This window comes from Mesorhizobium sp. M0239 (assembly GCF_040321815.1).
GTDB lineage: Bacteria > Pseudomonadota > Alphaproteobacteria > Rhizobiales > Rhizobiaceae > Mesorhizobium.
On sequence record NZ_JAMYSG010000012.1, the window covers coordinates 113496 to 171166 of the forward strand.

The following is a 57671-nucleotide window of genomic DNA, read 5'->3' on the forward strand; positions in this document are numbered from 1 at the left end:
GCGTCGGAGGCCGTGCGCACCGCCGTCTCGTCGACGCCGTCCGCGAAACCGACAGCACCGATGCCGAAACCGGAGAGCGTGCGCGTCAAAAGCGTCTCGGTGCCGCCGTAAAGCGGCTGCGAATGAAGGATGACGTCGCCCGGCCTGATATAGGCGAGCAGTGTCGTGGCGATCGCCGACATGCCTGATGAAAACAGGATGCAGGCATCCGTCCCTTCATAGATCGCCAGACGGTCCTCGACGATCTCGCTGTTGGGATGGTTAAAGCGCGAATAGACCAGGCCGGACGCCGTGCCGCTCGGCGGCTCCTTGCGGCCGGAGGTGTAATCGAAGAAGTCGCGTCCTTCTTCCGCCGACTTGAACACGAAGGTCGAGGTCAGGAACACCGGCGGCTTGACCGCGCCTTCCGAAAGCTGCGGATCGAAGCCATAGCTCAGCATCAGCGTCTGCGGGTGGAGCTTGTGGTTGCCGATATGGGTTTTCGACGGGCGTGGCGCGGTCATGATCTTTCCTGCCTGTTCGAGTGAAATATTGAACGGCAATTTATGCGATCCTGTTCCACCAGTTCTTGCTATTTTGGGGCTCTCATGGCTGCATTCCCGCAACAAATTGCCCGGAGAGACCGAACGTGCAGCAGAAGATAGCCGACGATTTCGACCGCAAGATCCTGCGTGAGCTGCAAGCCGACGCCCGCATCACCAACCACGAGCTTGCCGAGCGGATCGGTCTGTCGCCATCGCCCTGCCTGAGGCGGGTGCGGCGGTTGGAGGAGACCGGAATTATCAGGGGCTACACCACGCTGGTCGATCCCTCAGCCTTTGGCTGGAGCATGGTCGCCATCGCCACCATCCGGCTCAGCCGCCAGAACGAAGACGAGATCGTGATGTTCGAGGACGCGATCCGCGGCTGGGAAGAGGTGCTGGAATGCCACCTCGTCACCGGCTCGCGCGACTATGTGCTGAAGGTGGTGACGGGAAGCCTCGAACAGTACGAGCGCTTCATCAAGGAAAAGATCGCGCGGCTGAAATGCGTCGCCTCGATCGAAATCAGTTTCGTCATGAACACCATAAAGGAACGGCGCCTCTGACATTTCTGCCGGAGGCGCCGCTTTCTGGATAAATGTGTTGCCGACTAGGCTTACTTGACTGCCTTGTCGGTGATGGCGGTGGTGTAGGCGCCGGTCGGCTCCTTGGTGATGATCTTCTGGTCGAGCAGCGCCTTGGCGGTGCGTTCGTAGGTCGCCGGGTCGAGCTTGCCGTCGGCATTGTCGATCAGCTTGGCGACTTCGCTCATCATGCGCTTCTGGTGGTTCTCGTCCTGGCCGCCGCCGTCCATGACGATGCCCGCGGCCTCGTCATTGTTGTCGATGGCGTATTTCCAGCCCTTCATCGAGGCGCGCACGAAACGCACCATCTTGTCTTCGAAGGCCGGGTCCTTGAGCTTGTCTTCGGACGCATAGAGCCCGTCCTCGAGCAGGTCGTTGCCCATGGTCGAGTAGTTGAACACGGTCAGCTGTTCGGGCTTGTAGCCGGCGTCGATCAACTGCCAGTACTCGTTGTAGGTCATGACCGAGATACAATCCGCCTGCTTCTGGATCAGCGGCTGCACGTCGAAGCTCTGCTTCAAGACGGTGACGCCGTCCGGGCCGCCCTCGGTCTTGAGGCCGAGCTTGTTCATCCAGGCATAGAACGGATACTCGTTGCCGAAGAACCAGACGCCGAGCGTGTGACCCTTGAAGTCGGCTTCGGTCTTGATCGGGCCGTCCTTCGGGCAGACCAGTTCCATGCCGGCCTTCTTGAACGGCTGGGCGATGTTGACCAGCGGCACACCCTTTTCGCGGGCAGCCAGCGCACCGCCCATCCAGTCGACGATGACATCGGCGCCGCCGCCGGCGATCACCTGCTCGGGCGCGATATCGGGACCGCCCGGCTTGATGTCGACGTCGAGACCTTCGGCCTCATAGAAACCCTTGGCCTTGGCGACATAGTAGCCGGCAAACTGGGCCTGCGTGACCCATTTCAGTTGCAACGTCACCTTGTCGGCGGCCATTGCCTGGAACGCGGCGAGCGACATCGCGCCGGCCAGAACGGGAATAATCAGTCTTTTCATTTTTTTACCCTCTGAAGTTAGTGCCCTAAACCCACCGCCCCTATCCACCACGGACAGAGGGATGCCAAAACGTGACGGCTCTTTCGACAAGAGCGACCACGCCATAAAAGACCGAACCCGCAAGTGCTGCAACTGCGATTTCGGCCCAGACCATGTCGATGTTCATCCGCCCGACCTCGGTCGAGATGCGGAAGCCCATGCCGACGACAGGCGTGCCGAAGAACTCGGCGACGATGGCGCCGATCAGCGCCAGCGTCGAGTTGATCTTCAGCGCGTTGAAGATGAAGGGAGCTGCTGCCGGCAGCCTGAGCTTCAGCAGGGTTTGCCAGTAGCCCGACGCATAGGTGCGCATCAGGTCGCGCTCCATGTGGCCGGAGGCGGCAAGGCCGGCGACCGTGTTCACCAGCATCGGGAAGAAGGTCATGATGATGACCACCGCCGCCTTGGACTGCCAGTCGAAGCCGAACCACATCACCATGATCGGGGCGACGCCGATGATCGGCAGTGCCGAGACCATGTTGCCGATCGGCAAGAGGCCGCGCCGCAGGAACGGCACGCGATCGGCGAGGACCGCGGTGATGAAGCCGGCGCCGCTGCCCACCACATAGCCGAAGATCACTGCCTTGAAGATGGTCTGCCTGATATCGGCGCCGAGCACCGGCAGCGAACCGGCAATGCGTGCGCCGATCGCGCTTGGCGGCGGCAGCAGGATGAAGGGTATGCCGGCCCCGCGCGTCACCGCTTCCCAGATGATCAGTATCCAGGCGCCGAAGATGGCCGGGATGATCAGGCGCAACGCGGTCCGCGCCCATTTGGCGAAAGGACGCAACGACGACAGCACCGCCACGCAGCGCCAGCCAAGCAGCCATGCGGCCGCGAGCAGCAGGAAATACGGCGCCCGCGCCAGACCTTCGAAGCCGGCGATGCCGCCAATCAGCAGCCAGGCGACCAGATGCGCGCCGATGAAAAGCACAACGGCTTCGACGATGGACGGTATTCTGGCCATCGAGATCAAAGCGGCGACAAGCAGCACGCCAAAGATCAGCCAGTTTGTCGCCGCATAGGGATATATCAACGTCCCTGCGGGCTGCGCCAGTGCATCCACTTTCGGCGCGGCGATCGCGCCGAGCGCCACAGCGATCAGGCACAGCACGATCGCCAGCACCGCTTGCCAGGAGGGTTTCAGCCAGTTCATGCCGGCCTCCCGCCCATGGCGCGGTCGACGAGGCGCCCGGCAATGCCGACCACCATGACCAGAAGTGCGGCCACCACCGAACCGGCGACCAGCGCCGACCAGATGTCGATGGACTGGCTGTAATAGGCGCCAGCCAAAAGCTTGGCACCGATGCCGGCGACAGCGCCGGTCGGCAGTTCGCCGACGATGGCGCCGACCAGGCTTGCCGCCACCGCCACCTTCATCGAGGTGAACAGGAACGGCACCGAAGCCGGCACGCGCAACTTCCAGAAGGTTTGCGCACGACTGGCATTGTAGGTGTGCATCAGGTCGAGATGCATGATCTCGGGCGAGCGCAGCCCCTTCACCATGCCCACAGTCACCGGGAAGAACGACAGATAGGTGGAGATCATCGCCTTCGGGATCAGGCCGCTGATGCCGATCGCCCCCAGCACGACGATGATCATCGGCGCCACCGCCAGGATGGGGATGGTCTGCGAGGCGATGATCCACGGCATCAGGCTGCGGTCGAGCGTCGCCACATGCACGATGCCGACCGCAATGATGATGCCGAGCGCGGTGCCGAAGGCAAAGCCGAGCAGCGTCGACGACAGCGTCACCCAGGCATTGTAGACGAGGCTGCGGTTCGAGGTGATGGGCCGCAGGAAGGTGTTCTCGAAGAAATTCACCGCCACCTGGTGCGGCGCCGGCAATGTCGGCTTCGGCTGCGACAGCGTCTTGCCGATGAGTTCGCTAAACGTGGAGGTCTCATTGGCACGGCGGTCGAGATCACGCTGGAACGGCGCGTTGAGGATGACGGCGAAAACATACCAGAGCACGACCACGCCGGCGAGGATGGAGGTGACGGGGATGAGTTTGTCGCGGAAGGTGTCCATCTAGCAGGCCTCGCCGGACAGGCGTGCGCTCTGCGTAACGCGAGCGACCCACCACGCGTTCGTCATCCTAGGGCGAAGCAAGGAGCGAAGCGACGCGGCGCAGACCCTAGGATCCATGCCGTTACCTCTCCGCTCCGCAACGGTGCCGAACATGATCCCCTCTGCCTCGCCCTGCTTGGCCGATACTCTCAACCGTTTTGGCCTTTCGGCAGACGTCACGGCATGCATCCTAGGGTCTGCGCTCGCCGCTTCGCATCGGCTCCGCCCTAGGATGACGAAGGCGCGGGTGGCCGCCCCCTCACCCGACCTCCGCTTCGCTCCGGCCCTCCTCTCCCCGGTGGTGGGGAGAGGAGGGAGCCCGTCGTTTGCTCCCTCAATCATCATAGCTGTGCCCTGCCCGCAGCCCGTCACGCACGCGCGCTGCGATCGCCAGAAACTCCGGCGTCTCGCGGATGTCGAGCGGCCGCTCTCTCGGCAGCGTCGATTCGATGATGTCGCTGACGCGGCCCGGCCGCGGTGACATGACGACGATGCGCGTCGACAGATAGACGGCCTCCGGAATGGAGTGGGTGACGAAGCAGATGGTCTTGTTGGTGCGTCCCCACAATTCCAGCAATTGCTCGTTGAGATGGTCGCGCACGATCTCGTCCAGCGCGCCGAACGGCTCGTCCATCAGCAGCAGGTCGGCGTCGAAGGCCAGCGCACGGGCGATCGAGGCGCGCTGCTGCATGCCGCCCGAGAGCTGCCAGGGATATTTCTTCTCGAAACCAGAGAGGTTGACGAGGTCGAGCGTGCGCTTGATCCGCTCGCCTTGCTCCGTCCTGGACAGACCCATGATCTCCAGCGGCAGCCCGACATTGCGCTCGATCGTCCGCCACGGAAACAGGGCGGCGGCCTGGAAAACATAGCCATAGGCGCGTTTCTCGCGCGCCTGTTCTGCTGTCATGCCGTTGACCGAAATCGTCCCCGAGGTCGGCTTCTCCAAATCGGCGATGACGCGCAGCAGCGTGGTCTTGCCGCAGCCCGAAGGCCCGATGAAGGAGACGAACTCCCCTTTGCCGATGGTGAGATCGACATTGGACAGCGCCTGCACCGGCCCGTCATTGGTCTGGAAGGTCAGTCCGAGTTTGCTTGCCGCGACGACGGCTGGCGAAGTCCCCGTCATCGGCTGCCGCCTGCCTGTTTCCGTCCCTGCGGCGGCTGGAATCCGATTGCTTTTATCGCGATGTTGTTTTCCACTCGCCCTGTCCCATTGGTCTTGTCCCACTCGATCGACGCCCGGAGTTTCCCCGATGTCGCCCAAACCCACTTGTCATCTTATCCGCCCTGAAAGCACTTATGAAGGCAAGCAGGGATTGACCTATTTCGCCGGCATTACCGCCGAAACCGTCGGCGCCTCCGGCATCTGCATGCACATGCTCACCATCCCGCCCGGCGCGCGCGCCAAGGCGCATATGCATGAGAGCCACGAGACGGCGATCTATGTGCTCTCCGGCGAAGTCCACACTTGGTACGGCGACCGGCTCGAGCATCATATCGTCACCAAGGCCGGCGACCTTTTCTACATTCCCGCCGGCGTGCCGCATCTGCCGGCCAATCTGAGCAGCGCCCCGTCTTCGGCCGTCATTGCGCGCACCGATCCCAACGAACAGGAAGGCGTCGTCCTGCTGCCGGAACTGGATGCGCTGGTCGCGTGAGGCCAGCATCGACGGAAGGGCCGCCATCGGCACCGTCACGAACATAATTGCAGCGGCCCATTTCCTCAAGGCCGGGGATGGTGACGAAGAAACCATCCTCTCCCTTGTTGGTGACCACGACGGTTTCGATTGTCGTTCCCGCCTCGCCTTCCGCCGAACAGGTCGCGCCAAGCGATTGCGCGCCCAGCACCGATGTCAATTGCTGTGTGAACCGGCAGCCGCTGCCATAGGTCTCGACGCCTTCGGCGGTCAGCACGATATAGGCATCGCTCTCCTGATAACCGGCTTTGACGCCGGCGCAGCCGACATCATTGCCCCAGGAGCCGGCCAGTAGGCCGTCCGCTGCTGCCGGACCTGAGCCAGTTGCCATCAGGACCAACGAAATGAGCGCGGCCGAACGCGCCAAGCTCAAACCCCGGTCGCCGGGATGCCGGTGCGTTCCACCTTGCGCGGCGCGGAGATTTCCTTCCACGTCGACAGCGCCCGGTTGACCGCCGCATTCGGCTCGCGGCCGACGAATTCTCCATGCCCGGGCTTGGCCTTGATCTCGGCCTCCTGGATCGACAGTTCGCCACGCGAGAACACGAACCGCGGCAGACCGGTCACCTCGAACCCTTCGAACACATTGTAGTCGATGACGGACTGCTGCTGCTTAGAAGTGATCTTCTTCTTTCGCTTGGGATCCCAGACGACGATGTCGGCATCCGCGCCTTCGACGATGGCGCCCTTTTTCGGATACATGTTGAGGATCTTGGCGATGTTGGTCGAGGTCACCGCGACGAACTCGTTCATCGTCAGCCGGCCGGTGTTGACGCCCGTCGTCCACAGCACCGGCATGCGGTCTTCGAGCCCGCCGGTGCCGTTCGGGATCTTGGTGAAATCTCCGACGCCGTTGCGCTTCTGCTTGGTGGTGAAAGCGCAATGGTCGGTCGCCACCACCTGCAGCGAGCCCGCCTGCAGGCCCGCCCACAGCGAATCCTGGTGCAATTTGTTGCGGAAGGGCGGGCTCATCACGCGGCGCGCCGCATGATCCCAGTCTTTGTCGAAATACTCGCTCTCGTCCAGCGTCAGGTGCTGGATCAGCGGTTCGCCGAACACCCGCATGCCCTTCTGCCGCGCCCGGCGGATCGCCTCATGGCTCTGCTCGCAGGAGACATGCACGACATAGAGCGGCACGCCGGCCATGTCGGCGATCATGATGGCGCGGTTGGTCGCCTCGCCTTCCACTTCGGGTGGCCGTGAATAGGCGTGGCCCTCGGGGCCGTTGTTGCCGGCAGCCAGCAGCTTCTGCGACAGGGCGGCAACGACGTCGCCATTCTCGGCATGCACCAGCGGCAGCGCGCCGAGATCGGCGCAGCGCTGGAACGACGCATACATCTCGTCGTCGTCGACCATCAGCGCGCCCTTGTAGGCCATGAAATGCTTGAACGAGGTGATGCCCTTGTCGACGACAGTGGCCATCTCGTCGAACACCTGCTTGCCCCACCAGGTGATCGCCATGTGGAAGGAGTAGTCGCACGACGCCTTCGAGGTCTTGTTGTCCCACATCTGCAAGGCTTCGAGCAGCGACTGCTGCGGCGCCGGCAGGCAGAAATCGACCACCATCGTCGTGCCGCCGGAGAGCGCCGCGCGCGTGCCGGATTCGAAGTCATCGGCCGAATAGGTGCCCATGAACGGCATTTCGAGATGGGTGTGAGGGTCGATGCCGCCCGGCATGATATAGCAGCCGGTGGCATCGAACTCGTGGTCGCCATGCAGGCCCGAACCGATGGCCGCGATCTTGCCGTGCTGCATCAGCACATCGGCCTTCCAGGTGCGGTCAGCAGTGACGATGGTGCCGTTTCGGATGACTTTGGTCATTGGCTGTTCCCTTGTTCTTGCCGCGCTTCTTACGAGCGTCTCGGTAGTGTTTCAGATCGGTTCAGGACCGAAGCGGCGGCGCTACATGACTCCAACTTCTCCCAATATCTCCTCGATGCAACCATCGAAAGAGTTCGCCAGACCTCCGGTCGAAAACCGCAATACACGATAGCCCTGTCGGCCAAACCATGCGTCGCGTGTCCGATCCTTCTCCATTTGCTCCGGCGTGAAGTGATGCTCTCCATCCACCTCGATAACGAGGTTCTTCTCATGCAGAACAAAGTCAGCAACGTAAGGGCCGATCGGTGCCTGCTTTCTGGCGTGTAAACCCTCAATCGCTCCCCGCAAGGGAGGGAGACTTGGCGTCGCGCTATCACAGCCCGACGTTCAAAGCCTTTGAAAGAATGCATAAAAAGGATTCTTGCGAAGGTGGACCCCCACCCTAACCCTCCCCACAAGGGGGAGGGAACTCTGCCGCGAGCCCAAACTTTCCTCTCGGTGTGGAAACGTAGACAATTTGCCAAGATTAGCACCAACGGAAGTCCCCCTCCCCCTTGTGGGGAGGGGTTAGGGGTGGGGGTACAGCGCCGACCTCTCACCCGACGATCTCCGCCGTCTCCACCACCGCGTGGAACAAAACGTCCGCGCCCGCCGAAGCCCATTCCTTGGTGATCTCCTCGGCCTCGTTGTGGCTGAGGCCATCGACGCAAGGGCACATCACCATGGCGGTGGGCGCGACGCGGTTGATCCAGCAGGCGTCGTGGCCGGCGCCGGAGACGATGTTGCGGTGGGAATAGCCGAGGCGTTCGGCGGCATCACGGATCGCCTTGACGCAGCCGGCATCAAAGGTCACCGGATCGAAAGCACCGACCTGTTCGATCTCGTAGCGAATGTCGAGTGCATCGCAGATCGTGTCGATGCCTTCGCGGATGCGGCCGTCCATCGCGTCCAGCACTTCCTTTTCCGGCGAGCGGATATCGACGGTGAAGACGGTGCGCCCGGCGATGATGTTGCGCGAATTGGGATAGACCTCCATGTGGCCGACCGCGCCGACGGCATCGGGCTGGTAGTCCATGGCGATCTCGTGCACCAGTTCGATCACCCGCGCCATGCCGAGCCCGGCATTGCGGCGCTTGGGCATCGGCGTCGAGCCGGTGTGGGCTTCCTTGCCGGTCAGCGTCACCTGCAGCCATTTAAGGCCCTGGCCATGGGTGACGACACCAATGTCGATACCTTCGTCCTCGAGGATCGGACCCTGTTCGATATGCAGTTCGAAGAAGGCGTGGATCTTACGGTCGCCGACCTTCTCGCTGCCCTTCCAGCCGATGCGCTCGAGTTCCTCGCCGAATTTCTTGCCCTGTTTGTCGACATGCCCGTACACATCGGCCTGGTCGAGCACGCCGGCGAACACGCCGGACGCCATCATCGCCGGCGCGAAGCGCGAGCCCTCCTCGTTCGTCCAGTTGGTGACGACGATCGGATGTTTGGTCTTGATGCCGAGGTCGTTGAGAGAGCGCACCACTTCAAGCCCACCCAGCACGCCGAGCACGCCGTCATACTTGCCGCCGGTCGGCTGCGTATCGAGATGGCTGCCGACATAGACCGGCGGCAGGCTGGGATCGGTGCCTTCGCGGCGGGCAAACATCGTGCCCATCTCATCGACGCCCATTTCGAGCCCGGCCGCATCGCACCAGCGCTTGAACAGATGCCGCCCTTCGCCGTCTTCGTCGGTCACGGTCTGACGATTGTTGCCGCCGGCAATGCCGGGGCCAATCTTCGCCATCTCCATGATGGAATCCCACAAACGGTCTGAATTGATTCGCAGATTCTCGCCGGGTGCGGCCATCTTGAGTTCCCATCTACACCAGGGTTCTTGTCGCCCCTTGAGTGATTTACAGCTTGACCGTATGGTCAGCTTTTAAACTACACAACCTGACCAAGCGGTCAACTAGAATCTTGGGGTAGACATGGCAGAACCCACCCGCCCCATGCGGCGACAGGAGATCCGACGAGAGAATGAAAAAACCATTCTCGTCGCTGCCGAGAAGGTGTTTGCGGAGGCAGGGTTCGGGGGCGCCACGATGCAGTTGATCGCGGATCTGGCGGGACTGCCGAAGGCAAATCTCCACTACTATTTCGCCACCAAGGAAGAGCTTTACCGGTCGGTCGTTCAAAACATCTTTGAAATCTGGCTACAGGCGGCCAATTGCTTCGACGCGGCGCGCGGACCCATAGACGGCATCAGTGCCTATATCGACGCCAAGATGGAAATATCACGCCGCCATCCTGACGGCTCGAAGGTCTGGGCCTCTGAAGTGATGCACGGTGCGCCGGTGCTTCAGGACTATATGGAATCGACGCTGCGCGAATGGACGGACGGCCGCGTCGAGATCATCAGGCGCTGGATCGAGGAAGCCAAGATGGACCCGGTGGATCCGCGCCATCTGCTCTATATGCTTTGGGCTACGACCCAGCACTACGCCGATTTCGGTCACCAGATCGAGACGCTCAATGGCGGCAAGCCGCTGTCCGACCGGCAATGGCGGGAAGCCAAGGAAAATATCAAGCGGGTGATCCTGACCGGGATCGGCGCGTTGCCCGCCTGACTGTAACCGTTCGTTGCAGCAAAAGATCAGGTCGGCGCGCTGCCGCACCGACCCCACCCGACCGCTTCGCGGCGACCCTCTCCTCCAGGGCGAGGGATATCGTGTCAGTCCGTCAATCGATGGACCTCAGCACTTCCCGCACATGGTCGATCAATTCGTTGATCTGGCCCTTGGTGATGATCAGCGGCGGCGACAGCGCGATGATGTCGCCGGTGGTGCGGATCAGCGCGCCGCGCTCGAACGCCTTGACGAAGGCCGAGAAGGCCCGCTTGGTCGGCTGTCCGGCGATCGGCGCCAGCTCGATCGCACCGATCAGGCCGATGTTCCTGATATCGATGACGTTCGGCTCGCCCTTCAGCGAATGCAGCGCGTCTTCCCAGTACGGCGCCAGCTCCTCGCCACGGGTCAGCAGGCCCTCTTCCTTGTAGGTGTCGAGCGTGCCGAGTGCGGCCGCGCAGGCGATCGGGTTGCCCGAATAGGTGTAGCCGTGGAAGAACTCGATCATGTGCTCGGGGCCGGTCATGAAGGCGTCGTGGATCTCCTTCTTCACGAACACCGCGCCCATCGGGATGACGCCGTTGGAGACGCCCTTGGCGGTGGTCATGATGTCGGGCGTGACACCGAAATAGTCGGCGGCGAACGGCGTGCCGAGACGGCCGAAACCGGTGATGACCTCATCGAAGATCAACAGGATGCCATGCTTGGTGCAGATCTCGCGTAGCCTCTGAAGATAACCCTTCGGCGGCAGGATGACGCCGGTGGAGCCGGCGACCGGCTCCACGATGACGGCGGCGATGGTGGAAGCGTCATGCAGGGCTACGATACGCTCCAGCTCGTTGGCGAGTTCCGCGCCATACTCCGGCACGCCCTTGGTGAAGGCGTTCTTTTCCGGCAGATGCGTGTGCGGCATATGGTCGACGCCGCCGAGCAGCGTGCCGAACATCTTGCGGTTGGTGACGATGCCGCCGACCGAGATGCCGCCGAAATTGACGCCGTGATAGCCGCGCTCGCGGCCGATCAGCCGGGTGCGCGAGCCCTCGCCTTTAACACGGTGATAGGCGATCGCCATCTTGAGCGCCGTCTCGACCGATTCCGAACCGGAATTGGTGAAGAAGACATGATCCATGCCCTTGGGCGCGAGGTCGACCAGGCGGTTGGCCAGTTCGAACACGATCGGATGGCCCATTTGGAAGGCGGGCGCATAGTCGAGCTCGGCGGCCTGCTGTTGGATCGCTTCGGTGATCTTCGGCCGGCAATGGCCGGCATTGACGCACCACAGGCCGGCGGTGCCGTCGAGCACCTTGCGGCCGTCGCTGGTCGTGTAGTGCATGTCCTTGGCGGACACCATCATGCGCGGCGCCTGCTTGAACTGCCGGTTTGCCGTGAACGGCATCCAGAATGCGCTGAGATCGTTCGGCGTGACTTTCAGCCGGTTGGACATGACCAGGACTTCCCCTTGTAAACTGTTTCGCTGCGCCCAACGCTTGGTCTTTGCCGCGTTTTCATGCTACGCAAATTTTTGACCGATTGGACAAACGTTAGCACCGCCCTCTCAGCGGTCAAGGATTACTAGCGGAAATGCGGCACCTGAAGTGCGTTCCACAGGCTAGGGAAAAACTGGTCCAGAGAATTGGTCCAGATGACCCTCAACACGAGGGCTTGCAACGGTGACCATCGCCACGGACGCCCCTCGCCGCACCCGCATCCAGCAGGAAAAGCGCGAACTCATCCTGGAGGCGGCGCTCGAGGTTTTCTCCGCCAACGGTTTCCGCGGCTCGACCATCGACCAGATCGCCGAAGCCGCAGGCATGTCGAAGCCCAACCTGCTCTATTATTTCCGCCGCAAGGAAGACATCCACGAAACGCTGATGCAGCGCCTGCTCGACACCTGGTTGGCGCCGCTGCGCGAACTCGACGACATTGGGGATCCCCTTACCGAACTGCGCAGCTACATCAGGCGCAAGCTGGAGATGGCGCGCGACTTTCCGCGCGAGAGCCGGCTGTTCGCCAACGAGATCCTGCAAGGCGCGCCGCGCATCATGCCGCTGCTGGCCGGAGAGTTGAAGACGCTGGTCGACGAGAAGGCGACCGTCATCAAGGGCTGGATGCGCGCTGGCAAGATCGCCAAGACCGATCCGTGGCACCTGATCTTCTCGATCTGGGCAACGACGCAGCATTATGCCGATTTCGACGTCCAGGTCCGCGCCGTGCTCGGGCCGAACCGCGGCGGCGACGGCCGCTTCGAGGATGCGGCCCGCTTCCTGGAACAACTGTTTCTTGATGGGCTGAAGCCGAAGACCTGACGCTTCAGGCGCTGCGCCGCTTGGCCGGCAGTTCATCCAGCAATGTCTGCAGCTTGGCGATCGAATTCTGCTCGGCGAGCGGCGTGTAGACGATCAGCTTCATGTCCGAGCCGTCGCCGATCGACAGGCTCATATGCTCGAAGCTCATGGCGCCCGCGCTCGGGTGCCGGACATGTTTCACCCCCGACAATCGGTGCGCGACGTCGCGCTGCGGCCACCAGGCACGAAATTCGGGGCTCGAACGCGTCATCAACTCGATCAGCCGCTCGAAATCCGGATCGCCGACATAGCGGGCGCTCGCGGCCCGGAACGAGGCCAGCACGGTGCGCGCCAGTTGCTCCCAGTCGACCAGCAGGCGCCGGTGGTGCGGGCTGGTGAACACCATGTGGACGATGTTGCGGGCATCCCCTTCCAGCAGGCCATAGTCGCCGAACACCGCCACCGCCGCCGGGTTCCAGGCCAGCACATCCCAGCGCCGCCCGACCACATAGGCCGGCTGCAGCACCAGGCTCTGCAGCATGTGCAGCAAGGGGCCGTCGACCCTTTCCGGCGCCACGGCACGGCGCTCCGGCTGCTGGCGGTCGGCAAGGATGAACAGATGCCGTTTTTCGGCGGCGTCGAGGCGCAGTGCTTCGGCGAGTGCCGTCAGCACCTCGACCGAGGGCCTGACCTCCCGCCCCTGCTCCAGCCATGTGTACCAGGTGGTGCCGACGCCGGCGATCATCGCCACCTCCTCGCGCCGTAGTCCCGGCGTGCGCCGCCTGAGACCGGTGGCGATGCCGGTGGCCGAGGGCGTCAGCCTTTCGCGGCGCGAACGCAGGAAGGCGCCGAGTTCGCGCCGGCGGCTGTCTTCGGCCGAACGTGTTGGAGCAGCGACGGGTTGGGAATCCATGTGCCTAGTATAGCAGTATTGATACCAGGATAAAGTTTGAACTGTTTGGCCCGCGCCAACTGTCCCATCTTCCGTTCAGAGCAACAGAACGGAGGCTCTGAACATGGAACTCAAAGACAAGACGATCCTCATCACCGGCTCGACAGATGGCGTCGGCCGCGTCGTCGCGCAACGGCTCGGCGCCGCGGGCGCCCGTGTGATGGTGCATGGCCGCGATGCGAGGCGCGGCAAGGCTGTTGTCACCGAGATCGAAGCGGCCGGCGGCATGGCGGAGCTTCTGGTCGCCGACCTCTCTTCGCTGGCCGAAGTGCGCCGGCTTGCCGAAGCCGTGCGCGCCCGGACGGGCCGGCTCGACATCCTCGTCAACAATGCCGGAATCGGCACGGCGGGCCAAGGTGCCAAAAGACAGATCAGCGCCGACGGCTACGAACTGCGCTTCGCGGTGAATTATCTCGCCGGTTTCGTGCTGACATCGGAGCTTCTGCCGTTGCTGAAGGCGAGTGCGCCGGCCCGCATCGTCAATGTCGCCTCGGCCGGACAGCAGGCGGTCGATTTCAGCGATGTCATGCTGACCCGCTCCTATGACGGCGTGCGCGCCTATTGCCAGAGCAAGCTGGCGCAGATCCTGTTCACCGTCGATTTGGCCGAACAGTTGAAAGGTACCGGCGTCACCGTCAACGCGCTGCACCCGGCGAGTTACATGAATACCACCATGGTCCGGCAGGCTGGTGTGACGCCGTGGTGTTCGGTCGAGACCGGTGCCGAGGCCATCCTCAACCTCGCCGCCTCACCCGCGCTCGACGGAAAAAGCGGCCTCTATTTCGACGGCCTGCGGGAATCCCGTGCCGACGCCCAGGCTTATGACGCCAAGGCAAGGCAACAGTTGCGAGCCTTGAGCCTCGATCTCATCGGCACGGCCTCCCCCACATCGAAGGAAGACCATTGATGACCAAGACAATCGAACACACCGTCGTCATCGGCGGCTCGTCCGGCATCGGCCTGGCGACGGCACGCAAGCTGCTCGGCCCGGGCATGAAGGTGACCATCACTGGGCGCAATGAGGACAAACTGAAGAGCGCTTGGAAAAACCTTGGTGGCGCTGCCGAGAAGGCTGCTTTCGACGCCTCGAAGCCGGATGAGGTCCGCCAGTTCTTCGAGAGCCTCGGGCCTATCGACCATCTGGTGCTGGCGGCCAGCGGCGGCAAGGGCCTTGGCCCCTTCCCGACGCTTGACCTGAGCGACATCGGCAGTGGCGTCGATGAGAAAGTCCGGCCGCAGCTGTGCTGCCTGCAGGCGGCCCTGCCGACGCTGAACAAGGCCGGCTCGGTGACCTTCGTCTCGGCGGTCTCGGCGCAACTCGCGACGCCCGGCGTTGCCGGCATCGCCGCCATCAACGGCATGCTGTTGACCGTGGTGCCGATTCTGGCGGTGGAACTGAAGCCGCTGCGCGTCAATGTCGTGGCGCCCGGCGTCATCGACACGCCCTGGTGGGATTTTCTGGCCGAGGAGCAAAAGCAAACGATCTTTGCCGACTATGCCGGCAAGACCCCGGTCGGCCGCGTCGGCCGGGCCGAAGACGTGGCCGACGCAATCGCCTTCCTCGTCTCCAACGGCTTCATGACCGGCCAGGTGCTGACCTGCGATGGCGGCCTGCGATTTGCGGCATAGGACAGGACCGTTAATTGGCCTTCTTTGGAACGCGGTCGTTCTCGTCAGCAGAGCTGTCGTCTGCCGGTTTTGCCGAAACAGGCTTTTCCGGAACATGGGAGTAGTCAGATGTATCCGCCCCATACATCTTGTTGTCGACCGCTTCTTGCCAGCTGAAATCCGCGTCGGACGGTGAAACGTGGGCAATCTCATGGCGGGAGGAGCGAGAGTGCAGCCAGTTCGGGGTGATCTCTCGGACCAATTGTGCAAAGCGTCCCATCGAAACCGTTCCTTTCCTTGCCCTTTCCAGGACGCGCGATCGCGGTTGCGTCAGCTGGATCTAAAGTTGACCTCTCAGCCAGGCCAGCGTCTCGGCGACGCCGGCAAGCCCGTACCGCGCTGTGGTATGCGCTGGTGGCTTAACCCTGATCGATATACCGCCGGCATCATTAACGGTTACGAAGCCGTTTTCGTCCGACGTGTCGTCGCCCAGGAAGACCGGGCGGCGGCCTGTGAACGGCGCAATCTCCATGAAACGTCGGATCGCGGCGCCCTTGGCGGCCTCCAGCGGCAGCAATTCCACGCCGGCGTTGCCGGCAACCACCCGGTAGCCCTTTGGCAGCGTGGCCAGCGCCTGCTCGACAAGCTGCATCGCGCGGGGAAGCAGATGGGGGGCGGCGCGCGTGTGGATGGCCAGCACCCTTCCCTTGCGCTCGATATAGGCCCCACGACCGAGCTCGGCCTCGATCTCGTCGGCAAGGGCCGCGATATCCGCCGGCTCGTCCGCGACTTCGACGTCGTCGCCCGGCAGAAGCCGGTGCTCCAGTCCATAGAGCCCGGCGGCGCGCAGTTTCAAAGGTTGAAACAGATGGTCGACAGCCGCAACGGAGCGGCCTGTTATGAAGGCCAATGCCCCGTCCAGCTTGCGGTCCAGGCCTTGCAGCAAGGAGCGAAGCTCGTCGCTGACCGAGACGGCGTCCGGGTGCTCGGCATGTTCCAGCAGGGTGCCGTCGATGTCGAGGAACAACGCCCATTCGCCGGTCAGCACAGTCTGCGGTTTCGGCATGACGGCCTGCGGCTTTTGCGGGCTTTCGCTGATCATCTTTTGCAGGACCTCGTTCATGACATGACTACCCGTTTGCGCTCGAACATGGACACGACATTGTCGACGCTAGGCGGCCGGTCACCGACACCGGTTACCCGGTCGAGGTCACCGCGCTTGCGCAAGCGCGCTGCATCCAGAAGCATGCTGCCGGCCCAGCGATAGACATTGTTGTTGCGGATCGTCTCGCGCATGGGCCGCATGCGCTCGCGCTGTTCGTCTGAAGTCATGATCAGCGCCTGCAACAGCGCTTCGCTCATCATGGCGGCGTCGTAAGGGTTGACGATCAGCGCCTCCAGCAATTCGCGCGAGGCGCCGGCGAAGGTGCTGAGCATCAAGACGCCCTGTTCGTCGTCGCGCGCCGCGACGAATTCCTTGGCGACCAGGTTCATGCCGTCATGCAGGCTGGTGACCATGCATATGTCGGCGGCGCGATAAATCTCGTAGACTTGTTCCTGTGAGTGATGCTCGGCCACCATGACCACCGGCCTGTAACCCTCGCTGCCATAGCGTTGGTTGAGCTCCTGGGCATAGCGGTGGCATTCGTCGTGGAGCAGCTTGTAAGCCGGCAGCGTGCCGCGGCTGGGGGCCGCGACCTGCAGGAAAACCAGCTTTCCGATCCATTCAGGGTATCGCTTGAACAATTCGTCCAGCGCCTGAAATCGATCCAGAATGCCCTTCGTGTAGTCGAGACGCTCGACGCCCACGGCCAGCTTCACATCCGCCTTCAGTCCGAACCTATTGCGCAGGCGGGCCCGGCAGTCATCGACGTCAGGCAATTTTGCCAACAGGTCGGCCGGCCATTCTATCGAGATGGGATAGGCGTGCACCAGCGTCGTCTGGCCACCGTAGGAGATCGCCGCATCGGCCCGCTCGATGCGGCTTTCCAGGAAGCGATCGACGCTTTCGGTGAAATTGTTGGCGTGGAACTGGGTGTGGAAGCCGATGATCGAACTGCCGAGCAGCCCCTCGAGGATGCGTTCACGCCAGGGACAGATGCTGTACACTTCCGAATTCGGCCACGGGATATGCCAGAAAGTGATGACGATCGCCTCCGGCAGGCGCTCGCGGATCATGCGCGGCAGCAGCGCGAAGTGGTAATCCTGGACCAGCACGATAGGCCGCTCGTTGCGCGCTTCGGCAACCACCGTGTCGGCGAACTTCCGGTTGACGGCCTCGTAGGCCTCCCAGTCCGAGGCGCGAAAAATCGGTCGGGTGAAGGCGATGTGGCAAAGCGGCCAGAGCCCCTCATTGGCGAAACCGAGATAATAACCCTGATGTTCTTCCTCCGTCAGCCAGACCCGGCGCAGCGTATAGGACGGATGGCCGGGAGGCACCTGTACCCGGTCGTGGTCGTCGACGGTGAGGCGGTCCGCCGTTCCGCCGCCATAGGCGATCCAGGTGCCGCCACAGGCGCGGGTGATCGGCTCGAGCGCGGACACCAGCCCGCTGGCCGGCACCAGCAATTCGACGCCATCATCCCTGATGTTGTGGATATAGGGTTCGCGGTTCGACACCACGATGACCTGCGCATCGGGCAGATCGTCGGCGAGGATCTTGCGCAATGTCTCGGGCGACCACGTCACCAGCGCCGCATCGGCCGATTGGCCGTTCTTTTCGAACTCACGGATCACCTTGCGCGCCGCCTCCGCGGCCACGTCTTCGCCCGCTGTATGGGCAACCGCCGGAGGGTGACTGCGGCGCTGCCGCGATAGGGAGAGGAATACGGCAAGAGCGGAAAAACCGAGGCTCGCGAAGATCAGAACCCAGAGCAGTTCCGCACCGTAGTTTGTCATTGAATGTCAACTCACCCGGCCGTCGGCGACCGTTTTTTCGTGTTTCCCGTTTGAAAAGGTCCGCCGACCACGTGGTCGGCGTTCGGACCCGTATTTTTGCAACGCACAAAGCTCGGATCGGTTCCGCCAATTTTGTTCGGATCATGTCCTTACGATGAGCGGCACCAGCCCTTCATGGCGGTCGGCAAGGAAAGCGACGACCCGATCGCCGACGCGCTGGAAGGTGAGATCGACGACCCGGTCGCCGACGCCCAGGTGCCGCAGTGTCAGCGTGTCGATGCCGATCGGCAGCCTCGGGCGGGTGACGCGGATTTCGCCATCCCAGCCGTCGATCTCCAGGCCAAGGCAGGCCTGCATCAGCATGAAGGCGGAGCCCGCCGACCACGCCTGCGGCAGGCAGGCGACGGGATAGGCGATGGGTGCTTCGCCCGGCGCACGTGTAAAACCGCAGAACAGTTCGGGCAGCCGCATGTTGAAATGGACTGCGGATTCGAATGTGCCGCTCATCAGGCGAACCACGCTTTCGCGCTCGCCATAGCGCGCCAGGCCGGCACCGCACAGGGCGGTGTCGTGCGGCCAGATCGAGCCATTGTGGTACGACATCGGATTGAAGAACACGGCATCGTCGGCGAGCGTCCGCAGTCCCCAGCCGGAATGGAAGGAGGCGGAAAGCAGCTGGTCGGCGACCATCTGGGCCCGCGCCGGCTCAGGCAATCCGACAAAAAGCAGATGCCCGGCATTCGAGGTCCGCACCTTGCAGGGCTCGCCCGCACCGTCGATCGCGAGGGCATAGAAGCCGAGATCGTCAAGCCAGAAATCGCGTTCCACGGCGACCCGCATCGCCTCGGCGCGACCATCCCAATGGTCGGCCCTGTCGTCCTCCCCACGGCGGCGGGCAAGCTTGGCCAGCCCCCGGAAAGCGGCAAAGACATAGCCTTGCACTTCGACCAGGGCGATCGGACCCTTGGGAATGCGGCCATCGGCATGGAAGACCGAATCGAAACTGTCCTTCCATCCCTGGTTGGCGAGGCCGGACTCGGCCGCTCGCTGGTAAGTGACGAATCCGGTCTCCCGGCCCGCCTCCTCCGTCCATTCGGCCGCAGCGCACAGCGATGGCCACAAGCCGTCGATGAACGCCATGTCACCGGTACGATCGGCGTAGGCACAAGCAAGATAGATGTAGAGCGGTGTCGTATCGACGCCACCGTAGTAGCGGCCGAAGGGGAGCTCCCGCAGCGCCACCATTTCGCCCTTGCGGGTCTCGTGCATGATCTTGCCCGGCTGCGAATCGCTGAACGGCGATGTCTCGGTCGCCTGATGCTGGGCCAGAAAGGCCAACACGCCCCGCGCCAGGCCCGGATTGAGCCACAGCATCTGCAGTGCCGAGATGACGCCGTCACGACCGAACGCCGTCGAGAACCAGGGGATGCCGGCATAGGGATAGGGGCCGGTCGCCAGTTCGGTGGTCAGCAGCGCGACATCGGCGCGGGCGCGCTCGACCCAGTCGTTGAAGACGCGGCCCGAGCTGCGCACCGTCGCGCCATGGCGACGTTTGGCCCGCATGCCAAAGCGGGCGCGGGCGGCAGCGGCGCGAAACCGGTCGCGGTCGGGCTTATCGGCCACCTCGGGACCGACCTCGACATAAAGCACCTTCCTGCTGCGCTTGGTGACGGCGATCAGGAAATCGGCACGGGTGGCTGTCAGTTGGTCCGGCGCCTGCGAGAACGATATCGCAGAGAGGCGGGCCAGGCCGTCGAGCCCGTCATAGCGCAGCAGGACGGACGTCGCGTCTGTTTCGGCGGCATGGGCCAGCCCGCGCTTCAGCCGTGTCGAGCCGCGCACTTCGAACATGTCGCGGAAATCGGCGGAATAGTGCAGGGAAACGCTGATCGTCGAGTGTTCCCGGCTGTAATTGGAAAGGGTGATGCGTTCGAACAGCCTGTCCTGCCAAAGCAGCCTGACGCGTTCGATGTGAATGGCTCCCTGCGGGATGTCGCGTCCACCGGCGCTCTGTATCGGCAGATTGGTCAAATTGGTGGTGAACAGCACATTGTCCTGGCTGAGCGAGGCGCCGAGCAGCGACGTCTGCCTGCCGCCGACGGTCAGCCGGAACTCGGAAAGAACCCGTGTGTCGTCGCGAAAGAAACCGTCGCCGGCTCCGCGTATGTCGCCATAGGCGTCGGCAACCGCGAAGCAATCGCCCTGCTTGAGGGCAAACAACCGATGCGGCTCGCGAGGGGCGGTGGCGTCGAGCGATGCAAGCGCAACCGCGGGATCGAGCTGGCGCTCATCGAGTTGGGCCATTCGTCAAAGATCCCTGTTGTTTCGTTGTCGTGGCTCGAGCACGTCGTTGCTCAAGACGCCTTCGCCGCGCTCGGGACGCCGATCAGGCCCGCATAGGCGGCCAGATAATCGCCAGCCATTCTTCGAGCGGAGAACCGCTTTTCGAAAACGGCCCTCACCTTTCGCCTGTCGAGTTGCAGCAAGTCGGGCACCGCGGCGACCGCGCCGTCCACCGTGTCAGCGATGAAACCGGTGACGCCTTGATCGATGATTTCGGGCAGCGCGCCGCAATTCCAGCCGATGACCGGCGTGCCGCAGGCCATGGCCTCGATGGCGACAAGGCCGAACGGCTCCGGCCAGTCGATCGGGAACAGCAGGCCGGCCGCCTTGCCGAGAAATTCCGCCTTCTGGTCCTCCTCGATCTCGCCGACATAGACGATGCGATCGCCGTCGATCAACGGTTCGACCACCTCGTGGAAATAGGCGCGGTCGTCGTCGCCGATCTTTGCCGCGAGCTTGAGCTTGAGCCCCGAACGCAAGGCGATCTCGATGGCGCGGTCCGGGCGCTTGTCGCGTGAGAACCGGCCGAGGAAGGCAAGGTAGGGTTCTTCCGCCGTCGTCTCAAAAGTCGGTTCGTAGAGAGTGGTCGGCAATCCGTGATGGATCGTCGCCAACCAGTTGGCGTTGGCAAAGCCCGCCTTCTGGCTGTGCGAAATGGAAATCAGGGGAAAACGCGGAAACCGTTCATAGGCCGGCGCCAGGTCGACATAATCCAGCCTGCCATGCGGTGTCGTCACCGTGCGGTCGGCGAGATCCTCGAAGAAGGAAAAGTGCAGGAAATGGCTGAGATGGAAGTGGATGACGTCGAACTCCGACGCCCGTTCCCTCACCTGCGCAAGCATCGAAAGATGCGCCGCGATCTCGGATTTAAGCGGACGCGGATCGAGGCGCAGCGCGCGTTCCCGGCTGGGTACCAGCGTCGCGGAAGTCTGGCTGTCGCCACTGGCGAACAGCGTCACCTCATGGCCCAGATCGACCAGCGCTTCGGTCAGATACGAGACGATGCGCTCGGTGCCGCCATAGAGCCTTGGCGGCACCGATTCATAAAGCGGCGCGACATGGGCGATTTTCATATTCCATCCTGGATGCTGGGCATGCAGGTGTGAAATGCGTCAACGGCTCGATTGGTTCCGATTTTATGACGAGCCGTGGGCACCAGAGGCCGCAGTCGGCATGGAACTGTGCGTCAAACAGATTGCGCGATCAGGGTCAGAAAGCCACCGCTCAGCGCGACATTGCCGACGAAGCCGTTGATGCGGGACGCACGGTCCTGGCCCTGATGGTCCCAGAAATTGTGAAACATCGGCGTGGCGACGATGAGGAACAGCAGCAGCACCGCGGCCGCGAGTGCCGTCCACAATCCTGCGATGACCAGCACGCCGGCGGCGATCTGAAGCACGATGCCGAGCCACAGCGCCAATCTTGCCTGCGGCACACCGCGCGCGGCCATCAGCTGGGTCAGGAAGGCCGCGTTCTGGATGTTGCGCAGGCCGGCGAAGACGAAGGCGCCGCCGAGCAACAGGCGAGCGAGAAACAACAAGGTCGAAGGCAAATCGGCAGGCATCAAACGCTCCCTTTGAAAGTGGAGCGCCGCCTTTCGACGGCGCTCCCAACATAACCGGACAATCAGGCGGCCTTCGCCGCCGGCACCGGGTGAATGGCCTGGAACGGGATGCACAGCCGGTTCCAGGTGTTGATCATGCCGAGCGCAACGGAAAGCTTGACCAGTTCCTCTTCCGAGAAATGCTCGAGCGTCTTTGCATAGAGTTCGTCCGGCACGCCATTGCTGGCGATCAAGGTGACGGCTTCGGTCCAGGCCAGGGCAGCGCGTTCGCGCAGGGAAAACAGCGGCGATTCCTTCCAGGCTGAAACCAGATAGAGCCGCTGCTCGGTCTCGCCGTCGCGCCTCGCCTCGCGGCTGTGCATCTCGACGCAGAACGAGCAGCCATTGATCTGCGATGCCCTGAGCTTGATCAGGTGCAGCAGGCTCACCTCGAGCCCGCATTCGTCCACCGCCTTGTTGAGCGCCGACACAGCCTTCATGATCTCCGGCGCCTTGGCGAAAAATTGCAGCCTCTGTTTCATCTTCCTGTCCTTTCAAATCTGCTTTGGGTTTGGGTCTACGGGGTTAACTGGATTTCTGCGGCCGCTGGTGGCGCTCGACGAAGGCGCAGCTCGCAGCAAGCGACCTGGGATCGCCTTCTGCCGCATAGGTGGCCACGATATCGGACAGCTTGGTCTCGGCGAGCGCGGCGCGATAGGCACGCTCGGCCTTCAGCATCGCGGCGTTGATGCCGCAGGGTTTGACATAGGCCGAAGCATCGAGCTTCACCGGACCGCGCTGGCGGATCTCGCCGCAACGGAAAGCCGGCTCGCGCCCTTCGATGGCCAGCACGATGTCGAGCAGCGTGATGCGCTCGGCCGGCCGCGCCAGCCGATAGCCACCCGCCGGCCCGGGCACCGATTCCAGAATGCGCGCCGCGCTCAGCATGTTGAGATGCTTCAGCAGATAGCTAGGCGACAGGCCAAAGGACTCGGCCAGAGCGGCGCCAGGCATGGTGCTGTTCCCCTCCACACTGGCCAGCGTGGCAGCGCAATGGATAGCTGCCTCAACGCCCTCGCCCAGCTTCATTGGATCGGCTCCTTTATCATGGATATATACTATCGTGGATAATTATTATCTGCAATAGGAAAATTAAAAAACGGCGCTCGAAAGCGCCGCTCTTTTGTTGGGGTAAGTCCCTATTCCGCAGCCACCTTGGCCATCGGATTGTTCGGGTGCGTCGTCCAGTTGGCATAGACCGGCGATACCGGCCTGCCGGTGCGCTGGTCCATCACGCCTGCCGCCAGCGGTTCCATGGTGATGCAGTTCTCGACCGGGCAGACATTAACGCACAGATTGCAGCCGACGCATTCGGCCTCGATCACCTCGAAGTGCCTGACGCCGTCGACCAGGCTGGTGATCGCCTGGTGCGAAGTGTCCTCGCAGGCGATGTGGCAGCGGCCGCATTTGATGCAGGCATCCTGGTCGATACGCGCCTTGGCGACGTAGTTCAGGTTGAGATACTGCCAATCGGTGACATTGGGCGTGGCGCGGCCGACGATGTCGTTGAGCGAGGCGTGCCCCTTCTCGTCCATCCAGTTTTCGAGGCCCGCGATCATTTCCTGCACGATCTTGAAGCCATAGGTCATTGCCGCCGTGCAGACCTGCACATTGCCGGCGCCGAGCGCCATGAATTCGGCAGCATCGCGCCAGGTGGTGATGCCGCCGATGCCGGAGATCGGCAGGCCGCGGGTTTCGGGATCGCGCGCGATCTCGGCCACCATGTTCATGGCGATCGGCTTCACCGCCGGGCCGCAATAGCCGCCATGCGAGCCCTTGCCGTCGATTGTCGGCTGCGGCGCGAAGCTGTCGAGGTCGACACCGGTGATTGAATTGATGGTGTTGATCAGCGACACCGCGTCAGTGCCGCCGGCATGTGCCGCCCGTGCGGGCTTGCGCACATCGGTGATGTTGGGCGTCAGCTTGGTGATGACGGGCATGCGGGTGTTCTGCTTGCACCAGCGCACCACCATTTCGATATATTCCGGCACCTGGCCGACGGCGGCACCCATGCCGCGTTCCGACATGCCGTGCGGGCAGCCGAAATTGAGCTCGATGCCGTCGGCCTCCGTCTCCTCGACCACCGGCAGGATCGCCTTCCAGGCCTCCTCGACGCATGGCACCATCAGCGAGACGACGATGGCGCGGTCGGGCCAGTCCTTCTTGACCTGCTTGATCTCGCGCAAATTGACCTGCAGGTCGCGGTCGGTGATCAGCTCGATGTTGTTGAGGCCGAGCAGGCGGCGGTCGGCGCCCCAGATCGCGCCGTAGCGCGGGCCGTTGACGTTGACCACCGGTGGGCCTTCCTCGCCCAGCGTCTTCCACACCACGCCGCCCCAGCCGGCCTTGAAGGCGCGGATGACGTTGTAGGCCTTGTCGGTCGGCGGCGCCGAGGCCAGCCAGAACGGATTTGGCGATTTGATGCCGACGAAATTGTTTCTGATATCTGCCATGCTCATGCCCTCCCGTTCGAGGTCAGTGCCCGATTGATGCTCTCCGCAGCGTCGCGGCCTTGCGCGACCGCCGAGACGGTCAGGTCGTCGCCACCGAAGATGCAGTCGCCGCCGGCCCAGACCCTGGCGAGAGAAGTGCGCCCTTCCGCATCGACCTTGATGCGGCCGGCTTCAAGATCGATCGACGCACCGCTGCCATTAAGGGCGACCGGCACAAAACTCTGTCCAATCGCCTTGAACACCTGGTCGGCAACGAGCGTCAGTGTCTCGCCGGTGCCGGCAAGCCTGTCGCCGTTCAGCGCCGTGTATTCGAATTCGACGGCGGTGACCTTGCCGCCTTCGGCGATCACCCGCTTCGGCTGCAGCCAGTGGCGGATGCTGACGCCGTTGGCTGCCGCCAGATCCTGTTCGAATTCGGAAGCGTTCATGTGCTCCTGGCCGCGCCGGTAGCAGATCGTCACCTCCTCGGCGCCGAGCAGCTTCGACTGTACCGCGGCGTCTATGGCCGTCATGCCTCCACCGATGACGACGACACGGCGGCCAACCGGCAGGCCGGAAAGGTCGCTGGCCTGGCGCAGTTCGGCAATGAACTCGACCGCGTTGATGACGCCGTCGGCCTCCTCGCCATCAGCACGCAGCGCGTTGACGCCGCCAAGGCCCATGCCGAGAAACACCGCATCGTAATTGCGGATCAGGTCCGACAGCTGGTAGTCGCGGCCGAGCGCCTTGCCGTTCTGGATGTCGATGCCGCCGATCGCGGTCACGTAGTTGACTTCGGCTTGGGCGAAATCGTCGACACTCTTGTAGGCGGCGATGCCGTATTCGTTGAGGCCACCGGCCTTCGCGCGCGCTTCCAGGATGGTCACGTCATGGCCGTGGCGGGCGAGCCGGTGCGCGGCGGCAAGGCCGGCCGGCCCGGCGCCGACCACGGCGATTGTCTTGCCGGTCGGCTCGGCGCGCGGATAAAACTGCTTGTTCTCGCCCATGGCGACATCGGTGGCGTAGCGCTGCAGGCGGCCGATCTGCACCGGCTTGCCTTCCGCCACCTCGCGCACGCAGACTTCCTCGCACAGCGTTTCGGTCGGGCAGACGCGGGCGCACATGCCGCCCAATATGTTCTGGTCGAAGATGGTCTTGGCCGAACCGATCGGATTGCCGGTCGAGATCTGGCGGATGAACAGCGGAATGTCGATCGAGGTCGGGCATGCATTCATGCACGGCGCGTCGTAGCAGAAATAGCAACGATCGGATTCGACCAGCGCCTCGTGGTGATCGAGCGGCGGATGCAGGTCGGAAAAATTGTCCGCATACTGGTCGGCCGAGAGCCTGCCGCCCGCAATGCCTTCCCTGAATTGGCCTTCTGGCATCGTCAGTTCCCCATGTTTTCTTTTGAGGAAGGCTAGCACGTTTTATTTTTTTATCAATTGGTCAATTTTCGGCGCAAGCCACTGAAAAGGCTCGACAATAACATGATTTTTTTAGTCATGTTATTGGAGGCGAGGGCCACTTTTACAGTGCGCGCGAATGGCCGGGTTCAAGCTTACAGCCATGAATGGTCTTGACCTCGTCGGCTACCAGTTGCTGCAGCCGCCACAGATTGCGGTCATGGATGCCGAATTCCTCGAGATGGCTGACCGTGTTGTAGAGATATTCGGCGCCGGATCCAATATGCCCGCAGGCTCTGGCCAGCACGCTCGCCACTCTGTCCAGCGGCTGGTTCAGCGACGTTCCCCTGCCCTTCACGCCGACCCAGAAGCCAAGCGCGCGCAGCGTACCTTGCGGCGTATGCACCGGCAGCCACCGGACCGTCTCGATGCTTTCGTGGTCGCTGATCTCGCGTCGCAGCAGCCTTTCGATCTGCGCCGGCTTTTCGCCCTCCGGCAAGCGGTAGATCACGCCGTTGCAGCGTCCGCCCCGTTCGAGCGCCATCATCAACCCCGGCTGCTCGGCGCTGCCCCGCCAACGCACCATGTCGAGGCAAAAAGAGCGGTGCCAGCCAAAGGCCGTGGCGAGCTGTTGCTCGACCGACTCGAATTCCGGCTTCCAGATCAGGGACCCGTAAGCGAACACCCATAGTGGTCCCTCATCGGCTTCATTGGACAGCCGCAAGGCAAGGGTGCGGAAATCCTCGTCGTTCATGTCTGTCCAACTCGGGTCCGGGCCGGGATCGGCCTCTTCCCGATGGCACAGTGCGACAAGCTCGGGCGTGAGCGACATCAAGCGCATGGACGACAACCCCTCATCACCGCAGAGAAATCGAAAACCAGAGCTCGCGCAACCAGGGAACGCTTGGCACACACACCCATTGTTGTCCGGGCGTGTCGGATTTCCGTCGTGAGGATCGTCCTAAGATGGACGACGATCGATCCATGAAAGGTGAGGAGACCGAAAATGCCGAAAACCCCGATGCCCTTCTTCTGGTACGAATTGATGACATCAGATCTCGACGCCGCCGAGGCGTTCTACACCCAAGTGGTCGGCTGGACGGCGCAGCCCTTCGATAAGGCACCCGGCATGCCGCGCTATATCGTGATGAATGTCGGCGAACGTGGCGTCGGCGGACTGATGACCTTGCCCGAGGATGCCGCCAAGATGGGCATGCCGCCTGCCTGGCTTGGCTATATTCACACCAAGGATGTCGACGCCGCCACGGCATCGCTGGAGAAAGCCGGCGGCACCGTTCACCGCCAGCCCGACGACATTCTGGGTGTCGGCCGCTTTGCCGTCGTCGCCGGTCCGCAAGGCACGACCTTCATGTTCCTGCAGCCGAACGGTCCCGACCAGCCTGTCGTGCCGGCCGGCACGCCGGGCCACATCGGCTGGCACGAGCTTTATACGAGCGACTGGAAAGCCGCGTTCGATTTCTATTCCGAGCAGTTCGGCTGGATCGACGCCGGCGATTTCGACATGGGTCCGATGGGCACTTACCAGACTTTTACGGCTGGCCCCGAATCCGGCGGCGGCATCATGAACAAGCCGGAGCAGATCCCGGTGCCGGTCTGGCAATTCTACTTCAACGTTGCGGCCATCGACGCGGCCGCAAAACGGGTCACCGACAATGGCGGCAAGATCCTGATGGGCCCGATGGAGGTCCCCGGCGGCAGTTGGATCGTCCAATGCCAGGACCCGCAAGACGCGCACTTCGCCTTGATGGCGCCAGTCCGCTGACCGCGATCGAAAACCGCTGACACAAAGCGCGGGTTTTCATCAGACCACCGATGAAGGCCTCTACCCCTGCCTGGCGCCGTCTCATTCCGGCGCCAGCACCGCAACCTTCAACTCAGCTTTTTTCGCGCCGCTGAACTGGACGGTGGCCGGGCCGGGCGCAAGCTTGAAGCGCACGCTCTTGCGGATGCCAGGGCATGTTTTCACGCCACTATAGCCCGCCGACTTGATGGCCTGGCCATCCTGGATGACATCGATCCAGGCCTCCCCCGAGAGACTTATCTGAATGGCTCCCTCGGACGGCACTTCCACGCTGGCGACGGCCCCAAACGTGTCTGATGCCGGCGCACGTTCGGGCGCCACCGCAAAACCGGCTTTCTCTACCGGCACCAGCGCCAGGTCCGCAGCCGCACCAACCGCCAGCGCCGCTCCGGGCGGCGTTGCCGGTGCCGCGGCAAACAGGGTCTGCTCCCGCGTCACCGGCCATTTGAAGGCCTCACAGCCGGCGTCCTCGGCCATGGCGAAGCTGGTGCCTGCGACGATCGCGAACAGGCTGATGACGACTTTTTTCATGGCAAGACCCCCACACATTCAGATTGTTGTACACGCATTAATACAACCATAGAGGTATTAATGCAACCCTGGCGAGAAACATTTGAAGGGAATTGGGAACATTCCCAATCACTGATTGTTGATGGCAAACCAGGGGAAATGAATGGTCCAATGCCGGGCGATAAACTATGGCCGATCCCGGAAGCTAAAGGAGTTTTAGATGAAGCCTTTCGACGGCCTTGCCAGATATCAGCCGCAGGCACTCGGCATTCTGCGCATTGTGACCGCGCTGCAGTTCATCGAACACGGCACCCAGAAGCTGTTCAATTTCCCGGTCAGCGACCACGCCGGTGCTTTGAGCGGGCTGTCACTCACCGCCGGCATCCTCGAATTCGCCGGCGGCATCCTGCTGGCGCTGGGCCTGTTCACCCGGCCGGTCGCGTTCCTTCTGGCCGGCGAAATGGCGATCGCCTATTTCATGGCGCACGCGCCGCGCGACTTCTTCCCGGTCAACAATGGCGGCGATTCGGCGATCTCGTTCTGCTTCATCTTCCTCTATCTGGTGTTTGCCGGCGCCGGCGCCTTCGCGCTGGACAACCGCCGCAGCGCCTGACGCCAGAAAGAGGATGCGGGCCTAGTGCACGTCGCCCAAAAGTGCCCGCGGTTTTGGGACAACGACATGTACAAAACAGGAATCTGAAGCGCTTCGGCTTTGCCGATGCGCTTCAGGCGCGCATCCGTTCGAAATTGGCGTCGAAAAGCGGCACCACCTGAATGCGCGCCGCATGGCGCTTGCCCAGCAGCTCGATTTCGAAGCCGTCGCTCTCATCGGCGATCTCCTTCGGCACATAGCCGACGGCAACGGATTTCTTCGAATGATGCGCATAGCCGCCCGACGTCACCCAGCCGCGCACCGCACCATCGAACCAGATCGGCTCGTCGCCAATGACATCGGCATCGTCGGCATCGACGATAAAGGCGCGCAGGCGCAATTTGCCGCCCAGCTTGCGCTCGGCCAGCGCCGCGGCCTTGCCGATGAAATCGGCGTCCTTGCCGTAAGCAACGAAGCGGTCGAGCCCCGCTTCCAGCGGTCCGTAGATCGGCCGGTACTCGCGCCCCCATGAGCCGTAATTCTTGTCCAGCCGCAGCGCATTGAGCGCGCGCGAGCCAAACAGGCCGATGCCGAATTCCTCGCCCGCCGCCATCAGCGCTTGATAGGCGGCGCGCTGGTATTCCGGCGCCACCCAGATTTCGTAGCCGAGATCGCCGGTATAGCTCACACGGCCGATCAGGCATGGCGCCATGCCGATATCCATCCGGCCAATGGCCATGAAGGAAAATGCCGCATTGGAGACATCCGAACGCGTGGCCTTTGCCAGCACATCCCGCGCCTTCGGCCCCGCGATCGACAAGCCGCTGAGCTTCTGGCCCAGCGCCTCGATGCGGACCGAGCCGTCGTCTGGCAGGTGCTGCTCGAACCAGCGCATGTGGTATTGCTCGGCGATGCCGGAGCCGGCGAGGAACCAGCCGTCTTCCCCCAGATTGGCCAGCGTGAAGTCGCCGATCAGCCTGCCGTCCTGCTTCAGCATCGGCGCCAGCGTCATGCGGCCGGGCTTCGGCAGTTTGCAGGCAAGCATCCGGTCGAGCCAGGCGGCCGCCCCCTCACCCGTCACCTTGTATTTGGCGAAGCTCGAAATCTCGGACAGGCCGACACCGTCACGAACCGTCGCGACCTCCCTGGCGACCTGCGTGAAGTCGCTCGAGCGGCGCCACGAGAATTCGTCCTTGACGCCTTCCGGCGCGTACCACAGCGGCACTTCCAGCCCATAGGCAACGCCCCATTGCGCACCCCCAGCAGACAGCAGATCATAGATCGGCGTCGTCTTCAGCGGCCGCCCGGCGGGCAACTCCTCATTGGGGAAGCGGATCGAAAAGCGCCTGGAATAATTCTCGCGCACCTTGGCGTTGGTATAGGCCATCGTCGCCCAGTCGCCGTAGCGCGCGACATCCATCGCCCAGATATCGGCGCCGGGATCGCCCTCGATCATCCAGTTCGACAAAGCGAGGCCGACGCCGCCGCCTTGCGAAAAACCGGCCATGACGCCGCAAGCGACCCAGAAGCCCGGCAGGCCGCGCACCGGCCCGACCAGCGGGTTGCCGTCAGGGGCGAAAGTGAAGGGGCCGTTGATGATCTGCTTGATGCCGGTGTTCTGGAAGGCCGGGAAATGCCGAAAGCCGACCTCCAGCGATGGCGCTATGCGGTCGATGTCGGGCGCCAGCAATTCATGGCCGAAATTCCACGGCGTCTGGTATTCGGACCACGGCTTGTTGGCCTTCTCATAGGTGCCCATCAGCATGCCGCCGCGCTCCTGGCGCAGGTAAAGCTCGCCATCGAAGTCGACCGCGTGGATGATCTCGGTGCCGGTCTTGGCGTTCCAGGCGGCGACCTCCGGCATATCCTCGGTGATCAGGTACATGTGCTCCATGGCCAGCACCGGCAGTTCGAGACCAACCATGCGGCCGACCTCGCGCGCCCACAGGCCGCCGGCATTGACGACATGCTCGGCCACCACCTCGCCCTTGTTGGTGATGACCCGCCACAGCCCGTCGGGACGCCGCACGATGTCCTCGACCTTGGTGAAACGCTCCACTTCCGCCCCAAGTTTCCGCGCGGCCTTGGCATAGGCATGGGTGACGCCCGAGGGGTCGAGATGGCCGTCCTCCTTGTTCCTGACGGCGCCGACGAACTGCCTGGGGTCGAGAAGCGGCATCAGTTCGGCCGCCTCGTTGGGCGAGATCTCCTCCAGCTCGATGCCGAGATAGCGGCCCTTGGCGACGACGCCGCGCAGCCAGTCCAGCCGCGCCTCGGTTGCCGCCAGAAGCACGCCACCGGTCAGATGCACGCCGGTCGCCTGCCCGGAAAGCTCCTCGATCTCCTTGTAGAGGTTGATGGTGTATTTCTGCAGCTTGGCGACGTTAGGGTCGCCATTAATGGTGTGCATGCCGCCGGCCGCGTGCCAGGTCGAGCCGGACGTCAATTCGTCGCGCTCCAGCAGGACAACATCGGTCCAGCCGTGGCGGGCGAGATGGAACAGCACGGAGCACCCGACGACGCCACCGCCAATGACCACGACCTTTGCATGCGATTTCATGAGTTTTGCTCTGTTATCAGTGAGTTGGATGGGTGAGTGGATTCAAGCTGGGAACGATCACGGCTCGCCCTGCCCGATCGCTTCCTTGCGCCTGGCCATGTAAGCCTCCAGCGCCTCGCGCACGGCGATATCCATCACCGGCTCGACATAGTCTTCCAGCGCCTTCTTCCACAGCCGCGTCGCGCGCGCCGTCGCGTCGAGCCCGCCAGCCTCCTGCCACGCCTCGTAATTCTGCCAGTTGGACAGCATCGGCTGGTAGAAGGCGGTGGCGTAGCGCTCCAGCGTGTGCGGTTCGCCGAAGAAATGGCCGCCGGTCGGCACCGCGCCCAACGCCTCGACGGCGAGCTCGGCCTCATTGACCTCGATCGGGCGCAAGAACTCCATCATGTGCTGGATCATCTCGACATCGATGATGAATTTTTCGAACGACGCCGTCAGCCCGCCCTCCTGCCAGCCGGCGGCGTGGTAGACGAGGTTGCCGTGGCCGAGCACCGCGCCCCACAGCGCCATCAGCGTCTCATAGGCGCCCTGCGCATCGGCAGCGTTGGAAGCCGAGCCCGGCGTCGTGCGGTACGGAAGCCCGTATCGCCGCGCCAATTGCCCCGACGCGATGTTGGCCTTGGTGTTCTCCGGCGTGCCGAAGGCCGGCGCGCCCGACTTCATGTCGACATTGGAGGTGAAGGCGCCATACATGACCGGCGCGCCTGGACGGACAAGCTGCGTCAGCGCGACGCCGAACAGCGCCTCGGCGTTCTGCTGCGCCAGCGCGCCGGCCAGCGTCACCGGGCTCATCGCCCCCATCAGCGTGAACGGCGTCACCGCCACCGACTGGCCGAACTCGGCCATGGTCATCAGTCCTTCGGCCATCATCTCATCGAAGCGGCGCGGCGAGTTGACCGAGATGATCGTGGTGATGCCGGGATCGTCGCGCATCTGATCGAGCGTCAGCCCGCGCGAAATCGCCATCATCTCGATGCCGTCAAGCGCCCTGCCCCTCCCGATCGCCGAGACATGGAAACTCTTGTCGGTCAGCGTCAGATTGGTGAAATAGGTGTCGAGATGGCGGGAATTGGCCGGCAGTTCGACCGGTGCGCAGACCTGGTTGCCCAGCATGTGGATGCAGTTGAAATGCTGCGCCAACCGGGTCAGATCCGAATAGTCGCGCAAATTTCCGGCGCGGCGGCCGCGCTCCATATCGTGCACATTGGGCGGTCCGGCAACCAGCGTGAAATTGATGGTGTTGCCGCCGAGATGAACCGCGTTGGCCGGGTTGCGCGGCGTCAACACATAGCTGGACTGCGTGGTCTTCAGCACGTCTTCGACCAGGCCGCGATCGATGCGGACATTCGCCGAGGCATGATCGACTTTGGCGCCGGCCTTCTCGAACAGCGACAGCGCCCGCGGGCTCATCACCTCGATGCCGAAATTCTCCAATATGTGCATCGACGCCTGATGGATCTGCTCGATCTGGTCGGGCGACAGCATCGCCATTGGCGGATAGGGATTTGTCACCCGCCTGAGCGACAGTTGCGGGATGGCCGATGGCCCTCTGTTGCTGGTGCGCTCGGCGCCGCGTTTGCGTCTTGGTTCGTTCATGCCGGTATCAAAGCCCCGGCAAACCGGGCAAGCTGTCAGAAATACGTCGTCTGCGGGCGCGATTTTAGCCACGGCGGCATTTCTGCAATGTCTGTTTAGAAAAAGCGACGAAGTGCGTCGGATTATCGATACTGGATTTCCTTGAGAGACTGCGCCGGCGAAGCGTTAACGGACGCCGCAAGATTCCCTTTATGATTTCGGCCTATTGCTCTGCCCATGCGTAGTTCGAGTTTTAGTAAAATTGGTGCGGTTTGCGTGCTGCTGGCGCTCTCGGCCTGCGCCACGCCGCCCAGCCACATCAACAATGTCTGTGCCGTCTTCGACCAGAATGACGGCTGGTTCGACAACTGGCAGTCGGCCGCCGAGCGCGCCCAGCAGAAATACGGCATCCCCGTTCCCGTGCTGATGGCGACGGTGCGCAAGGAATCCGGTTTCAAGAGCAATGCACGGCCGCCGCGCACCAAGCTGCTCGGCTTCATTCCGTGGAAGCATGTCTCGTCGGCCACCGGCTTCTCGCAGGCGCTGGACGGCACCTGGTCGCAATATCAGCGCGAAACCGGCAACTGGGCGGCACGGCGGACGAAATTCGCCGACGCCGTCGACTTTGTCGGCTGGTATCATTCCAAGACCGCAGACACGTATGGCGTTGCCCGCAACGATACCTACAACCTCTATCTGGCCTACTATCTCGGCTGGACCGCCTATGGCCGCGGCAACCGGGGCGATGCCGGCGTCCAGGGCTATGCCCGGGCCACCGACAAGATGGCGCGGGACTATGCGCAGCAACTGAGCGAGTGCGGCAACTGACTTTGCCGGAGCATTACGCAGCCAAGTGAAATCACTTGGCGCTGCGAAAAGCGATGTCGCCCCTCGAGCAGAAAAGATCTCAGCGATTCATTTGCTTGGGATCAGATGAAGGATTGCCTTCCCTGATTTTACCGCCGTCGCCGATAGCTTTCGGTCGAACGTCGCCAACTCGCCGTCATGCGACTTGGCCAGCGCCAGCAGATAACTGTCGGTTACTTGCGTCGAAGTCAGGATCTTGCCCGCGTCGATCTCTCTGGAACTGACAAGGCTAATGTCATCGGGCCAGAACTGGTGTCCGGCAAGTGCGCGCAATTTGCCGACGATCGGCGCGACGACGGCAGGGGAGCCAGGAGAGTTGGGGTATTTGGGGTTGCCCACGATCCTGATAACGCCATTCTCGGTGATGGGGCATGTGGCCCATGAGTGATGCCCGGTGGATTCGAACCACCGATGGGCATCGTCATGCGCGACATGAGCCGGATCGATCAGCGCAATCAACACATTGACGTCGAGCAGGAAGGTCACGGCAGCTCGTCGCGAAGCGCATTGACCGTTTCGAGATCGACCATCGGCCCGCCGGGCCGCGACGAAAGCAAGGGAATGCCGTTGCGCTCACCGCCCGCCTGCGGCCGACGCAGCGAACGGCGAACCAGATCGGAAATGACTTCTCCCACGCTGCGATCCTGCTGCCGCGCCATAGCCTTGGCGGCAAGAAGGACATCATCATCGATTGCAAGTGTCGTTCTCACAATTCGTCCTCCTTTCCAAGCATCAAACATCACGCATCACATAGAGCAACAGACTGAGATTCTCAAGGGACGCATGTTTTGCGCAGCATATGAAATTGATGGCATTGCCTGATGCCGGTCAGTTCGGTTTCCTAGAAACGCCCGGCTTTGGGGTATCGCCGGTTTCCGAAACCTCGTCGCGGACCTCGTGACGGCGGGCTTTCGAAACGGCTTCCGTCTCCTCGCCGGCCTGCCTCGCTGCATCGGCTTCCGCGCTGCCCGTCTTGCCGCGCGGACGCTTCGGTGGCGTGCCGGCAAAACCGGGGCCATCGCCATGCGGCGCGTCATCCGGCACGCCTTCGTGCGCGGCGTGCTCCTTGTCGAACTTGATCACCGGCTCCATCGTTGCCAGCACATCGTCGGAGAGCCAGCACAGGCTCATATGGCCGCCGCCGAGATGCTTGACCGGTGGCACCTTGGTCTCGCACAGATTGTCAGGCACCAGCTTCTTGTAGCCGCAGCGGGTCTGGAACGGGCAGCCGGACGGTGGGTTCATCGCCGAGGGAATGTCGCCCTCCAGCACGATGTGCCGCTTGACCACGCTGGTGTCAGCGATCGGGATCGCCGACAGCAGCGCCTCGGTATAGGGATGGTAGGGCGGCGCGAAGATCTGGTCGGTCGTGCCTTGCTCGACAATATAGCCGAGATACATGACCACGACGCGGTCGGCGATGTAGCGCACGACCGACAGATCATGGCTGATGAACAGCATTGTCGTCTTGTTCTTGCGCTGGATGTCCATCAGCAGTTCGGTCACCGCCGCCTGCACCGACACGTCCAATGCCGAGACCGGCTCGTCGGCCACCACCACCTTGGCGTCGCCGGCAAAGGCGCGCGCCACGCCGATGCGCTGCTTCTGGCCGCCCGATAGCTGGCGCGGCTTGCGGGTTTCGAATGCCCGCGGCAGCTTCACCAGGTCGAGCAGTTCCAGCATGCGCTTGCGGCGATCGGCAACCGTCTTGCCGACGTTGAACTTCTCCAGCGTGCGGATGATCTGCGAACCGACCGAATGGCTGGGATTGAGCGTGTCGAACGGATTCTGGAACACCATCTGGATCGACGACACCGTGTCGACGCTCCGTTTCTCGATGCCGGTCGACTGGATTTCCTTGTTGCCCAGCGTCACCGTGCCGGCACTTGCCGTCTCCAGCCCAAGCAGCACCTTGGCCAGCGTCGACTTTCCGCAGCCGGATTCGCCGACGATGGCAACCGTCTCGGATTCCCGCGCCATGAACGAGATCGTCTCGTTGGCCTTGACGACGCGGCCCTCGCTCGAGCCGAACACCTCGCTGCCGCCGACCCTGTAGTATTTTCTGAGATCCTCGATCTTGAGCACCGGAGCGCCGGGCACGACGCGCTCATTGACCTTCTTGGCGCCGGGCGGCAGCGCCTCCCAGTCGATCTCGTTGAAGCGCACGCAGCGCGAGAAATGGCCTTCGTGGCCCGCGACCTCGATCATCGGGATTTCGGCGGCGTTGCAGACGCCCTCGACGAAATGGTGGCAGCGAGGGCCGAAATTGCAGCCCTTGGGCCGCTCGTGCGGCAGCGGTAGCTGGCCGGGGATCGAAATTAGCGGCCGCGAATTCTTGTCGGCGCCGGGCAGCGGGATCGAGCGGAACAGCCCTTGCGTATAGGGGTGGCGCATCCGGTCGAACACGTCCTTGATCTTGCCCGTTTCGACCGCTTCGCCCGAATACATAACCGTGATGCGGTCGCAGGTTTCCAGGATCAGGCCGAGATTGTGCGACACGAAAATCATCGACGTGCCGAACTTCTCGCCGAGCCCCTTGACCAGGTCGACAATGCCGGCCTCCACCGTCACGTCGAGCGCCGTCGTCGGTTCGTCGAGCAAAAGCAGCGCCGGCTTCGACAGCAGCGCCATGGCAATGACGATGCGTTGCTGCTGGCCGCCCGAGAGCTGGTGCGGATAGGAGCGCATCATGCGCTCGGGATCAGGCAGCTTGACCGCGCGCACCATGTCAAGCGCGCGTTTATGGGCCTCTTCCTTCGACACCTTGTCGTGGATCAGCGGCACTTCCATCAATTGCTGGCCGACCTTCATCGCCGGGTTCAGGCTCGCCATCGGCTCCTGGTAGATCATCGCGATCTTGTTGCCGCGAATGGAGCGCAACTCCTCGTCGGAGAGCTCGCCCATGTCCTTGCCCTGGAACTTGATCTTGCCGCCGACGATCTTCCCGATGTTGGAGAGGTCGCGCATGATGCCGAGCGACACGGTCGACTTGCCGCAGCCGGATTCGCCGACGATGCCCATCGCCTCGCCGGGCATGACGGTGCAGGAAAAATCCATGACCGCCGGGATCTCGCCCTTGCGGGTGAAGAAGGAGATCGACAGGTTCTCGATCTCGATGATCGGCGCGTTGGCCGGCCCATTGGTTGGCGTGGCGGGATTTCGAACTGCCTCGTTCATGGGTCGCTCCAATCCTGGTTCTTCTAGGCCTGTTTCTATCAGGCGCATCGGGTCGAAACCCGCGAGATCAGTCTTTCATCGATTGTTCGCGCAGCGAGTCGGCGAGCAGGTTCAAGCCCAGCACGAACGACATCAGTGCGATCGTCGGCGGCAACGCCGGGTGGATGAAGGACCGCAGCAGGCGGCTGGCGTCCTTGATCGCAGTGCCCCAGTCCGGACTTTCCGGCGCCAGGCCAAGGCCGAAATAACCGAGCGTGCCGAGCAGGATCGTGGTGTAGCCGATGCGCAGGCAGGCGTCGACGATCAGTGGCCCGCGCGCATTGGGCAGGATCTCCCATAGCATGATGTACCAGGGCGATTCACCGCGCGTCTGCGCCGCCGCCACATAGTCACGCGTCTTGATGTCCATCACCAAGCCACGCACGATGCGGAACACGCCGGGGCTGGACGCGAACACCACCGCCACGAAGATATTGAGCTGGTTGGGGTCGATATGCACGATCTTCAGCGGATCGGCGTCGAAGACCAGGCCGGCATAGATCCAGCCGCCGAGGATCAGGGTGATGCCGAGCAGGATGTAGAGCCGGTCGGGCCGGTTTTTGTAGCGGGTCCAGAACAGCACGCTGAAGAAGATGATCGGGAACAGGAAGAAGACGCCGGCCATGCCATAAGGGATCGGCGTGTCCATGATGCCCGGCGTCACCAAAAGGTAGAACAGCAGGATCACAGGGAAGGCCAGCACGAGATTGGCCAGGAACGACAGCACGGTGTCGATCTTGCCGCCGTAGTAGCCGGCGGGCAGGCCGAGCGTGATGCCGACCATCAGCGCGAAGCCGGTTGCCGCAGGCGCGATGATCAGCACGATCTGGCTGCCATAGACCATGCGCGAAAACACGTCGCGCGCCAGCTTGTCGCCGCCGAACAGATAGGTCAGCCCCGATTTCGGTTCGACGGCGCCCGGCAGCACATCCTTCATGATGGGAATCTGGGCCAGCGGATCGAAGGGAGAAACGGTCGCGGCGAAGATTGCCGTGAACAGCCAGAACAGGCAGATGCCGACGCCGACGATGCCGACACCGCTGTCGAACAGCTGGCCGTAGAGCGCCAGCTTCTTCTTGTAGGCGAAGCTCGCGCCCATGACGATGACGAGCGCGATCCAGACCGGCCAGAAGCGCGACAGCACTTCGAGAACGACGGTGAAGCCACTGATGTATTGAACCGGCATCCGCTTCGCTCCCTACTGAACTCTGATACGCGGATTGAGAAATGCGTAGCCGACATCGGAAATGAGCTGCGTGATCAAGACGATGAACACCGAGACCAGCGAGCAGCCGAGCAAAAGGTCGATGTCGTTGTTGCCGGCCGCCTCGACCAGCGTGTAGCCGAAGCCCTGGTAACGAAACATCACCTCGACGATGACGACGCCGGTGAGCAGCCAGGGAAACTGCAGCATGATGACTGTGAACGGCGCGATCAGCGCGTTGCGCAAGGCATGTTTGACCACGACGCTGCCGAAGGAAAGACCCTTCAACCTGGCAGTGCGGATATATTGCTGCGTCATCACTTCGACCATCGAAGCACGCGTCATGCGGGCGATATAGCCGATGCCGTAGATCGCCAGCGTCATCACCGGCAAAGTGAAATTGTAGAAGGTGATGCCCTGGCTGGCCGAAGCCGCCGAGCCGTTCAGCCAGCCTAGCCATGAGGCGAAGATGACGGTGAAGATGACGCCCGACACATATTCAGGCGTCGCCGTCGAGGCGATCGACGCCACGGACAGCACCCGGTCGGTTCGCGACCCCTCGCGCATGCCGGCCAGAATGCCGATCAGCAGCGAGATCGGCACCATCACCATCAGCACCCAGAACATCAGGATGCCCGTAGCGCCAAGTGCCGGAAACAGTTTTGAGGCGACGGTCGCCTTGAACTTGGTCGAGCAGCCGAAATCGCCCTGGAAAACGCCGGCGAAGGTCGGGACGAGCGGATCGTTGCAGAAGGAGAAACGCTGCGCCGGCTTGCCGGTCGCCGGGTCTGTCACAGGTTGCTTGGGCACCACGCCCAGCCACTGCCCATAGCGGACGAAGAAGTTCTGCCGATAGCCATGGTTGACCAGCCAGCTCTCGAGCTGCTCGGCCGACGTATGCATTTCGGTCTGGCTGATCGCCAGCTTCTTCAGATTGGGTTCGAGGTTGATCAGGAAGAAGACGACCATGGTCAGGCACAGCATCGTCAATGCCATGGTGCCAAGACGCCTGATAACGAAGGAAAGCATGGCGGCCCCCTGCCGATGGGTTGGGGTTTGAGCCGGCTATGAAAGCCAACCCTGCCGTGACCGGCGGGGCTGGCTGTCAAACAGGCCTTCGGATGCGATCAACCCTGTTTTTGTTGCATGGCCTTGCCCGCGAGTCCGTAACTTTTTTGAGAAAGTGCGGACCAGGAGGGACGGACGATGCAAAGAGCAGGGGAAGGGAGCGAGCCCCTTCCCCTATGTCGATGCGATCAAGCCTGCTCGAGCCAGATCTTGCCGTAGTCGCGCTCGAAGGTCGGGTGCATCTTGTAGTTCTGCACCGCCTTGACCGAGTGGCTGTAGAGCTTGCGCCAGTACGGCTGGATCATGATGCCGGAATCCTGCAGGATCTGCTCGATGTCCTTCATCATTTCCTTGCGCTTGGCGGCGTCGGCAACGGCGAGCGCCGCATTGAGCTTGGCATCCCAGTCCGGATTCGACCAGCCGGCCTCGTTCCAGGCCTCGCCGGTGCGATAGGCGATGGCTAGAACCTGGACGCCGAGCGGGCGCATGTTCCAGTTGGTCATCGACAGCGGATACTTCGTCCAGTCGTTCCAGAACGTCGAACCCGGCAGAACGGTGCGCTTCACCTTGATGCCGGCGTCGCGCAGCTGGGCGGCGATCGCATCGCCGGTGTTCTTGTGCCAGTCCTCGTCGACAGTGATCAGCTCGTGTTCGAAGTCGGCCTGGCCGGCTTCCGCCATCAGCGCCTTCGCCTTGGCCGGATCACGGGCAACCTTGGGCAGCTCGTAATATTCCGGATGGATCGAGCAGACATGGTGGTTTTCGGCGACCGAGCCGGCATTGCCGTAGCCGAGCTGCAAGACCACATTGTTGTCGACCGCAAGCTGCAGCGCGTTGCGCACCTTCTGGTCGCCATAGGGCTTGTTGTTGACGTTGGTGCGGCAGACGATGGTCGACGCGGTGACGATCTCCGACTTCACCAGGTCCATGCCGTCGAGGATCGATACGTAGTCGGCCGAAGTCTCGAAATTGGTGTGCACTTCGCCGGCTTCGAAAGCGCTGACCATGGCTGCCGGATCGGTGCCGTAGTCGATGAATTCCAGGCCGTCGAGGAACACTTCGCCGTCCCACCACTTGTCGTCGGTGCGGCGCTTGTAGACCACCTTCTGACCGACATCGTAGGAGACGAGTTCGAACGGACCGGTGCCGATCGGGCAGGCCTTGAAGTCGCCGCCCTTCTCGTCGAAGGTCTTGTGGACGATGAGGCCGGGATAGTCGCACATGTTCGGAATCAGCGCGATGTCCGGCTTGGTGAGCTTCAGCACGACCGTGTGGTCGTCCGGCTTGGTCACGGCGCTTTCGTCGAGCTTGTCGTCCTTGACCAGCGAGCCGAGACGGCCGGGCATGGAGTTGCCTTCGGCTTTCTTGTCGGCCCAGCGCTTCAGGTTGAAGATGACGTCATCGGCTGTGAAGGCATCGCCATTCGACCAGGTGACGCCCTTGCGCACATGCAGCGTGTACTGCGTGGCATCGTCGTTGACGTCCCAGCTTTCCAGCAGATAGGGGCGGAACGTGTATTCGGACGTGTACTTGACCAGCGGCTCGAGCGCCTGGCGCTCGGCATTGGCGATTTCCGACCAGTCGGCCTTGCGCGGGTCCTTGGGATCCTTGATCCACTGGGCGATCTTCAGCGTGCCGCCCTTCTTGCCCTTTACCTCTTCGGCCTTCGCCGGCGTCGGATCGGCGAGCCCGAGCAAGCCGTAAGCCATTGCCGTCGATGCGCCGAAGACGCTGGCCATGGCCAGGAATTCGCGGCGGTCCACCTTGCCTGCCTTGGCTTCTTCGGCCATGGCCAGGATGTGATCCGGAACGCGATCGCCATTACTCTTATAAATTGTCATGACTTAACTCCCATTGTTGGCTTTCCGCCTTTTAACATTCCGCATCCAGGCCATGATGTCAAAGACGGCGTGGATTGAGAACATGTTAGGGAATGTGCAACTTTGAAAGGGGAGCGGTTCGCGTGATAACGACAGTCTTGGCGCAAATTTGCTACTGTCCGATGGATTCTTCTGGAATCTCGATAGTCGATTAAACTGAGACATTTACTCCAGCCCGAACAGCGCCAGAATCGATCCATCATGAGGCCAAAAGCCCTGCCGAATTATCAGTATTCCTTCTCGTAGAAGATGCCGCCCTTGGCTTCGCCGGCATCGTTGGCCTCGCCGCGCAGCTTGACGCCGCGCCCGACATTGAGGTCGATCGTAGCCTTGCCCGAGCCCGGCTTGTCGCCTTTCTGGATCGTGACATAGGTGCGGTCGTTGAGGTATTTGCCCGCCGAAACCGCCGTGCCGCCCTGGTCGTCGGTGGTGACGTCGAGATCGTCGACGCCAATGGCGCTGCGCAGGTTTTCCAGCAGCGACGTCGAGCCGCCGACGCCGGCCAGTTGCCCGGCGGCCTCTGCGAGCTGGGCGATCTGCAGCGGCGACAGGTTCGACATCGAGCGACCGAAGATCAATTGCGCCAGCACCTCGTCCTCGGGCAGCGCCGGCACCGAGGAGAAGGTGAACTTCGGATTGGTCGCCTCGCCTGACACCACGATGGTGACGGTAGCGCCGGTCGTCGTCGTGGTCGCCGTCAAATTGAGATAGGGCACCAGCGAGCCGGAAAACCCGACCGTGCCTTCGGTGAAGGTCAGCCGCTTGCCGAGGATCGACAGCCGTCCGCGCTGCAAGGTGAAGGTGCCGACCGCTTGCGGCGACGAGGCCGGGCCGGTCAGCCTGAGCGAGCCGCCAAGTTCGGCATCGACGCCCCTGCCCTGGATGAAGATCTGGTTCGGGGCGTTGACCGTGACATCGAGCGCAAGGCCGCTACCGCCGCCCTTGCCGCTGGTCGTCGGCGGCCGCAGCGCCTTGTCCTGTGCCTTGACCGCAGCTGGCGCGTTCTTGTGCTTGACGTCGAGCGCCGCCAGCGAGCCCGGCAATTTGTCCGGAACCGTGATCACCGTCTTGGCGAGATTCACGGTGCCGGCAATGACCGGTGCGGAGGTCAGCGGTCCCTTGATCGTCAGGTCGCCCCCGAGATTGGCGGTCACCACCCTTCCGTCCGTATAGCGGCCGTCGACCAGCTTGATCGACAAATCGGCCGGAAAACCCTGCGCCGGGTTGATGCCGACCGTGCCGCTGGCCGACAGGCTGCCGCGCGTGGACAGCGTTCCGGTCAGCCGGTTGATCCTGGCGACGCCGCCGGCAATCGAGACATCGGCGGCGAGATCGTTGACGGCGAGGCCGGAGCGCGCATCGACAAGGCGCGCACCGGAGGTGCTGACGCTGCCACCGATGACGGGCGATGTCGCGGGACCGCGCACCTGCACGTTGACATTGGCCGTGCCCGTCAGCGACATGCCCTGCGCGGCGAGCTTCTGGCTGAGCAGGCCGAACGGCACGGCGCCATTGAAGTCGAGCACCAGCGCCGGCGTGCCGGCCGTCGTCACGCTGCCGCCGCCCTTCAGGCCAAGGCCGGCTCCATCGCTGACATTGGCGGTGAAGGTCAGCTTGTTGGCGCCGAAGGTGCCCGACGAGGAAACACTCACCGCCCCGACACCAGCGCCTCGGGTCTGCGATGTTTGCACGCCCGCCGCATCGATAGTGAAGGCGACCGCAGGGCTGGCCGGCGCGCCCGTCACCTTCACCGTGCCCGAAATCGAGCCGGCGGCGTCAAGGCCGGCCGAGAAACTGTTCGCAAGCGACATCGGCACCCGCGCCAGCGTCGCGTTGATGTCGAGCGCCGCGCCGACCTTGCCGGTTACCGTCGCCGTACCGCCGCCAAGGTTGAGCACCAGCCTGTTCAGCGTCGTCGTGCCATTGGCGATGCTGACGGTCGAGGCCTGGGCGATGGCAGCCTTGATGCCCTGGACTGTCGCCTGGCCGGAGGCAAGCTCGATGGTCGTCGTGCCGTTGGCCACTTGCACGCGGCCAGCAGCCTGTGCCGGAATGCCCTTGACTGTGGCGCCGCCGGAAAAACCGGTCCAGTCACCGTCACGCTTCAAATCGACATCGATGCCTCTGATCACGGTGCCGCCCGAAATGACGGTGTCGGCGCGGACCTTTCCGGAGATCACGGGCGCCGCCAGATAGTTGGCGACCAGCGCATCGATCGAGACGGCTTTCGCCTGCAGGTCGCCGCGCGTAATCGACGCTGTCGCCGCCTTGATGGCGACCTGGGGTGCTGCGCCATTCTTCGAGAAGGCAATCGTGCCGCGTACGTCGCCTTCGGCCTTTTCCAGAGCCAGTGCCGCCAGCGGGCCGATATCGGGCAGGTCGAGCGCGATGGTGCCGACAGGCACGAACTTCTCGTCCAGCGCCAGATCGCCGGAGATCCTGTTCTTGCCCAGCGACAGCAGCAGGCCGTTGATGGCGCTCTTGCCGTCAGCCGTCGCCAGCACCGCGCTGCCTTGCAGCGCCTGGCCGGCGACATTGCCGGTCAGTTGCACGTTGGCTGCCGGATTGGCGGCATCGGCCTTGCCGGTGGCGGTCAGCTTCAACCCGGTGATCTCTCGCGCCGCCACCAGCAGCCTGTCGCTGTCGACCGTCAGTGACAGGTCCGGCGCGGTGGCCGGCCCCTGTGCGTTCAACGCAAAGGCGATGGCGCCCTTGGCATCCTTCGACAGCAGAGAGATGTCGCTCAGCGCGCCCTTGATGTCGGCGGCCACCTTGTTGTCGGCAAGGCTGGCTTGCCCGTCGGCAGTCAGCGCACCCGAGGTCAACTTCAATCCGCCTATGTTGATGCTGCCCTTGGGATCGCGCTTCAGCGTGGCGCTGATCTCAGCGCGTTCGCCAAGCATGCCGCGCGCCGCCGCCGGCAAGGCCGACGATGGGGCATCCGCCTTCAGATTGAGGTCGATGGCACCGTCTCGCAGCGATACCTGGCCGGCGACCTGGCTGTTCAACGCATCGCTCTTGAGCGAGCCGCTGTCGATGGCAAACAGGTCGGCCGTCAGGCGGCCGCTGACGGCTGCCGTGACCTTGCCGGCGATCAGCGGCGCGATCACCGGATTGTCGAGACCGACCTTGTCCACCGACACTGTGCCGGAAACCGGCCCTGCACGGTTCTTGAGATCGAACGCATCCGAATGCAACGCCAGGGCAAGCCCGTCCACCCTCGCCGGACTGGTGACGATCGAGGGCAGGATCGCGGAGACATCCAGGCGGGCCCGCGTGCTCTCGCCCGCCACCTTTGCCGACAAGGACTGGACCTCGATCTTGACCGGGCTCTCGGCGCTGCCGACAGTCAGGGGCAAGCTGGGGCCGGATGATATGAGATCGAGCACAAAATCGCTGGCGCCGTTCGGGTTGAGGGTGCCGGTCGCCTTGCCGGAAATCTTGTCGCCGGTCAGCGTCGCCTGATCGAGCATCACGCCGCCGGCAATCGTGTAGCTGCCGGCCGCATCGACGGCGAGCGGTCCGAGCCCGGCCTGCCGGGTCTGGCTGGTTTCGATTCCGGTCAGTTGCGCATTGAAGCGGACATCGGGAGCGGCTGGCGGTCCGGTCACACCAGCCGTGCCGCTGAGCGTGCCCACAGCATCGAGGCCGGGCGAAAATTCATTGGCGAGCGCCGCGGGCAGTGCCGAAAATTGCGCCGCGAGGTCGAGCGTCTGACCGGCAGTGCCCGACAGCGTCACCGAACCGCCGCCGACATCGAGAGCCAGTTTCTCGATGCTGGTCGTGCCGTTGGCCATACTTAGTGTCGACGCCTGAGCGATTGCCACCTTGATGCCGCGAACAGTGGCTTCGCCCGAGGCAATCTCGACGCTGGTCGTGCCGTCGGCGATCTTCACCCGGCCGGCAGCGGTTGCCGGAATGCCCGCTATGGTGGCGCCGCCGGTGAAATTGGTCCAGTCGCCATCGCGCTTCAGGTCGACGCCGATATCGCCGATTTCGGTGGTTCCCGACGTGACGCTGCCGGCCTTGATCGAACCGGCGATCGCAGGCGCCTTGAGATAATTGGCGATCAGCGCATTGACAGTGATGGCCTTGGCCGTCACCTCACCGCGCGCGATCGACGTGCTCTTGGCATCGATCGCGACGGAGGGCGCGTCGCCATCCTTGGCGAAGCGGATGGTGCCGTCGATGTCGCCCGTTATCGCCTGGCCGGCAAGTGCGGCCAGCTGGTCGATGGCAGGTGCATCAAGCGTCAGCGTGCCGAGCGGCATATACTTGTCGTCCAGCGCGAGATCGCCCGAGACCTTGTTGTCGCCCAGCGAGACCAGGAATCCGTTGATCGAACGCTTGCCCTCGCTTGTCACCAGCGCTGCCTTGATGTCGAGCGGCTGGTCGTCGACGGAGCCGGTCAGCGATACGTTGGCGGCGGGACTGGTGATATCGGCCTTGCCACTTGCCGTCAGCTTGATGGTCTTCACCGTGCGGCCCGAGGCGGTCAGGCTGTCGCTGTCGGCGGTAACCGTGAAATCCGGCGCCGTCATGGCGCCGCTTGCCGACAGCGCGAAATCGACGCCACCGGCGACCGGCACGCCGACTGTCGGCGACAGCACGGAAACGTCGCCCAGTTTGCCCTTGATGTCGGCCTGGATGTCGGTGCCTTGCATGCTGGCCGTGCCGGCGGCGCTGAGCGTGCCGGACGTGAACTCGATCGAGTTGGCGGCGAAAGACCCTTGCGGGTCGCGGGCCGCGCTGGCCGAGAATTTCACCCTAGCGCCGAGCACCGAGGCGATCTGCGACGGAAAGGCCGTCGCCACGGCATCCGCATTCATCTTCAGCTGCATCGACAGGTCGGCAAGCGCCACCGTCGCGGTCAGCGAAGCGTTGAGCGCGTCGGAACGCAGCGTGCCCTGGTCGATGGCAATGGCGTCCTTGCTGACCGACCCGGCCAGATCGACATCGATCTTGCCGGTGATCAGCGGCGCCAGCGTCGCCACGTCGGTGTTGAGGCCGCCCGCCTCCAGCTTGACGGTGACCGGCCCGGCGCGGCTCTGGATGTCAAAACCGTCGGAATGGATCTGGGCCGCCAGATCATCCAGCCGCGTGCCGCCGGCGACGATGGAGACGAAGGAGGCGCCGACGTCGATGATCGGCGCCTTGCCGTCGCCGAAGGCGCGGGCGGTGGCATTGCTGATCGCCAGCGTGATCGGCTGCGCCTTGCTGCCGACGCTGATCACCACGGGCGGCCCCTTGGCGGCGAGTTCGACCGAGAGGTCGCTGGCGCCGGCAGGATCGACAATGCCGGTCGCGGTGCCGTGCACGGCATCGCTGTCGATGTTGGCGCGGTCGACACTGACGCCACCGGCCGACGTGGCGGTGCCGGCAATGTCGAAACTGGTCTTGCCGGCAAACAGCGGCTTGAGATTCTCAGGCAGGAAGCGAGCGAAATCGCCGTCGCCCTTGGCCTCGATATGATTGCCCTTGTCGGTCAGTTGGTGGCGGCCCGTCAGCTGGGTGACGATCTTGCCGTCGACTGAGAACGTGCCGATGCCGTTCCAATTGGCGAGCGGCCCGGTGCCCGAGACATTTATGTCGACCGGCGGCGTGTCGGGCAGCTTGAGCAGGTTGGCGATGATACCGCCTGCCGGCTCCGAGGCCTTCAGGTCGAGATCGAGCCTGTTGTCTGCCGGCGCAAAGTGGATCTTGGCGTCGACATTACCTTGCTTGCCGTCATGGCGGGTGATGTTGAGCACCGTCTCGACCGCCAGTGGCGCGGCATCGGCCTTGACCGATCCCTTGGCCGCAAGCTCTGCGATGCCGCTGCCGGCCAGTTGCTGGCCAAGCGCGATCTCGGGCAGATCGATCTGCTTGATGTCGATGGAAACCGGCAGCGTCGCCGTGCCCCCGCTCGGCGCTGGCTGCGTGCTGGCCACCGGCAATCGCGCCAACTCAATACGCTCGGCAGCGATACGGTCGGCGCTGAAGTTTTTCGACAGCAGCGCCAGCGGCGACCAGTCGACGGCCACCTTGCGCGCCACCAGCCAGGCGCCCTCGCGGTCCTCCAGCACGACATGGTCGACGCTTAGCGCCCCGGACCAGACGCCGTCTATGCCGCTGACCGTGATCTTGCGGTCGTCGTTCGAAGCCAGCCGCGAAATGATGCCGGCGAGATTGTCGCGGCCGCGCTCGGTCTTGGTCAGCACGACCAGCGCGCCGATCGCTCCCGCAACCACGATCAGCAGCGTGTAGAGAACAATGCGGAGGATGCGCCAGACTGTTTTCATCGCTCAGAATGCCTGTCCGATGCCGGCATAGATGCCGAAATGCGGGTCACCCGGATCGCGGTTGAGCGGCACGGCGGCATCGATGCGCAACGGCCCGAACGGCGTGACATAGCGCAGGCCGACGCCGGCGCCGACCTTGACATCGGCGAAATCGGGGACCGACTTGGTCGACACGGTGCCGGCGTCGACGAACGGCACGATGCCGATCGTATCGGTGATGGCGATGCGCATCTCGACCGAGGTTTCGAAGAATGACAGGCCGCCGATCGGCTGGCCGGTGAAGTCCTTGGGTCCGATGCCCTGATAGGCATAGCCGCGCACCGAACCGCCGCCCCCGGAATAAAAGCGCCGGTCGGCTGGCACATGTTCGAGGCTGGTGCCGACGATCGAACCAATGGCGACACGTTCGGCCAGGACGAACTTCGAAGCCGAATCCAGCGACTGATAGGCCGATCCTTCGCCCCTCAGCTTCAGGAACGCCGCACCGCTCAAAATGTCGTAGCTGGGCTCGGCATAGGCCAGCACCCGGAAGCCGCTTGTCGGGTTCAGCCGGTTGTCCCGGTTGTCGTAGACATATTGCAGCGGAATGCTGGCGATCAGGTATTTGTGCTTGCCGAAAGCGTCGTGGATGCGGGAATAGTCGAGCGCCACTTCCGCCGAAACCGTCTGCTTCTTCGTCAGTTCGTAGGACAGCCCGGTACTGCCCTTGACCGAGAAATGGTCGTAGGCGTCAGGATGTTCGAGCACCGTCTTGACGCTGGCGAAGAACTTCGATGCCGGCCCGATCACGCCCGGCTTTTCGAACATGATGCCGGCATTGTAGTTGAGCTCGCCGAGATCGTTGCTGCCGATGCCGCTGATCTTGCCCTCGATGCGCAGCTTCTCGGCCCGGCCGAACAAATTGCGGTGGCCCCAATAGCCCTCAAGGCCCAGCCCCTCGGTGTTGGAAAAAGTGCCGCCGACGCCGAAATAGCGTGGCTTGCGCTCGCTTACCTGGACGCCGATCGGAATGTTGCGGTCGGCATCGAGCGTGTCGGCTTCCTTGAACGTCACGCTGTTGAAGACCTCGAGCGCCAGCAGCCGGTCGCGCGCGTCGTCGATTTCTTGCGGCGAATATTGCCGGCCGCGCTTGAGGCCGGTCATGTATTCGGTGAAGTCACGGTCGACCTTCTCGGTGCCTTCCACCGTGGTCGGGCCGTAGCCGGCGACCGGTCCGGCGGCGACCGTCAGCGTCACGTCGAGCGTCGAGGTCGCATGGTCGGCGACGATCTGGCGGTTTGTCACCTTGGCCAGCGGTCTGCCTTGCTCCTTCAGCGTCCGCACGATCAGCGCCTCGGCCTTGAGCACCGCGCCGGATCCGGCGTCGCCGCCTGATATCAGGCCATAATCGGCGCTCATCAGTCCTGCCGCATCGCCCTCAAGGTGGATATTGCCCAAGGTGAATTTCGGCCCGGTGGCAATGTCAATGACCACGGGAACCGGCTGCGGCCCCTTGAATTCGGCATCCGGCGGCAAATCGTCGAGCGGCTTGCCGTCGATGGTGACGGTGACGACGCCTTCGTAACGGGCATCGGCATAAAGCGCGGCGACAAGCTGTTCGCGGTCGCTGCGCGCCTTGGCCATCAGCCCGAGCGAGCCTGAAACCGGACGCTCCTCGTCACTCTTCAGCGCCGAGGCATTTTCGAGCTTCTTGACCAGATCCTTGTCGGCGTCGGGGGCATTGATGGTCACGGCGTAGCGCAGGGGATCGACGATATCGGCATCCTCGTCGCTGGACGATCCCCACAGCTTGATGCCGAAAAGCTCGAAAGCGGCCGCCGGGCGCGATTCGGCGACGAGCACGGTCGAGCACATCATGGCCAGCAGCAGGGCGCGCGGAAGCGCACGCCCTGGCGCGCGACCTCCTGACATCTGCTCTTCATGCGCCGGCATTAAGACAACCTAGATTACAAAACTAAAATTGGAATGAAGTTCTGAAGCGCTCGTAAAGGGGCCACAATCCAATTGTCTGAAATAGGGCGGGCTTGGAATTCACACCTTTTGCGTCGCCGCAAGAATGCGTGATCCCCTGTCCTATGGAGGTACTACCGGTCATCGGCCGGAAAGGAAACCGCTGGCAGGCGGAACCCTGCCGCGTCCTTGTGTTGACAAGCCTGACTGAAGCTTGATCATGCCCGGACGTCAGCTGTGTCTGGAGGGGTGTTATGGCAATGCGCGCGGCTCGTGGTCTGTCTATCCTGATTCTTCTGTTTTTCGCCTGGGCCAATGTCCTGGCCTGGAGCAGCGCCGCGCAAGCGGCCGAGGCCCGGCGAATAGCGACAACGGACAATTCCGACTATTTCGGCTTTGATCTCAGGTCCGACCAGAATGTGACAATCGACCAGTGCAAGACGACGTGCCTGGGAGACCCGGCCTGCCGCGCCTTCACCTACAACAAAAAAGCCAAATGGTGCTTCCTCAAATCCGACTACAACCAGCTGAAAACCTTCAACGGCGCGGTCGCGGGCAAGGTCGTCAACATCGATGGCGATCCTGATATCGGCGCGCCGCCGGAACTCGCTTTCTTCCCCAACTGGATGGCCGATCAGGCCCAGCAATACCGCAACAAGCTGCTCGGCCCGGCCTATGACAGACCTACAGAAGGCATGGCTGCCTTGCATAACGCCGCCGAACAGGCCGTGCTGACCGGCGATCACCGCTCCGCCATGCTGAAATACGAGGCCGCGGTCTCGGTGCTGCCCGATGATGGCCAGCTCTGGCTCAACCTGGCGCGTGAAACGCTGGCCGTTCAGCCCGCCGCAAGCACCTCCGAAGCATCCACTTTGCCGGCGAACGGCACGTCGGCCGCTTTCAATGCCTATAAATTGCTGCGCACCGCCAAGACGCGCGCCGAAGTGCTGGCGCTGCTCGGCAATGGGCTCGACAAGCGCGATCTCTACCGGCCGGCGCTGCAGGCCTATGAGGCCAGCCTTGCGCTGAACCCTTCGCCGGCGGTCCAGGCCGACTATGCCGATCTCAAGGCCCGCAAGGGTTTTCGCGTGATCGACCATACCGTCGACGCCGACACCAGCGCGCCGCGCATCTGCGCGCAATTCTCCGAGGATCTGGTCAAGACCGGCGTCGACTACGCGCAGTTCGTCACCGTCGACAACGCGCCACCCAAGGGCGTCGAGGCCAAGGACAAGCAAATCTGCGTCGAAGGACTGGAGCATGGCCAGCACTACGACGTCACCTTCCGCGCCGGCCTGCCGGCGGCAATCGGCGAAGTGACCGCGGCCCCCGTGGTGCTGTCGATATATGTGCAGGACCGCGCACCGTCCGCCCGCTTCACCGGTGACAGCTTCGTGCTGCCGGCCGGCGCGCGCCGCGGCATTCCCGTCGTCACCGTCAACATGAACGCCGCCGAGATGAAGCTCTACCGCATCGGCGATCGTTCGCTGGCCCAGCTTCTGTCGGGCTACCAGTTCCTGCACCAGCTCGACGGCTACGACATCTCCAACATTTCCGAACAGATGGGCGCGCCGGTCTGGCAAGGCCAGCTCGACATCGCCAATGATCTCAACAAGGAGGTCACCACCTCCTTCCCGGTTGATGAGGCGCTGCCGCAGCGCAAGCCCGGCGTCTACGTGCTGACCGCCCAGGCCGTCAACGACAAGAGCGACGACTACAATTCGATGGCCACGCAATGGTTCGTCGTCTCCGACATCGGTCTGTCGACCTATACCGGCCAGGACGGGCTCAATGTCTTTGCCCGTTCGCTGGGCAGCGCCAAGCCGATCGCCGGCGCCGAACTGACGCTGGTTGCCAGGAACAATGAGGTTCTCGGCACGGCGACGTCGGATGCCGACGGCCATGCCGTCTTCAACCCCGGCCTGACGCGCGGCGACGGCGGCATGGTCCCGGCCGTGCTGATGGCCAAGCAGGGCGACAATGATTTCGTCTTCCTCGACATGGGCCGGGCCGGCTTCGACCTGTCCGACCGCGGCGTCACCGGACGCGCGGCGCCCGGCGCGCTCGACGTCTATGCCTGGACCGAACGCGGTATCTACCGCGCCGGCGAGGATGTCCATGTCGCCGCCCTTGCCCGCGACGGCGCCGCCAAGGGGGTCGAAAACCTGCCGTTGACCTTCATCTTCTCGCGTCCCGACGGTGTCGAGGATCGCCGCATCGTCAGCGACGGCGCCTCCGCCGGCGGCCATGCCGTCGACCTGCCCCTCGCACCCAACGCCATGCGCGGCACCTGGTCGGTGTCGATCTACACCGATCCCAAGCAGCCGGCGGTGGCCAGCCAGATGTTCCTGGTCGAGGATTTCGTACCGGATCGCATCGAATTCGACATGAAGGCCGACAAGCAGGAGATTGCCCAGGGCGAAACCGCCAACATCGACATTGACGGCCGCTTCCTCTATGGCGCGCCGGCGGCGGGCCTGGCGCTGGAAGGCGAGCTGACGCTGTCGACGTCGCGCGACTGGGACCGCTTCCAGGGCTTTTCCTTCGGTCTCGCCGACGAGCAGTCGGCCGAACCCACGGTCACCCCCCTCGCCGATCTGCCGGTGGTCGGCGATGACGGCAAGGTGACCTTCCCGGTCTCCGTCGACCAACTGCCCTCGACCACCAAGCTGGTCGACGCCAAGGTGACGGTGAGGATGCGCGAATCCGGCGGCCGCGCCATAGAGCGCTCGCTCAACATCGGCATCCGCCCGCAAGGCCATATGATCGGCATCCGTCCGGATTTCGCCGACAATGAAGTGCCGCAGGGTGGCACCGCCAAGTTCAGCCTGATCGCCGTCGATCCCGACGGCAAGCGCGAGGCGCTGAAAGGCGCGCAGTGGACGCTGGTCAAGGTCGAACGCAATTACCAGTGGTACCGCTCCAACAATTCCTGGAACTACGAGCCGGTCAACTTCACCAAGTCGATCGCCAACGGCCAGGTCGACCTCAGCGCCGACGGCGACGCAACGGTCTCCGTGCCGGTCGACTGGGGTCAGTACCGCCTCGAAGTCGAGACATCGGATCCCGAGGGACCGGCGACAAGCTACGAGTTCGATGCCGGCTGGTATGTCTCCTCGACCACCACCGAAACGCCTGACGGCCTCGAAATCGCCCTCGACAAGGACAATTATGCCGCCGGCGAAGTGGCCAGGCTGAAAGTCTCGCCGCACTTTGCCGGCGAACTTCTCATCAACATCGGTTCCGACAAGCTGTTGAAGACCGTCACGGCATCCGTGCCGGCCGGCGGCAGCACCGTCGACATCCCGGTCGGCGACGACTGGGGCGCCGGCGCCTATGTCACCGCAACCCTGTTCCGGCCGGGCGAGGCGCAGGAAACGCGCATGCCGGCGCGCGCCATCGGCGTGAAATGGCTGAAGGTCGATCCGGGCTCGAAGAAGCTCGCGGTCACCCTGACGCCGCCGGACAAGACCATGCCGCGCCAGCAGCTGTCGATCCCGGTTTCGGTCGCCGGCGTGCAGCCGGGCAGCAATGCCTATGTCATGGTTGCCGCCGTCGATGTCGGCATCCTCAACCTGACCAACTACAAGGTACCGGACCCGGAGAGCTGGTTCTTCGGCCAGCGCATGCTGGGCATGGAAATCCGCGACATCTACGGCCGCCTGATCGACGGCTCGCTTGGCAACACCGGCAAGCTCAGGACCGGCGGCGACGGCGCCAACATGCAGGCGCAAGGCAGCCCGCCGACCGAAAAGCTGGTCGCCTTCTTCTCCGGTATCGTCGAGCTCGATGCCGACGGCAAGGCGCGGGTCGACTTCGACATCCCGCAGTTCAACGGCACCGTGCGCGTCATGGCCGTCGCCTGGACCAAGGATGCGGTCGGCCACGCCCAGTCCGATGTCATCGTGCGCGATCCCATCGTGATCACCGCCGGCCTGCCGCGCTTCCTGGCGCCTGGTGACGCCGCCGTCATGCGCCTCGATGTCGCCCACACCGATGGTCCGGTTGGCGACTATGCGTTCTCGATCGAAACGACGGGCGACTTGTCGACCGGCGACAAGCCCCTGCCCCAGAAGCTGACGCTCGCCCAGGGCAAGCGCCAGACGCTGACCGTGCCGCTGATCGCTCAGACGGCCGGCAATGCCTCGCTCACCATCAAGCTCGCCCATGCCGACGGCACCAAGGTCGAGCAGACGCTCTATGTGCCGGTGCGCCCGGCGCAATTACCGGTGACCACCCGGCTGGTGGTTGACCTCAAAGGTGATGGCGGAGCGCTGCGCGTCGACAAGGAACTGCTGGCAGCCAGCCTGCTCAACGGCGCCTCCGTCAGCGTCGGCGTTTCGCAGGCCGCCGCCTTCGACGTGCCGTCGCTGCTGATGACGCTCGACCGCTACCCCTATGGTTGCGCCGAGCAGACCACCAGCCGCGCCATGCCGCTTCTCTACGTCAATGAGTTGGCATCCGGCATCGGCATGGCCAGCGATCCCGATATCCATGGCCGCATCCAGGACGCCATCTACAAGGTTCTGAGCTACCAGGCTTCGGGCGGCAGCTTCGGCCTGTGGGGTCCGGGCTCCGGCGATCTGTGGCTCGATGCCTATGTCACCGACTTCCTGACCAGGGCGCGCGAGCAGAAATACGACGTGCCGAGCCTGGCCATGAACCAGGCGCTGAGCAATCTGCAGAACTCGCTCGGCTACGACCAGAGCGTCCAGGACCGTGGCAGCGAGATCGCCTACGCCCTCTACGTTCTGGCCCGCAACAAGAAGGCCTCGATCGGCGACCTGCGCTACTATGCGGACACCCAGCTCGAAGCTTTCTCAAGCCCGATGGCCGTTGCCCAGCTGGCGGCAAGCCTGGCGCTCTACGGCGATACACCGCGCGCCGAAGCCACCTTCAAGACTGCCTTGCAGTTGGCAAAGTCCACCACCGACTACGACTACTACCGCTCCGACTACGGTTCGCGGCTGCGTGATGGCGCGGCGATGCTGGCGCTGGCGGCGGAATCCAAGCCGGTGCCGACAATCGTGCCGGAACTGATCAAGCTGGTGACCAGGGAACGCGCCGAAGCCCGCTGGACCAGCACCCAGGACGAATCCTGGATGCTGCTTGCGGCCCGCGCGCTGAAGGAAGGCAATGATTCGATCACGCTGGCCGTCAATGGCGCGGCGCATTCCGGCGGCTACTCCAACCAGGTGGAAGGCTCTGACCTGGCCGACAGCCCGCTGACCATCGCCAACACCGGCAAGACCCCGCTGCAGGCAGTCGTTACCACCGTGGCGTCGCCGGTCCAGCCCTTGCCGGCCGGCGGCGACGGCTTCACCATCAGCCGCACCTACTACAAGCTCGACGGCACCGAGGCCAATGTCACCGAGGCGACGCAGAACGAACGCTATGTCGTCGTGCTCAAGGTCAACGAGCAGAACAAATGGCCGTCGCGCCTGCTGGTCACCGACCTGTTGCCGGCCGGCTTCGAGATCGACAATCCCGGCCTGGTCTCCAGCGCCCAGCTGACGAACTTCTCCTGGCTGGCGCAGACCGATGCGGCCCATCTCGAATTCCGCGACGACCGTTTCGTCGCGGCGTTCAACCCGGCCGATGGCGATCATGACCACAATCTGACACTCGCCTATGTCGTGCGCGCGGTGACGCCGGGTACCTATGCGCACCCGGCGGCAACGGTGGAGGACATGTACCGGCCGCAATATTCGGCCCGCACCGCCACCGGCATGATGGAGGTCAAGGCGCCGTAAGGCTCCGATGGTGATGGACGCGATAAGCAAAGTGCCCCCTCACCCGCCCTCCTCTTCGCTCGGTCGACCTCTCCCCGAGGGGAGAGGAGACGACCAGCGCCGGCGCCAGTCTCTTCTCCCCATCGGGGAGAAGGTGGCCGCGAAGCGGCCGGATGAGGGGGCGTCTTTCCAGCCATGAAGATACTTCGCAAACTCGCTATTGGAGCCGCAGGGGGCGCCTGCCTTTTGGCGCTCTCCGCAGCCAGCCTCTGGGAACTCGACCGTGCTTTCCCACCCCCGCTTCCAGCCGAACTCACGGTCTCCACCGAAGTCCAGGATCGCGACGGCGAATTGTTGCGCGCCTTTGCCACGCCGGACGGCTACTGGCGGCTCGAAACCCGCCTCGACCAGGTCGACAAGCAGTTCGTCGACATGCTGGTCACCTACGAAGACAAGCGTTTCTGGGACCATGAAGGTGTCGACGTGCTGGCGCTGGCCCGCGCCGCCGGCCAGTTCGCCACGAGCGGCCACATCGTCTCCGGCGGCTCGACGCTTTCGATGCAGCTTGCCCGGCTGATCGAGCCGCGCGAAAGCCGCAGCCTCGGCTCCAAGGTCAAGCAGATGCTGCGCGCCATCCAGATCGAGCGGCGATTGTCGAAACGCGAGATCCTCGAACGCTACCTGACGCTGGCGCCTTATGGCGGCAATCTGGAAGGCGTGCGCGCCGCCTCGCTCGCCTATTTCGGCAAGGAGCCGAAACGGCTCACCGTTTCCGAATCCGCCCTGCTCGTCGCTCTGCCGCAATTGCCGGAAAAGCGCCGGCCCGACCGCAATTTGAAGATCGCCCACGCCGCCCGCGACCGGGTGCTGACCCGAATGGTCTCCTCCCGCCTGCTCGGCGAGCGCGAGGCCGCACGGGCCGCCCTCGACGATGTCTCGGACCTGCGCCGCACGCTGCCGGCGCTCGCCGCGCACGCCGCCTATGCGATGTTGCCCAAGGCCGTCCCCGGCCAGCCCTTGCGGCTGACGATCCGCAAGAGCGTCCAGGAGGGGCTGGAACAGGTGGCGAGGGACGCGGCCACCAAGCTCGGCCCTCGCCTGTCGGTCGCTATGGTGCTGGCCGACTCCCGCACCGGCGACATCCTTGGCGAAGTCGGCTCGGCCAATTTCTTCGACGCCAGCCGCTCCGGCTGGATCGACATGACAAAGATCGTCCGCTCGCCCGGCTCGACGCTGAAGCCCTTCATCTACGGTCTGGCCTTCGAACAGGGCCTCGTGGCGCAGGAAACGCTGATCGACGACAGCCCCGTCGATTTCTCCGGCTACCGACCGAAGAATTTCGATATGGGCTACCAGGGCGATGTCAGCATCCGGCAAGCGCTGCAATTGTCGCTCAATGTGCCGGCGATCCGCGTGCTCGACGCGGTCGGGCCAACGCGGCTGATGGCGCGCTTCCGCCAGGCCGGCGTCAGCCCCATACTGCCGGTCAACGAAGCCCCGGGCCTGGCCATCGGTCTTGGCGGCGTCGGGGTGACATTGCGCGACCTCGTCCAGCTCTACACAGGGCTCGCCAATGGCGGCAAGACGCACACGCTGCATGATGGCACCGAGCCTGCCAATGCCGAGCGCACCAGCGCCACCATCCTCGACGGTCAGGCCAACTGGCAGATCATCGACATATTGTCGGGCGTCAAGCCGCCCGAGGGTGCCTTGCAGCGCGGCATCGCCTACAAGACCGGCACCTCCTACGGCTATCGCGACGCCTGGTCGGTAGGCTTCGACGGCCGCTATGTGCTCGGTGTCTGGGTCGGCCGCCCCGACGCCGGCGCGGTGCCCGGCCTATCCGGCTATGTCTCGGCGGCTCCCATCCTCTTCGAGGGTTTTGTCCGCTCGGGCCTCGCCACCGTCCCCTTGCCGGGCAAGCCGCCCGGCGTGTTCAGCCCCAGGCGCGAGGACCTCCCGGTGACCCTCGCCCGCTTCGGCGCCGGGCCGGACGGACTGGTGCAGGCGACAGTGACCGAACCCGCACCGACCATCATCTTCCCGCCCGACGGCGCCCGCGTCGATCTCGGCACCAATTCGGCCGACGCCTCGCCACTGGTGCTGAAGCTGCAAGGCGGCCGGGCGCCGTTCCGCTGGCTCGCCAACGGCAAGCCGCTGGTAGGCATCGATCGTCGCCGCACCGCGACCTGGCAGCCCGACGGCGCCGGCTATTCGACGCTGACCGTCATCGACGCCGCGGGGCGTGCGGCGAGTGTGAAGGTGTTTGTCGAATAGATCGCGCCAAGAAGCGATTCATGGAATTGGCTTTCCACAGGCTCAGCGGATAGCAGGATACTCACCCCATGCCTGTTCCGAGGCACCCCCCTCTGGCCTGCCGGCCATCTCCCCCGCAAGGAGGGAGATCGGATGTCCTTTCCGCTTTCGCCAACTGTCAAAGACAATACGCAACGGCAAAGCTGCCAATCTCCCCCCTTGCGGGGGAGATGCCCGGCAGGGCAGAGGGGGGTGCCTCGCGCCATCTTCTATCGTCAGCAGCCTCAGCACT

At 63.5% G+C, this 57671-nt stretch carries 44 protein-coding genes (1 of these 44 only partly in view); 11 read left to right on the forward strand and 33 right to left on the reverse strand.

The annotated features are described in order from the left end of the window. Positions 1-503, reverse strand: partial view of a cystathionine gamma-synthase family protein gene (locus NKI99_RS14805; protein WP_023813181.1) — the 5' portion only. 781 nt of this gene lie to the left of the window's left edge; 503 of the gene's 1284 nt are visible here — the first part of the coding sequence; it begins with the start codon at positions 501-503; its stop codon lies beyond the left edge, outside the window. A 125-nt stretch (positions 504-628) separates the two neighbouring features. Between NKI99_RS14805 and NKI99_RS14810 the strand changes: the two genes are divergently transcribed. Beyond that, positions 629-1087 carry an Lrp/AsnC family transcriptional regulator gene (locus NKI99_RS14810; RefSeq protein ID WP_352611302.1) on the forward strand — a complete coding sequence of 153 codons (459 nt, stop codon included), beginning with the start codon at positions 629-631 and terminating at the stop codon, positions 1085-1087. Between the two features lie 50 nt (positions 1088-1137). Here the strand turns inward: NKI99_RS14810 and NKI99_RS14815 are convergent, their stop codons facing one another. From NKI99_RS14815 to NKI99_RS14830, 4 genes are all read right to left on the reverse strand, one after another. After that, positions 1138-2109 carry an ABC transporter substrate-binding protein gene (locus tag NKI99_RS14815; protein ID WP_352443079.1) on the reverse strand — a complete coding sequence of 324 codons (972 nt, stop codon included), beginning with the start codon at positions 2107-2109 and terminating at the stop codon, positions 1138-1140. Between the two features lie 40 nt (positions 2110-2149). Continuing rightward, a complete protein-coding gene (locus tag NKI99_RS14820; RefSeq protein WP_352611304.1) occupies positions 2150-3304 on the reverse strand; it encodes an ABC transporter permease in 1155 nt (384 codons plus the stop codon). Continuing rightward, on the reverse strand, positions 3301-4179 hold the full coding sequence (locus NKI99_RS14825; RefSeq protein WP_352443081.1) for an ABC transporter permease: 879 nt from the start codon (positions 4177-4179) through the stop codon (positions 3301-3303). The genes NKI99_RS14820 and NKI99_RS14825 overlap by 4 nt, the downstream gene beginning before the upstream one ends. A gap of 373 nt (positions 4180-4552) precedes the next feature. Next, positions 4553-5344, reverse strand: coding sequence for an ABC transporter ATP-binding protein (locus NKI99_RS14830; RefSeq protein WP_352611306.1), 792 nt, complete (start codon positions 5342-5344; stop codon positions 4553-4555). 127 nt (positions 5345-5471) lie between these two features. Here NKI99_RS14830 and NKI99_RS14835 point away from each other — a divergent pair, with 127 nt between their 5' ends. Continuing rightward, positions 5472-5876, forward strand: coding sequence for a cupin domain-containing protein (locus tag NKI99_RS14835; RefSeq protein WP_352611307.1), 405 nt, complete (start codon positions 5472-5474; stop codon positions 5874-5876). Here the strand turns inward: NKI99_RS14835 and NKI99_RS14840 are convergent. The 4 genes from NKI99_RS14840 to NKI99_RS14855 form a co-directional block, all read right to left on the reverse strand. Beyond that, positions 5803-6282, reverse strand: a complete 480-nt coding sequence (locus NKI99_RS14840) for a hypothetical protein (RefSeq protein WP_352611308.1) — start codon at positions 6280-6282, stop codon at positions 5803-5805. The genes NKI99_RS14835 and NKI99_RS14840 overlap by 74 nt on opposite strands. Before the next feature lie 2 nt (positions 6283-6284). Next, positions 6285-7736, reverse strand: a complete 1452-nt coding sequence (hydA, locus tag NKI99_RS14845) for a dihydropyrimidinase (protein WP_352611309.1) — start codon at positions 7734-7736, stop codon at positions 6285-6287. An 81-nt stretch (positions 7737-7817) separates the two neighbouring features. Beyond that, a complete protein-coding gene (locus tag NKI99_RS14850; RefSeq protein WP_352611310.1) occupies positions 7818-8084 on the reverse strand; it encodes an endonuclease domain-containing protein in 267 nt (88 codons plus the stop codon). 247 nt (positions 8085-8331) lie between these two features. Beyond that, positions 8332-9582 (reverse strand): Zn-dependent hydrolase, encoded by a 1251-nt coding sequence (locus NKI99_RS14855; RefSeq protein WP_352611311.1) that lies wholly within the window; start codon positions 9580-9582, stop codon positions 8332-8334. A 121-nt stretch (positions 9583-9703) separates the two neighbouring features. Between NKI99_RS14855 and NKI99_RS14860 the strand changes: the two genes are divergently transcribed. Then, a complete protein-coding gene (locus NKI99_RS14860; protein WP_013530908.1) occupies positions 9704-10342 on the forward strand; it encodes a TetR/AcrR family transcriptional regulator in 639 nt (212 codons plus the stop codon). A 112-nt stretch (positions 10343-10454) separates the two neighbouring features. Here the strand turns inward: NKI99_RS14860 and aptA are convergent, their stop codons facing one another. After that, positions 10455-11783, reverse strand: coding sequence for an omega-aminotransferase AptA (aptA, locus tag NKI99_RS14865; RefSeq protein WP_023813191.1), 1329 nt, complete (start codon positions 11781-11783; stop codon positions 10455-10457). Positions 11784-12009: 226 nt separating this feature from the next. Here aptA and NKI99_RS14870 point away from each other — a divergent pair, with 226 nt between their 5' ends. Further along, positions 12010-12645, forward strand: a complete 636-nt coding sequence (locus tag NKI99_RS14870; protein WP_023813192.1) for a TetR family transcriptional regulator C-terminal domain-containing protein — start codon at positions 12010-12012, stop codon at positions 12643-12645. A gap of 4 nt (positions 12646-12649) precedes the next feature. Here NKI99_RS14870 and NKI99_RS14875 read toward each other — a convergent pair whose 3' ends face one another. Beyond that, positions 12650-13537 carry a helix-turn-helix transcriptional regulator gene (locus NKI99_RS14875; protein ID WP_352611312.1) on the reverse strand — a complete coding sequence of 296 codons (888 nt, stop codon included), beginning with the start codon at positions 13535-13537 and terminating at the stop codon, positions 12650-12652. Between the two features lie 103 nt (positions 13538-13640). Here NKI99_RS14875 and NKI99_RS14880 point away from each other — a divergent pair, with 103 nt between their 5' ends. Both NKI99_RS14880 and NKI99_RS14885 read left to right on the forward strand, forming a co-directional pair. After that, positions 13641-14483: an SDR family oxidoreductase gene (locus NKI99_RS14880; protein ID WP_352611313.1), complete on the forward strand. Its 843-nt coding sequence runs from the start codon at positions 13641-13643 to the stop codon at positions 14481-14483. Then, on the forward strand, positions 14483-15205 hold the full coding sequence (locus NKI99_RS14885; RefSeq protein WP_352611314.1) for an SDR family oxidoreductase: 723 nt from the start codon (positions 14483-14485) through the stop codon (positions 15203-15205). Before NKI99_RS14880 ends, NKI99_RS14885 begins: the two co-directional genes overlap by 1 nt. 10 nt (positions 15206-15215) lie before the next feature. On the opposite strand, the gene NKI99_RS14890 is transcribed toward NKI99_RS14885, so the two are convergent. From NKI99_RS14890 to NKI99_RS14940, 11 genes are all read right to left on the reverse strand, one after another. Then, positions 15216-15464 (reverse strand): hypothetical protein, encoded by a 249-nt coding sequence (locus tag NKI99_RS14890; protein ID WP_352611315.1) that lies wholly within the window; start codon positions 15462-15464, stop codon positions 15216-15218. A 60-nt stretch (positions 15465-15524) separates the two neighbouring features. After that, complete coding sequence (gene otsB / locus NKI99_RS14895; protein ID WP_502905546.1) at positions 15525-16286, reverse strand: trehalose-phosphatase; 762 nt, start codon at positions 16284-16286, stop codon at positions 15525-15527. 17 nt (positions 16287-16303) lie between these two features. Beyond that, positions 16304-18082 (reverse strand): alpha,alpha-trehalose-phosphate synthase (UDP-forming), encoded by a 1779-nt coding sequence (locus NKI99_RS14900; RefSeq protein WP_352611316.1) that lies wholly within the window; start codon positions 18080-18082, stop codon positions 16304-16306. Positions 18083-18223: 141 nt separating this feature from the next. Next, entirely contained in the window at positions 18224-20386 is a 2163-nt protein-coding gene (locus NKI99_RS14905) for an amylo-alpha-1,6-glucosidase (RefSeq protein ID WP_023813199.1), read from the reverse strand. 50 nt (positions 20387-20436) lie between these two features. Continuing rightward, the gene (locus tag NKI99_RS14910) at positions 20437-21498 is read right to left on the reverse strand and encodes a glycosyltransferase family 4 protein (protein ID WP_023813200.1); all 1062 of its coding nucleotides are present in this window, start codon (positions 21496-21498) and stop codon (positions 20437-20439) included. Positions 21499-21611: 113 nt separating this feature from the next. Next, entirely contained in the window at positions 21612-21989 is a 378-nt protein-coding gene (locus tag NKI99_RS14915) for a DoxX family protein (protein ID WP_023813201.1), read from the reverse strand. Between the two features lie 62 nt (positions 21990-22051). Then, entirely contained in the window at positions 22052-22510 is a 459-nt protein-coding gene (locus NKI99_RS14920) for a carboxymuconolactone decarboxylase family protein (RefSeq protein ID WP_023813202.1), read from the reverse strand. 43 nt (positions 22511-22553) lie between these two features. Next, the gene (locus NKI99_RS14925) at positions 22554-23057 is read right to left on the reverse strand and encodes an RrF2 family transcriptional regulator (protein WP_023813203.1); all 504 of its coding nucleotides are present in this window, start codon (positions 23055-23057) and stop codon (positions 22554-22556) included. Between the two features lie 110 nt (positions 23058-23167). Continuing rightward, the gene (gene preA / locus NKI99_RS14930) at positions 23168-24481 is read right to left on the reverse strand and encodes an NAD-dependent dihydropyrimidine dehydrogenase subunit PreA (protein WP_352611317.1); all 1314 of its coding nucleotides are present in this window, start codon (positions 24479-24481) and stop codon (positions 23168-23170) included. A gap of 2 nt (positions 24482-24483) precedes the next feature. After that, positions 24484-25848, reverse strand: a complete 1365-nt coding sequence (locus NKI99_RS14935) for an NAD(P)-dependent oxidoreductase (RefSeq protein ID WP_352611318.1) — start codon at positions 25846-25848, stop codon at positions 24484-24486. A 142-nt stretch (positions 25849-25990) separates the two neighbouring features. Beyond that, the gene (locus NKI99_RS14940) at positions 25991-26707 is read right to left on the reverse strand and encodes a gamma-glutamylcyclotransferase (RefSeq protein WP_023813205.1); all 717 of its coding nucleotides are present in this window, start codon (positions 26705-26707) and stop codon (positions 25991-25993) included. Between the two features lie 165 nt (positions 26708-26872). On the opposite strand from NKI99_RS14940, the gene NKI99_RS14945 reads away from it, so the two are divergent. After that, positions 26873-27649, forward strand: coding sequence for a VOC family protein (locus NKI99_RS14945; RefSeq protein ID WP_352611319.1), 777 nt, complete (start codon positions 26873-26875; stop codon positions 27647-27649). An 81-nt stretch (positions 27650-27730) separates the two neighbouring features. Here the strand turns inward: NKI99_RS14945 and NKI99_RS14950 are convergent, their stop codons facing one another. Then, positions 27731-28219 (reverse strand): hypothetical protein, encoded by a 489-nt coding sequence (locus tag NKI99_RS14950; RefSeq protein WP_023813207.1) that lies wholly within the window; start codon positions 28217-28219, stop codon positions 27731-27733. Between the two features lie 199 nt (positions 28220-28418). Between NKI99_RS14950 and NKI99_RS14955 the strand changes: the two genes are divergently transcribed. After that, positions 28419-28811: a DoxX family protein gene (locus tag NKI99_RS14955; protein ID WP_023813208.1), complete on the forward strand. Its 393-nt coding sequence runs from the start codon at positions 28419-28421 to the stop codon at positions 28809-28811. Between the two features lie 112 nt (positions 28812-28923). On the opposite strand, the gene NKI99_RS14960 is transcribed toward NKI99_RS14955, so the two are convergent. Beyond that, positions 28924-31350: a GcvT family protein gene (locus NKI99_RS14960; protein WP_352611320.1), complete on the reverse strand. Its 2427-nt coding sequence runs from the start codon at positions 31348-31350 to the stop codon at positions 28924-28926. A gap of 57 nt (positions 31351-31407) precedes the next feature. After that, positions 31408-32946 carry a trimethylamine methyltransferase family protein gene (locus tag NKI99_RS14965; RefSeq protein WP_352611321.1) on the reverse strand — a complete coding sequence of 513 codons (1539 nt, stop codon included), beginning with the start codon at positions 32944-32946 and terminating at the stop codon, positions 31408-31410. Positions 32947-33162: 216 nt separating this feature from the next. On the opposite strand from NKI99_RS14965, the gene NKI99_RS14970 reads away from it, so the two are divergent. After that, a complete protein-coding gene (locus tag NKI99_RS14970; RefSeq protein WP_023813211.1) occupies positions 33163-33753 on the forward strand; it encodes a transglycosylase SLT domain-containing protein in 591 nt (196 codons plus the stop codon). An 87-nt stretch (positions 33754-33840) separates the two neighbouring features. Here NKI99_RS14970 and NKI99_RS14975 read toward each other — a convergent pair whose 3' ends face one another. The 8 genes from NKI99_RS14975 to NKI99_RS15010 all read right to left on the reverse strand — a co-directional run bounded on the left by NKI99_RS14975 (position 33841) and on the right by NKI99_RS15010 (position 49373). Further along, positions 33841-34278 carry a TA system VapC family ribonuclease toxin gene (locus NKI99_RS14975; RefSeq protein ID WP_352611322.1) on the reverse strand — a complete coding sequence of 146 codons (438 nt, stop codon included), beginning with the start codon at positions 34276-34278 and terminating at the stop codon, positions 33841-33843. After that, the gene (locus tag NKI99_RS14980; protein WP_023813213.1) at positions 34275-34502 is read right to left on the reverse strand and encodes a ribbon-helix-helix domain-containing protein; all 228 of its coding nucleotides are present in this window, start codon (positions 34500-34502) and stop codon (positions 34275-34277) included. Before NKI99_RS14980 ends, NKI99_RS14975 begins: the two co-directional genes overlap by 4 nt. 118 nt (positions 34503-34620) lie before the next feature. After that, a complete protein-coding gene (locus NKI99_RS14985; RefSeq protein WP_128303439.1) occupies positions 34621-36969 on the reverse strand; it encodes a dipeptide ABC transporter ATP-binding protein in 2349 nt (782 codons plus the stop codon). Positions 36970-37036: 67 nt separating this feature from the next. Next, complete coding sequence (locus NKI99_RS14990) at positions 37037-38194, reverse strand: ABC transporter permease (protein WP_023813215.1); 1158 nt, start codon at positions 38192-38194, stop codon at positions 37037-37039. Positions 38195-38206: 12 nt separating this feature from the next. Further along, positions 38207-39241: an ABC transporter permease gene (locus NKI99_RS14995; RefSeq protein ID WP_023813216.1), complete on the reverse strand. Its 1035-nt coding sequence runs from the start codon at positions 39239-39241 to the stop codon at positions 38207-38209. 227 nt (positions 39242-39468) lie between these two features. Further along, positions 39469-41121, reverse strand: coding sequence for an ABC transporter substrate-binding protein (locus NKI99_RS15000; RefSeq protein ID WP_023813217.1), 1653 nt, complete (start codon positions 41119-41121; stop codon positions 39469-39471). A gap of 266 nt (positions 41122-41387) precedes the next feature. Continuing rightward, positions 41388-47441, reverse strand: a complete 6054-nt coding sequence (locus NKI99_RS15005) for a translocation/assembly module TamB domain-containing protein (RefSeq protein WP_352611323.1) — start codon at positions 47439-47441, stop codon at positions 41388-41390. 3 nt (positions 47442-47444) lie between these two features. Beyond that, complete coding sequence (locus NKI99_RS15010; RefSeq protein WP_352611324.1) at positions 47445-49373, reverse strand: autotransporter assembly complex protein TamA; 1929 nt, start codon at positions 49371-49373, stop codon at positions 47445-47447. A gap of 272 nt (positions 49374-49645) precedes the next feature. On the opposite strand from NKI99_RS15010, the gene NKI99_RS15015 reads away from it, so the two are divergent. Together NKI99_RS15015 and pbpC are read left to right on the forward strand one after the other, a co-directional pair. Continuing rightward, positions 49646-55144 (forward strand): alpha-2-macroglobulin family protein, encoded by a 5499-nt coding sequence (locus tag NKI99_RS15015; protein WP_352611325.1) that lies wholly within the window; start codon positions 49646-49648, stop codon positions 55142-55144. A 174-nt stretch (positions 55145-55318) separates the two neighbouring features. Beyond that, positions 55319-57400 (forward strand): penicillin-binding protein 1C, encoded by a 2082-nt coding sequence (pbpC, locus tag NKI99_RS15020; RefSeq protein ID WP_352611326.1) that lies wholly within the window; start codon positions 55319-55321, stop codon positions 57398-57400. Positions 57401-57671 lie beyond the last annotated feature (271 nt).

Bases quoted from the DNA above. Each gene is read 5' to 3' on its own strand.
- NKI99_RS14900 (WP_352611316.1), bottom strand. From the start codon at position 18,082: ATGACAAACTACGGTGCGGAACTGCTCTGGGTTCTGATCTTCGCGAGC.
- NKI99_RS14925 (WP_023813203.1), bottom strand. From the start codon at position 23,057: ATGAAGCTGGGCGAGGGCGTTGAGGCAGCTATCCATTGCGCTGCCACG.
- NKI99_RS14835 (WP_352611307.1), top strand. From the start codon at position 5,472: ATGTCGCCCAAACCCACTTGTCATCTTATCCGCCCTGAAAGCACTTAT.
- NKI99_RS14960 (WP_352611320.1), bottom strand. From the start codon at position 31,350: ATGAAATCGCATGCAAAGGTCGTGGTCATTGGCGGTGGCGTCGTCGGG.
- otsB (WP_502905546.1), bottom strand. From the start codon at position 16,286: ATGATCAGCGAAAGCCCGCAAAAGCCGCAGGCCGTCATGCCGAAACCG.
- NKI99_RS14875 (WP_352611312.1), bottom strand. From the start codon at position 13,537: ATGGATTCCCAACCCGTCGCTGCTCCAACACGTTCGGCCGAAGACAGC.
- preA (WP_352611317.1), bottom strand. From the start codon at position 24,481: ATGGCAGATATCAGAAACAATTTCGTCGGCATCAAATCGCCAAATCCG.
- NKI99_RS15010 (WP_352611324.1), bottom strand. From the start codon at position 49,373: ATGCCGGCGCATGAAGAGCAGATGTCAGGAGGTCGCGCGCCAGGGCGT.
- NKI99_RS14830 (WP_352611306.1), bottom strand. From the start codon at position 5,344: ATGACGGGGACTTCGCCAGCCGTCGTCGCGGCAAGCAAACTCGGACTG.
- pbpC (WP_352611326.1), top strand. From the start codon at position 55,319: ATGAAGATACTTCGCAAACTCGCTATTGGAGCCGCAGGGGGCGCCTGC.
- NKI99_RS14995 (WP_023813216.1), bottom strand. From the start codon at position 39,241: ATGCTTTCCTTCGTTATCAGGCGTCTTGGCACCATGGCATTGACGATG.
- NKI99_RS14860 (WP_013530908.1), top strand. From the start codon at position 9,704: ATGGCAGAACCCACCCGCCCCATGCGGCGACAGGAGATCCGACGAGAG.
- NKI99_RS14855 (WP_352611311.1), bottom strand. From the start codon at position 9,582: ATGGCCGCACCCGGCGAGAATCTGCGAATCAATTCAGACCGTTTGTGG.
- NKI99_RS14820 (WP_352611304.1), bottom strand. From the start codon at position 3,304: ATGAACTGGCTGAAACCCTCCTGGCAAGCGGTGCTGGCGATCGTGCTG.
- NKI99_RS14985 (WP_128303439.1), bottom strand. From the start codon at position 36,969: ATGAACGAGGCAGTTCGAAATCCCGCCACGCCAACCAATGGGCCGGCC.
- NKI99_RS14910 (WP_023813200.1), bottom strand. From the start codon at position 21,498: ATGAAAATCGCCCATGTCGCGCCGCTTTATGAATCGGTGCCGCCAAGG.
- NKI99_RS14915 (WP_023813201.1), bottom strand. From the start codon at position 21,989: ATGCCTGCCGATTTGCCTTCGACCTTGTTGTTTCTCGCTCGCCTGTTG.
- NKI99_RS14940 (WP_023813205.1), bottom strand. From the start codon at position 26,707: ATGCGCTTGATGTCGCTCACGCCCGAGCTTGTCGCACTGTGCCATCGG.
- NKI99_RS14825 (WP_352443081.1), bottom strand. From the start codon at position 4,179: ATGGACACCTTCCGCGACAAACTCATCCCCGTCACCTCCATCCTCGCC.
- NKI99_RS14990 (WP_023813215.1), bottom strand. From the start codon at position 38,194: ATGCCGGTTCAATACATCAGTGGCTTCACCGTCGTTCTCGAAGTGCTG.
- NKI99_RS14935 (WP_352611318.1), bottom strand. From the start codon at position 25,848: ATGCCAGAAGGCCAATTCAGGGAAGGCATTGCGGGCGGCAGGCTCTCG.
- aptA (WP_023813191.1), bottom strand. From the start codon at position 11,783: ATGTCCAACCGGCTGAAAGTCACGCCGAACGATCTCAGCGCATTCTGG.
- NKI99_RS14955 (WP_023813208.1), top strand. From the start codon at position 28,419: ATGAAGCCTTTCGACGGCCTTGCCAGATATCAGCCGCAGGCACTCGGC.
- NKI99_RS14965 (WP_352611321.1), bottom strand. From the start codon at position 32,946: ATGAACGAACCAAGACGCAAACGCGGCGCCGAGCGCACCAGCAACAGA.
- NKI99_RS15000 (WP_023813217.1), bottom strand. From the start codon at position 41,121: ATGACAATTTATAAGAGTAATGGCGATCGCGTTCCGGATCACATCCTG.
- NKI99_RS14885 (WP_352611314.1), top strand. From the start codon at position 14,483: ATGACCAAGACAATCGAACACACCGTCGTCATCGGCGGCTCGTCCGGC.
- NKI99_RS14905 (WP_023813199.1), bottom strand. From the start codon at position 20,386: ATGGCCCAACTCGATGAGCGCCAGCTCGATCCCGCGGTTGCGCTTGCA.
- NKI99_RS14970 (WP_023813211.1), top strand. From the start codon at position 33,163: ATGCGTAGTTCGAGTTTTAGTAAAATTGGTGCGGTTTGCGTGCTGCTG.
- NKI99_RS14920 (WP_023813202.1), bottom strand. From the start codon at position 22,510: ATGAAACAGAGGCTGCAATTTTTCGCCAAGGCGCCGGAGATCATGAAG.
- NKI99_RS14890 (WP_352611315.1), bottom strand. From the start codon at position 15,464: ATGGGACGCTTTGCACAATTGGTCCGAGAGATCACCCCGAACTGGCTG.
- hydA (WP_352611309.1), bottom strand. From the start codon at position 7,736: ATGACCAAAGTCATCCGAAACGGCACCATCGTCACTGCTGACCGCACC.
- NKI99_RS14880 (WP_352611313.1), top strand. From the start codon at position 13,641: ATGGAACTCAAAGACAAGACGATCCTCATCACCGGCTCGACAGATGGC.
- NKI99_RS15005 (WP_352611323.1), bottom strand. From the start codon at position 47,441: ATGAAAACAGTCTGGCGCATCCTCCGCATTGTTCTCTACACGCTGCTG.
- NKI99_RS14950 (WP_023813207.1), bottom strand. From the start codon at position 28,219: ATGAAAAAAGTCGTCATCAGCCTGTTCGCGATCGTCGCAGGCACCAGC.
- NKI99_RS14945 (WP_352611319.1), top strand. From the start codon at position 26,873: ATGCCGAAAACCCCGATGCCCTTCTTCTGGTACGAATTGATGACATCA.
- NKI99_RS15015 (WP_352611325.1), top strand. From the start codon at position 49,646: ATGGCAATGCGCGCGGCTCGTGGTCTGTCTATCCTGATTCTTCTGTTT.
- NKI99_RS14815 (WP_352443079.1), bottom strand. From the start codon at position 2,109: ATGAAAAGACTGATTATTCCCGTTCTGGCCGGCGCGATGTCGCTCGCC.